48 protein-coding genes, 1 tRNA gene, 1 other RNA gene and 2 pseudogenes are annotated in these 57671 nt (G+C 41.1%); 7 read left to right on the forward strand and 45 right to left on the reverse strand.

Annotated elements, in window-relative coordinates; genetic code table 11:
- Positions 1–159: 159 nt before the first annotated feature.
- The 17 genes from L634_RS0107960 to L634_RS0108050 form a co-directional block, all read right to left on the reverse strand.
- A complete protein-coding gene (locus L634_RS0107960) occupies positions 160–1104 on the reverse strand; it encodes an ABC transporter permease subunit (RefSeq protein ID WP_026581999.1) in 945 nt (314 codons plus the stop codon).
- Positions 1101–2603, reverse strand: a complete 1503-nt coding sequence (locus L634_RS0107965; protein WP_026582000.1) for a sugar ABC transporter ATP-binding protein — start codon at positions 2601–2603, stop codon at positions 1101–1103. Before L634_RS0107965 ends, L634_RS0107960 begins: the two co-directional genes overlap by 4 nt.
- Complete coding sequence (rbsD, locus tag L634_RS0107970) at positions 2603–2992, reverse strand: D-ribose pyranase (protein WP_026582001.1); 390 nt, start codon at positions 2990–2992, stop codon at positions 2603–2605. The genes L634_RS0107965 and rbsD overlap by 1 nt, the downstream gene beginning before the upstream one ends.
- 26 nt (positions 2993–3018) lie before the next feature.
- Positions 3019–3891, reverse strand: coding sequence for a ribokinase (gene rbsK, locus L634_RS0107975; RefSeq protein ID WP_026582002.1), 873 nt, complete (start codon positions 3889–3891; stop codon positions 3019–3021).
- 15 nt (positions 3892–3906) lie between these two features.
- A complete protein-coding gene (locus L634_RS0107980; RefSeq protein WP_026582003.1) occupies positions 3907–4890 on the reverse strand; it encodes a LacI family DNA-binding transcriptional regulator in 984 nt (327 codons plus the stop codon).
- 265 nt (positions 4891–5155) lie between these two features.
- Positions 5156–5356 (reverse strand): DUF5957 family protein, encoded by a 201-nt coding sequence (locus L634_RS0107985; RefSeq protein WP_026582004.1) that lies wholly within the window; start codon positions 5354–5356, stop codon positions 5156–5158.
- Positions 5353–5787: a DUF6220 domain-containing protein gene (locus L634_RS0107990; protein ID WP_034262266.1), complete on the reverse strand. Its 435-nt coding sequence runs from the start codon at positions 5785–5787 to the stop codon at positions 5353–5355. Before L634_RS0107990 ends, L634_RS0107985 begins: the two co-directional genes overlap by 4 nt.
- A gap of 260 nt (positions 5788–6047) precedes the next feature.
- Entirely contained in the window at positions 6048–6734 is a 687-nt protein-coding gene (locus tag L634_RS0107995; RefSeq protein ID WP_026582006.1) for a response regulator transcription factor, read from the reverse strand.
- Positions 6731–7810, reverse strand: coding sequence for a sensor histidine kinase (locus L634_RS0108000; RefSeq protein ID WP_026582007.1), 1080 nt, complete (start codon positions 7808–7810; stop codon positions 6731–6733). The genes L634_RS0107995 and L634_RS0108000 overlap by 4 nt, the downstream gene beginning before the upstream one ends.
- 423 nt (positions 7811–8233) lie before the next feature.
- Positions 8234–9514: a polysaccharide deacetylase family protein gene (locus L634_RS32225; protein WP_051428285.1), complete on the reverse strand. Its 1281-nt coding sequence runs from the start codon at positions 9512–9514 to the stop codon at positions 8234–8236.
- Positions 9515–9940: 426 nt separating this feature from the next.
- Positions 9941–11542: an ABC transporter permease gene (locus tag L634_RS0108015; protein WP_026582008.1), complete on the reverse strand. Its 1602-nt coding sequence runs from the start codon at positions 11540–11542 to the stop codon at positions 9941–9943.
- Entirely contained in the window at positions 11542–12450 is a 909-nt protein-coding gene (locus tag L634_RS0108020) for an ABC transporter ATP-binding protein (protein WP_026582009.1), read from the reverse strand. Before L634_RS0108020 ends, L634_RS0108015 begins: the two co-directional genes overlap by 1 nt.
- Positions 12451–12452: 2 nt before the next feature.
- Positions 12453–13055: a TetR/AcrR family transcriptional regulator gene (locus tag L634_RS0108025; protein WP_034262269.1), complete on the reverse strand. Its 603-nt coding sequence runs from the start codon at positions 13053–13055 to the stop codon at positions 12453–12455.
- 436 nt (positions 13056–13491) lie between these two features.
- Positions 13492–13911, reverse strand: a complete 420-nt coding sequence (locus L634_RS0108035) for a CBS domain-containing protein (RefSeq protein ID WP_026582011.1) — start codon at positions 13909–13911, stop codon at positions 13492–13494.
- Positions 13912–14476: 565 nt separating this feature from the next.
- Positions 14477–14677, reverse strand: coding sequence for a hypothetical protein (locus L634_RS0108040; RefSeq protein ID WP_026582012.1), 201 nt, complete (start codon positions 14675–14677; stop codon positions 14477–14479).
- A gap of 252 nt (positions 14678–14929) precedes the next feature.
- Positions 14930–15862, reverse strand: coding sequence for a D-2-hydroxyacid dehydrogenase (locus L634_RS0108045; protein WP_026582013.1), 933 nt, complete (start codon positions 15860–15862; stop codon positions 14930–14932).
- A 398-nt stretch (positions 15863–16260) separates the two neighbouring features.
- Complete coding sequence (locus L634_RS0108050) at positions 16261–16632, reverse strand: iron chaperone (RefSeq protein ID WP_026582014.1); 372 nt, start codon at positions 16630–16632, stop codon at positions 16261–16263.
- 392 nt (positions 16633–17024) lie between these two features.
- Between L634_RS0108050 and L634_RS0108055 the strand changes: the two genes are divergently transcribed.
- Together L634_RS0108055 and L634_RS30800 are read left to right on the forward strand one after the other, a co-directional pair.
- Positions 17025–17591, forward strand: coding sequence for a CBO0543 family protein (locus L634_RS0108055; protein WP_026582015.1), 567 nt, complete (start codon positions 17025–17027; stop codon positions 17589–17591).
- 447 nt (positions 17592–18038) lie between these two features.
- Positions 18039–21746, forward strand: a complete 3708-nt coding sequence (locus tag L634_RS30800) for a polysaccharide deacetylase family protein (protein ID WP_084028860.1) — start codon at positions 18039–18041, stop codon at positions 21744–21746.
- Positions 21747–22061: 315 nt separating this feature from the next.
- Here L634_RS30800 and L634_RS0108065 read toward each other — a convergent pair whose 3' ends face one another.
- From L634_RS0108065 to L634_RS0108075, 3 genes are all read right to left on the reverse strand, one after another.
- Entirely contained in the window at positions 22062–22724 is a 663-nt protein-coding gene (locus L634_RS0108065) for a hypothetical protein (protein ID WP_026582016.1), read from the reverse strand.
- Positions 22725–22917: 193 nt separating this feature from the next.
- On the reverse strand, positions 22918–23811 hold the full coding sequence (locus L634_RS0108070) for a mechanosensitive ion channel family protein (protein WP_026582017.1): 894 nt from the start codon (positions 23809–23811) through the stop codon (positions 22918–22920).
- Positions 23812–24251: 440 nt separating this feature from the next.
- Positions 24252–25256 (reverse strand): peptidoglycan recognition protein family protein, encoded by a 1005-nt coding sequence (locus L634_RS0108075; protein WP_026582018.1) that lies wholly within the window; start codon positions 25254–25256, stop codon positions 24252–24254.
- Between the two features lie 466 nt (positions 25257–25722).
- On the opposite strand from L634_RS0108075, the gene L634_RS0108080 reads away from it, so the two are divergent.
- Positions 25723–27075 carry a D-serine ammonia-lyase gene (locus L634_RS0108080; protein WP_026582019.1) on the forward strand — a complete coding sequence of 451 codons (1353 nt, stop codon included), beginning with the start codon at positions 25723–25725 and terminating at the stop codon, positions 27073–27075.
- Positions 27076–27324: 249 nt separating this feature from the next.
- Positions 27325–29397 carry a cation:proton antiporter gene (locus L634_RS0108085; RefSeq protein WP_026582020.1) on the forward strand — a complete coding sequence of 691 codons (2073 nt, stop codon included), beginning with the start codon at positions 27325–27327 and terminating at the stop codon, positions 29395–29397.
- 149 nt (positions 29398–29546) lie between these two features.
- On the opposite strand, the pseudogene L634_RS34235 reads toward L634_RS0108085, so the two are convergent.
- From L634_RS34235 to secG, 8 genes and pseudogenes are all read right to left on the reverse strand, one after another.
- Positions 29547–30125 (reverse strand): annotated as a pseudogene (locus tag L634_RS34235) (ZinT family metal-binding protein); the annotation flags it as partial.
- A gap of 60 nt (positions 30126–30185) precedes the next feature.
- Positions 30186–31178: pseudogene (locus tag L634_RS34240) on the reverse strand (metal ABC transporter solute-binding protein, Zn/Mn family); the annotation flags it as partial.
- Positions 31179–31527: 349 nt separating this feature from the next.
- On the reverse strand, positions 31528–31968 hold the full coding sequence (locus L634_RS0108095) for an NUDIX domain-containing protein (protein ID WP_026582022.1): 441 nt from the start codon (positions 31966–31968) through the stop codon (positions 31528–31530).
- 543 nt (positions 31969–32511) lie between these two features.
- Positions 32512–32871, reverse strand: a transfer-messenger RNA (tmRNA) gene (gene ssrA, locus L634_RS32580).
- Between the two features lie 145 nt (positions 32872–33016).
- A complete protein-coding gene (gene smpB, locus L634_RS0108100) occupies positions 33017–33484 on the reverse strand; it encodes an SsrA-binding protein SmpB (protein ID WP_026582023.1) in 468 nt (155 codons plus the stop codon).
- Between the two features lie 162 nt (positions 33485–33646).
- On the reverse strand, positions 33647–35971 hold the full coding sequence (rnr, locus tag L634_RS0108105; protein WP_026582024.1) for a ribonuclease R: 2325 nt from the start codon (positions 35969–35971) through the stop codon (positions 33647–33649).
- Positions 35972–36160: 189 nt separating this feature from the next.
- On the reverse strand, positions 36161–36907 hold the full coding sequence (locus L634_RS0108115) for an alpha/beta hydrolase (RefSeq protein ID WP_026582025.1): 747 nt from the start codon (positions 36905–36907) through the stop codon (positions 36161–36163).
- A 172-nt stretch (positions 36908–37079) separates the two neighbouring features.
- Positions 37080–37313, reverse strand: coding sequence for a preprotein translocase subunit SecG (gene secG, locus L634_RS0108120; protein ID WP_026582026.1), 234 nt, complete (start codon positions 37311–37313; stop codon positions 37080–37082).
- Between the two features lie 129 nt (positions 37314–37442).
- On the opposite strand from secG, the gene L634_RS32230 reads away from it, so the two are divergent.
- Both L634_RS32230 and L634_RS32235 read left to right on the forward strand, forming a co-directional pair.
- Positions 37443–37820 carry a nuclease-related domain-containing protein gene (locus L634_RS32230; RefSeq protein WP_051428287.1) on the forward strand — a complete coding sequence of 126 codons (378 nt, stop codon included), beginning with the start codon at positions 37443–37445 and terminating at the stop codon, positions 37818–37820.
- A complete protein-coding gene (locus L634_RS32235; protein ID WP_051428288.1) occupies positions 37804–38430 on the forward strand; it encodes a nuclease-related domain-containing protein in 627 nt (208 codons plus the stop codon). Before L634_RS32230 ends, L634_RS32235 begins: the two co-directional genes overlap by 17 nt.
- A 156-nt stretch (positions 38431–38586) precedes the next feature.
- Here L634_RS32235 and eno read toward each other — a convergent pair whose 3' ends face one another.
- The 9 genes from eno to L634_RS0108185 form a co-directional block, all read right to left on the reverse strand.
- Positions 38587–39882 (reverse strand): phosphopyruvate hydratase, encoded by a 1296-nt coding sequence (gene eno, locus L634_RS0108135; protein WP_026582027.1) that lies wholly within the window; start codon positions 39880–39882, stop codon positions 38587–38589.
- A gap of 232 nt (positions 39883–40114) precedes the next feature.
- A complete protein-coding gene (gene gpmI / locus L634_RS0108140) occupies positions 40115–41650 on the reverse strand; it encodes a 2,3-bisphosphoglycerate-independent phosphoglycerate mutase (protein ID WP_026582028.1) in 1536 nt (511 codons plus the stop codon).
- A complete protein-coding gene (tpiA, locus tag L634_RS0108145; RefSeq protein ID WP_026582029.1) occupies positions 41643–42404 on the reverse strand; it encodes a triose-phosphate isomerase in 762 nt (253 codons plus the stop codon). The genes gpmI and tpiA overlap by 8 nt, the downstream gene beginning before the upstream one ends.
- 66 nt (positions 42405–42470) lie before the next feature.
- On the reverse strand, positions 42471–43655 hold the full coding sequence (locus L634_RS0108150; protein ID WP_026582030.1) for a phosphoglycerate kinase: 1185 nt from the start codon (positions 43653–43655) through the stop codon (positions 42471–42473).
- A gap of 453 nt (positions 43656–44108) precedes the next feature.
- Entirely contained in the window at positions 44109–45116 is a 1008-nt protein-coding gene (gap, locus tag L634_RS0108155) for a type I glyceraldehyde-3-phosphate dehydrogenase (RefSeq protein ID WP_026582031.1), read from the reverse strand.
- 47 nt (positions 45117–45163) lie between these two features.
- A complete protein-coding gene (locus tag L634_RS0108160; protein ID WP_026582032.1) occupies positions 45164–46186 on the reverse strand; it encodes a sugar-binding transcriptional regulator in 1023 nt (340 codons plus the stop codon).
- A 135-nt stretch (positions 46187–46321) separates the two neighbouring features.
- Positions 46322–46570, reverse strand: coding sequence for a glutaredoxin family protein (locus L634_RS0108165; protein ID WP_026582033.1), 249 nt, complete (start codon positions 46568–46570; stop codon positions 46322–46324).
- Between the two features lie 221 nt (positions 46571–46791).
- The gene (gene rpoN, locus L634_RS0108170) at positions 46792–48123 is read right to left on the reverse strand and encodes an RNA polymerase factor sigma-54 (RefSeq protein WP_026582034.1); all 1332 of its coding nucleotides are present in this window, start codon (positions 48121–48123) and stop codon (positions 46792–46794) included.
- 421 nt (positions 48124–48544) lie between these two features.
- A tRNA-Arg gene (locus L634_RS0108185) sits at positions 48545–48616 on the reverse strand.
- 423 nt (positions 48617–49039) lie between these two features.
- Between L634_RS0108185 and clpP the strand changes: the two genes are divergently transcribed.
- Complete coding sequence (clpP, locus tag L634_RS0108190; RefSeq protein ID WP_026582036.1) at positions 49040–49639, forward strand: ATP-dependent Clp endopeptidase proteolytic subunit ClpP; 600 nt, start codon at positions 49040–49042, stop codon at positions 49637–49639.
- Positions 49640–49679: 40 nt separating this feature from the next.
- Here clpP and L634_RS0108195 read toward each other — a convergent pair whose 3' ends face one another.
- From L634_RS0108195 to L634_RS0108240, 8 genes are all read right to left on the reverse strand, one after another.
- The gene (locus L634_RS0108195) at positions 49680–49937 is read right to left on the reverse strand and encodes an HPr family phosphocarrier protein (RefSeq protein WP_026582037.1); all 258 of its coding nucleotides are present in this window, start codon (positions 49935–49937) and stop codon (positions 49680–49682) included.
- 27 nt (positions 49938–49964) lie between these two features.
- Positions 49965–50915 (reverse strand): DNA-binding protein WhiA, encoded by a 951-nt coding sequence (gene whiA, locus L634_RS0108200; RefSeq protein ID WP_026582038.1) that lies wholly within the window; start codon positions 50913–50915, stop codon positions 49965–49967.
- Positions 50916–51043: 128 nt separating this feature from the next.
- The gene (locus tag L634_RS0108205; RefSeq protein ID WP_026582039.1) at positions 51044–52021 is read right to left on the reverse strand and encodes a gluconeogenesis factor YvcK family protein; all 978 of its coding nucleotides are present in this window, start codon (positions 52019–52021) and stop codon (positions 51044–51046) included.
- A complete protein-coding gene (rapZ, locus tag L634_RS0108210) occupies positions 52018–52911 on the reverse strand; it encodes an RNase adapter RapZ (RefSeq protein ID WP_026582040.1) in 894 nt (297 codons plus the stop codon). Before rapZ ends, L634_RS0108205 begins: the two co-directional genes overlap by 4 nt.
- A gap of 27 nt (positions 52912–52938) precedes the next feature.
- Positions 52939–53397, reverse strand: coding sequence for an NUDIX hydrolase (locus L634_RS0108215; protein WP_026582041.1), 459 nt, complete (start codon positions 53395–53397; stop codon positions 52939–52941).
- 513 nt (positions 53398–53910) lie between these two features.
- Positions 53911–54861 carry a thioredoxin-disulfide reductase gene (gene trxB / locus L634_RS0108230; protein WP_026582042.1) on the reverse strand — a complete coding sequence of 317 codons (951 nt, stop codon included), beginning with the start codon at positions 54859–54861 and terminating at the stop codon, positions 53911–53913.
- A gap of 142 nt (positions 54862–55003) precedes the next feature.
- On the reverse strand, positions 55004–56503 hold the full coding sequence (locus tag L634_RS0108235) for a tetratricopeptide repeat protein (RefSeq protein WP_026582043.1): 1500 nt from the start codon (positions 56501–56503) through the stop codon (positions 55004–55006).
- Positions 56504–56638: 135 nt separating this feature from the next.
- Complete coding sequence (locus L634_RS0108240; RefSeq protein WP_198029723.1) at positions 56639–57562, reverse strand: nuclease-related domain-containing protein; 924 nt, start codon at positions 57560–57562, stop codon at positions 56639–56641.
- Positions 57563–57671 lie beyond the last annotated feature (109 nt).

The following is a 57671-nucleotide window of genomic DNA, read 5'->3' on the forward strand; positions in this document are numbered from 1 at the left end:
GCAGGACATTGAATAAGCTTCCCTGACCTGGCACCGCACGAAGGAAATGCGGTAGCATTTTCGAGGATCAAGTGCCCTCCGCTCCAATCAACTCAGTTGGTTAAACTAAGATTGCAGTTTAAAAGCAACAAACTTTACGAAAATAGCCTAGAATTATATTTAAGCAGCCTTTTTCCGATCCAGCAGAACTGCCAGAAGAATAACGCCGCCTTTTACCACTTGCTGATAGAAAGATGAAACATTTAATAGATTTAGGCCATTATTTAAAACACCAATGATGAGTGCACCGATTAATGTACCGAAGATCCATCCTCTGCCTCCGGATAAGCTGGTTCCTCCCAATACAACTGCAGCAATAGCATCAAGTTCATAACTCGCGCCTGCAGTTGGCTGGGCAGAATTCAATCGTGAAGCCAATGTGATTCCAGCCAAGGCAGAAAGGAAGCCTGTAATCGAATATACACCTATTTTTAAGCGGTCCACTTTAAGTCCGGATAGCCTTGAAGCTTCTTCATTTCCGCCAATGGCATAAACTCCGCGGCCAAAAGTTGTCTTTTTCAAAATGAAGAATAAAACAAAGTACGCAATTAACATGGTAACAACCGGAAACGGGATACCCAGGAAATAGCCTTTGCCCAGCATTTGAAAGCTAACGGCATCTGATAATCCTGTAATAGGGCGGCCGTCTGTATACACAAGTGTAAATCCCCTGAATATCGTCATCGTTGCCAGTGTGGCAATAAAAGGTGCAACTTTGCCCTTCGTAATGATTAATCCATTAACCATCCCCATTGCAGCCCCTGCAAGCAATCCAACGATAACTGCCAGCACTGGATCCATGCCGCCTGCAAGCATGCCGGCAGTTAGTGCCGAAGCCAGCGCCAGTATGGACCCGACGGACAGGTCAATACCGCCGGTTAGAATGACAAAGGTCATTCCGAAAGCGATTAAGGCATTAATGGATACCTGCCTAAGCACGTTAAAGATATTATCGGTTGTTAAAAAGCTGGGACTCATGATTGTCAAAATGATTGTTATTAAAATAAGGCCAAGGACCGGGCCAAGCTTTTGCAAAGAACCCAGGCTTTTTGTCAATTGGCTCATGATTTCACCCCTCCAGTTGCAGCTTCCATAATTTTTTCCTGACTGGCTTCCTTTTTATCTAGAATGGCAGTGAGTTTCCCCTCATGAATAACCATCACTCGATCGGACATCCCCAGGATTTCCGGAAGTTCCGAAGAAACCATAATGATCGAAAAACCTTTTTCAGTCAGTTCATTCATGATTGAATAAATTTCTTTTTTTGCGCCTACGTCCACACCCCTGGTCGGCTCGTCAAGGATTAGCAGTTTAGGTTCAATGCCCAGCCATTTGCCAAACACAACCTTTTGCTGGTTTCCCCCGCTAAGAGATTTGACTTCTTGTTCAGGTCCAGACGTTTTAATCCGCAATTTTTGAATCATTTCCTCAGTCCACTGTTTTTCTTTTTGCTTCACGATAACAGCTGACTTCGATAATTTCTTCAGATTCGGTATAGCCAGGTTTTCACGGACAGTTAACCCAAGGACAAGACCTTCGTCCTTACGGTCTTCCGTAATAAAGCCGATCCCAGCTTCAATGGCATGGTGCGGTTTTCGGATGTTTAGCTCTTTGCCGTCCATATATATCCGCCCGCCAGTCTTCTTGCGTGCTCCACAGATTGTTTCCATGATTTCAGTCCTGCCTGCCCCCATTAAGCCGGCTACACCAAGAATTTCGCCTTTTCTTACATTGAATGAGATATTTTGAAAAAGGCCCTCAAGGCTCAGATCTTTAACCACGAAACGGTCTTCGCCTATTTCTGCGGTCCGTTCTGGAAAACGCTCCCCCAGCTCACGGCCAACCATCATTTTTACAATTTCCTCGAAATCTGTTTCGGATGTTACCTTCGTCCCAATCGACTGGCCATCTCTTAAGACGGTAATTCGATCGCACATTCTAAAGATCTCTTCCATCCGGTGAGAGATATAAATGATCGCTACTCCTTCTTTTCTTAACTGATTCATGACTGTGAAAAGAGTTTCAATCTCCCTGTCTGTCAGGGCAGCGGTAGGCTCATCCATAATCAGAACTTCCGTATCTGCAGCAATGGCCCTGGCAATCTCAATCATCTGCTGCTGCCCTACTGATAAATCTCCCGCTTCCATCTGAGGATCAAGATCAATCCCAAGGCGATTTAGATACTCCCTCGTTTTTTCATTCATTTCTTTTGTTTTTAAAATTCCAAATGGCTGCCTTCTCAGTTCCTTGCCCAGGAACATATTCTCTGCAACCGTTAAGTAAGGAATAATGTTCAGCTCCTGGTGAATAACAGCTATTCCAGCTTTTTCCGCTTCTTTGGGAGAATGGTATTCTGTCAAATTACCTTTATAATGAATTTCACCGGAATTGCTTTTATGGATTCCCGTCAGTATTTTCATTAAGGTGGATTTTCCGGCTCCATTTTCGCCCATTAAAGCATGAATCTCACCCGGAACCAAATCGAAATCAACACCCTTTAAAACTTGTACATTGAAAAAAGATTTATGGATGTTCTTCATTTCAACTATTGGAGTTTGGTTCATCAGAAAATCACTCCTGAATGCAGAATGATATTCGCATAGGGAGTTGCTTCACCTGTACGAATAATTGCTTTCGCTTTGTGTGTCAGCTGCTTAAATCTTTCATGGGATACATACTCTTTTTCTATGAATTTATTTTTAAGAATATCTTCTAATTCAGCATTAGATTCTTTGATTTCTTCTGCCAGGGTAACCTTTTCAATTTCCATATCAGCCTCTAAAGCCTCAAGAACTTCAAGAAATGACGGCGTTCCCTGCTTTAATGCAAGATCGATCCGTTTTACACCTTCAGGAATGGGAAGGCCGCAGTCTGCAATCACAATGGTATCTGTATGTCCCATTTCGCTTAGCACTTTGGAAATGTCACTGTTTAAAATTCCGTTCTTTTTCATATATAGCTGCACCTCCATTCTATTAATTAGATTGAATTAACTTCTTCCCGGCTGGGCATTCCTGACTGCGCACCAAGCTTTGTAACTGATAACCCTGAAGCTCTTACCGCAAATTCGCAAGCGCTTTTAAGATCTCTTCCCTCTGAAAGAGCAACAGCAAGCGCCCCATTAAAAGTATCGCCTGCACCTGTTGTATCGGCTGCTGTTACCTTGAGCGCAGGGATCAATGTTTCCTTTCCTCCATCAAATACCAGGACTCCCTGAGAACCTTTTGTTATCACAAGCTTTTCCTTCATTCTATTTAGAAGCTCCGGTTCGCTTTTATAAAGCGTGTATAACTCCTCTGCCTCATATTCATTTGGTGTTAAATAAGTGATCATTTCAAACCAATGCTTCGGTATATGAGCGAAAGGAGCCGGATTCAAAATAACGTTTACACCGCCTTTGTGAGCGATTTCCAAAGCCTTCTCAACACTCTCCATCGGAATCTCAAATTGCAGCAAAAGCCAATCGCTTTTTAAAATTTCCTCTTTGCAGCCTTCTACTACTTCCGGTGTTACGTGAAGGTTTGCTCCAGGTACAACGATAATTTTATTGTCGCCCTCATAAACTGTGATGCTGGCAATTCCGGTTTTTTCATCTGTAACCGGTTTCACATTTTTCGTACTGATCCCTACATTTCGTAAATGAGTTAAGTACTCTTTACCAAACAGATCATCACCAACCCGCCCAATCATCTGGACTTCTGCGCCTAGCTTGGCCGCCGCAACTGCCTGGTTGGCTCCCTTTCCGCCAGGTATAGTCGAAAACTGCTCTCCCATCACAGTTTCTCCCAGTGAGGGATCTTTGCTTGTTACAGTAACCAAGTCCATATTAATACTGCCCAATACGGTAATCATTTTTCATATCCCCCTTTATGCCTGCCCAGGTTTGGTAGATTCCCTGATAACCAGCTCAGTTTGATAGACTACATGGACATCTTCAAGCCTTTTGCCATCAATTAGTTCAAGGAGCATGGTAGCTGCTCTTCTTCCCATTTCATAAATCGGCTGAGCCATAGTGGTTATCTCGGGTGAAACCGTTTTTGCCCATTCAATTCCATCAAAGCCTACAATGGAGATATCTTCCGGCACCCTTAAATTAAGGCGTCTGGCAGCTTTAAGAGCTCCTACTGCCATGACATCATTGCCGGCAAATACTCCATCAATATCAGGATTTTGGGTAAGCAGCTTTAGGAAGGCTTGCTCGGAATCCTTTAAATGGTATTCTCCCTCACACATAATCAGCGGCAAATTCCGTTCCTTCATTTCATCTTCATATGCTTTTTGCCTCAGAATTGAGTTCTCGATGTATTTCGGCCCTTTAATATGGGCAATTTTTCCGCATCCGCTTTCAATTAAATAGCGGACAGCCTTGCGTGCTTCATTATAATTATCAACCGTTACAGAAGGTATGCTGTTATGGAAAAAGCGGTCAAGTGCAACGATTGGCAAATTCAGCTTTTCAACATGCTCAAGTTCTAAGGTATTGGAAACGATAATAACACCATCAATATGATTTTCCTGCATTTTTTCCAGGTACATTAATTCTTTTTTTAAATCTTCATCGCTATTGCACAGAAATGTTGTATATTCTGCTTTATTTGTTACATCCTCAACTGCCCTTACCAGCTGCGGGAAATAAGGATTCGTAATGTCTGGAACGATAAAGCCAATCATTTTGGACTTCTTTTTAAAAAGGCTCCTTGCTACGTTATTTGGGCGATATTGCAGCTCTTTAATGGCTTTCTCAACTTTCTCTCTCGTATTCTCCCGAACGTATCCTTGATTGTTGATTACTCTTGAAACTGTAGCAACTGAAACCTCTGCCTCTCTTGCTACATCTTTAATTGTTACCATTCAATGTCTCTCCAGTCTCAAAGCAATACGTTTATGTAATCGGTTACACATAAGATAAAAAATAAAACCATTACCAAATGTAACCGGTTACAGAAATCTTTTCATTAAAACCGATCACTTTTATGTAACCGGTTACATTCATAGGATAAAATAAAACCGTCATTCTGTCAATCTCTTTATCTTAAATTTTATTTAAAAGCTTCCAACTTAATGCAGCAGTTAAAACAGTTAGGCGGAACCAGTTTTAATCCGGTTCCGCCTTTTACTATGATGCTGCTTTTTTTGATTTATTATCCCAAATGGGCACTACAATAGCACAAAGAATGGAGCAATAGTACGGCAGATATTTAATGCCGACTGGCTGGTCGAATAACACCATTCCTAAAACACCAATGAAGCTTGACAAGGCAATTCCAAGTATAAATCCTCCTATAATTCCAACTAAAATAGAGATCAATAATCTCACTTGCTATCCTCTACTTTCTTTTCTTCTTTTGCCCGCCGGCTGATTAGCTTCCAGGTTTTAAAAACATTACTGTAAGACAGCATGAATAAGATGACCGCAATCACTGGATGAACTGCTCCTGCCAGCGGTAAAGCAGATGTGATATTGGCGGTAAAGTACATCGCAAAAATGGCTGCAAGCAGTCCGAATAGCTGCCAGAATGCCCACTTCGGCATTTTGCCCAAAATGGCCATGACGAGCATCAGGACAGGTATATTGAATCCAAATAGATGGACAAGTGAAAAATGTTTAACCCAATTTGCCGGGTTGACAAATATGGCCAGCCCTGCTGTAAATATTTGCATAAGCACACAGGCTAAGAAGATGATGGCTAAAATCAAATAGCTGAATCTGCCAAACCTCATTCTTTTTGACTCTTTATTTTCTTTCATGACTTCTTCCCCTTCAGTTCGTTTTCCTTACATGCTTAAGATACAGGACAGTTTTAAAAAACCTATTAATAAAAACTTAAATATTTATTAAATCACAAGAAAAAAGCAGGAAATCGCATAGGAGCGATTCCTGCTTTTTTACTATAGTGCAGCATGGAACTTTTAGCGGGATGGCCAATGAGAGAGCCCATACATAGCGAGGATGCTTGAGGATTATTTAAAAAAGGCGGTGAATTTCACCAATTCACGAATATTAGAGCTTAGGCTTTAAAACGGTAGCCTGCGCCCCAGACCGTTTCTATAAACTGTGGTTCGGAAGGATTTGCTTCGATTTTTTCGCGTATTTTTCTGATGTGGACAGTAACAGTAGAGATATCCCCCATTGAATCTATATCCCAAATCCGTTCGAATAGATGGTCCTTGCTGAAGACATAGTTTGGATTTTCAGCTAAAAATACGAGCAGATCGAATTCTTTTGCTGTAAATATTTTTTCAAGCCCATTAATAAAAACCTTGCGCGCGCTTTTTTGAATATGGAGCCCTCGTATGTGGATCTCATCCGAAGCATCCTGCCGATTGACTAATCGGTTATACCTGGCAAGATGCGCCTTCACCCTAGCCACTAATTCACTTGGGCTGAATGGCTTTACAATATAATCATCTGCGCCAAGACCAAGTCCTCTGATTTTATCAATATCCTCTTTCCTTGCGGATACCATTAATATCGGAATATCCTTTGTTTTTCTTATGGTTTTGCATATCTCAAAACCATCCATTCCAGGGAGCATTAAATCCAGCAAAATGAGATCAAAATTCTCGGAGACTGCCCGGCGGAGCCCCTCTTCCCCGTTACCAGCCAGTTCTGCCGAAAAACCGTTGATTTCAAGGTAATCCCGTTCAAGCTCTGCGATGCTGGTTTCATCTTCAATGATTAAAATTTTACTCATTTCTGCACCTGCTTTTTAAGAGTTAAAAAGATACTGGTCCCCTCACCAAGTCTGCTTTCTGCCCAAACCTCTCCTCCATGCTCTTCCACAATCATTTTGACAATGGCAAGTCCTAACCCTGTTCCCCCAGCTTCCATATTTCTTGATACATCCGCCCTATAAAAATGGTCAAAGATAAACGGCAGTGCTTCCACTGAGATCCCTTTTCCATTATCTCTGATTTGGATCAGAATCTTGTCGTTTAACTCTTTCATATAGAAATCAATCCGTTTTTCTTCTTTGTCCATAGATTTTAAGCTATTTTGCATAATATTTGAAACTGCGCGCTTTAACTGCTCTCTATCGGCAACTCCATTATATGGATGGCCATCCTCAGCATGAAATGCAATAGAAACCCCTTCCTTTTCAAAATCGAACCGAAGTTCTTCAATCAGATCCATAAAGTAGTGGTACAAGTTGACATTCGAAAAATGAAAAGGAACCCGGCTCAAGTCCAATTTTGAATAAAGGAACAGCTCGTCGATCAAGTGATCCATATCCTTAGCCTTTGTATATATGATTTGAAGATACCGGTCCATCTTTTCAGGGGTATTCGCCACGCCATCCCGAATTCCCTCTACATATCCTTTTATAGAGGTAATAGGGGTTTTAAGATCATGCGAGATGTTCGCAATCAATTCTTTACGGTTTTCTTCGTATTTGTTTTTAATTTCGGCGGATTCTTTCAGTTTGAGCCTCATTTGATCAAAAGTTGCGGCCAGCTGCCCAAGTTCATCATTATTCAGCGGTTCGATGTGAAAGTCCAGTTTCCCTTCACTAACCTTCCTGGCAGCTTCCGCAAGTTGTTTGACTGGTTTTATAATGCTTTTTGAAACAAAATAAGTTAGGAGGCCATTGGTTATAATTAATATCAGCAAAAAGGCTGCAAATCTGGCTCGTAAAAATAGTTCCAGATAATCACTATCCCAATACCGCAATATCAGCACACCCAGAATCATTTCAATTAACAGAAAAGCTGCTACAGGTATAACGATCATCGCAATATTGGATATAATCAATCTCTTGCGTATAGACACTTTTCTTCCCAACCTTTACTAACAGACTGCTTCTGTAAGCGATCATGCCTCAAAGCGTTTGCATCACCCATCAGTATAAACTGCACTTCTAAAAATATTGTTATAAAAATATTAAATCATTCTTAATAGCTGTATCTTCCGCAGTTTTTTTCAGAAAGGCTGTGTTAAAGCTTATTGTTGATTTTAGCACCCTGTTGATTGGAGCGGAAGGTGCGAGCTCCTCGAAAATGCTACCGTATTTCCTTACGAAGAGGTGTTAATTCGGGGAAGCTTATTCAATGTCCTGCGGGAGAAGCGTGTCAGCGGGAGACCCCGCAGGTGCGAATGCACTGAGGAGCGTCGGACCGCCCGCGGAAAGCGAGTGCCCCGCGCTGAAATCAACAGGCAAATTTAACAGAGCCTTCAGAAAACAGGAGATTCGATCTATTGATATGCCTTAATCTGGAGCAGTGTCTCCAAATCAACGATTTCAATATTTTTGTCCCTTAATGTATCAATAATAATAGGCAATGCTTTTTGTGTCTCTGTTTTTTCAAAATCAGAATGCATTAATATAATATCGCCGTTTCTGACATGTTCCTTCACATTCTTGAGAATATTTTCAGCTTCCTTTTGTGACCAATCCAGGGTATCGATTGACCATAAGACAATAGCCAAGCCCTCTTCCTCGGCAATGCCCGCCAGCTGGCCATTTGTTTCTCCATATGGGGGCCGGAAGATGGCAGGCTCCTTGCCAATCACCGACTGGATGGCTTTCCCCGCCTTCTCCAATTCATCCTTAATATCAGCTTCTCCCAATTGTGTTAAGTCCACATGATAATAACTATGACTAAGGATCAGATTCCCATTGAGATAGGCTTTTTGGACGACCTCCGGATGCTTCACGACTTCACTGCCCAGGAAGAAGAAAGCTGCCTTGACTTGATGCTGCTCTAAAATATCTATTATAGCCGGGGTCACATTCTCATCAGGACCATCATCAAATGTCAATGAAACCATTTTTCTATTCGGGCCATTCAAATAGACATGGCCATGCTTCTTCTTAAATTCCGCTATGTCCCGGCGCCATTTCTGCATATTTTCCCAGGCATCCGGACTTAATTGATTGGATCTTCCCTTTATATCGAGGATATACCCCTGATTTTCGGTATCTGTCCGCTGGGGATTAAAAATGGATATGTGATGGACACCCTCACTGGAAGATGAAAAAATAAATTTCAGCTCAAGACCCTGGCCTATCTTGTATATATAAATGTTTTCCCCGTTATATTCCCTTACAAGGTCCGGTGCCCTTCCGATTTCTGCTTCAATCATGTCAAGTGTGATTTCGTTAAGAACCTTTGCATAGAGACGAATATCAAATACTCCGCCGTTACTGTTATAGCCTATATCTATTTTCTTTTCATGATAAATTGCATAAAAGCCCATCCCCGCTTTATCGGTTCGATCAGCCTCTCCCCACTCATTTTTCACCTGTTTTATTGAACTGTTCTCGACATTAAACGGGCTGCCGAACGTCATCCCTTTTTGGGCTGTATTGATCAGCTCATTCAATACTTCTTGGGCAGAAAGCATTTCTTTTGGCTGTATGGCGCTTTCTTTCTGATGCACCTGGCCGATCAGAAGTGCTTTTTTATAATGGCAGGCCAAGAGGATTGTGATGAACGCAAGAGCTAGCATGAACCTGATGAGGGTCTTATTCAAACTCTTTTCCTCCCCTGATTGAAGTAAGGGGAGTATGCTTTTCCCCTTTTATATGGTATGGCTGATTCGAATTTTTGATAACAAAGCACTTTTTTGCATGAGATGCAGGTTTAATATTAGCGGCGTCACTTTAGATCAATCATACTTTCCAGTTAGCCACAATAGTCCGGAAACCAATCTCGTCTCTGGTGACCACTTTATTCTTAATTTCCCCATCGTTTGTGAATGTTATAGAAATATATTGGCCAACGGGCAGTGAGGATTGCAGAATAGCTGAAGGGTTATTAGGAGTATGGAAGGTTAAAAAAGGGAGTGGCAGTTAGCCCTCCCTTCTTTATTTGGCTTAAAAATTACATTTTAATTATAAATCCATTTCTTTGTTCTATAAGACTACCTTGAGCTGAATAAACAAATTTTCAGCGACAATTAATTTTCAATATCACGTTTATTAAATCCAATAAATCCGATTACTGTCAGCACGACCGCAAGGATGCTTAATAATAATAGCGGCATGAATGAAAATTCCTCAATCGTTGTTTGCGGAACATGGCCGTAAGGAGAAATGTTGCCAATCCAATCCGAGAATTGGAATAACCCTCCAAGATACAGCACGATAAAGGAATAAAAAACATAAAGCCAAATAAAACCCGTTAGTTTTGGTAAGAAACCAATTAATAATACAGCCAAACCAATCATAACCAGCATAGCTGGATAATAGGACAGCGCTGCACCAAAGATCATTCCAAAGGATAATCCGCCTTCAACCACTGCAGTTCCCGCCGACCATAATCCAAGCGCTGCAAGCGAAATCATGACAAAACCATTGACTGCAGAAATGATGAAATAACTGCCTAACAGCTTTGTCCGTGAAACGGTTCTGCTTAACAGGTGAACAATTCGTTCCTTTTTCTCCTCACCGCGCAGTTTATTCATGGCCATGACTGGAGGAACAGTTGCCAGCAATGATATGACAATCATCAGCATCGGAATAAATTGTTCAACCAGCGTTACCCCTTCCGCCTGCTGAAGAAGCTGCTTCATTGTTTCATTTTGGGAGAAAAATGATTCGAGATCGCCTAAAACAGATCCGTAAGAGGCACCTAACACATACATCCCTATTGCCCATGATATGATTCCAGTTCGCTGCAATCTTAAAGCAAGACCGATCGGACTTTGCAAAAAGCGAGATGCGTATTTTTTACCAGGCTTGGATGGTAAAAAGCCGCGATCCAAGTCACGAATAGCGTTCAAATAATTCGCGGCAAGATAAAGAACGATGGAAGCAGCAATCATTAAAACAATAGGCCACCAATTATTCGTATCATAAACTTCTGCTTTTGTTACCCATGCCAGCGGCGAAATCCATGATAGTGCTTCATTGCTTACGTCCGTTATAGCACGAAAAAGATAAGAAATAAGAAGTACGGCAATCGAATACCCTATTGTTCCGCGTGAACTGTCCGATAGCTGCGCAAAAACGGCTGTTACTCCTGCAAAAAAAAGACCAGTTGCTCCTAATGCCGCACCATACAGTAGTGATCCTTCCAAATCCATGCTTTCAATCCCAAGTGCAAAAAGCCCAAAACCATTGATCAATGCTAATCCAACACACGTTGCTGTTACAACAAGCAGCGATGCATTCAAGTACGAAAGACGCCCTGCAGGCAATGAACGAATCAGCTCCAAACGCCCATCCTCTTCATCCGCTCGTGTGTGCCTAGTGACAAGCAGGATACTCATCAATCCTACTACAGCAGCAGTCATGAGTAACATCTGATGCCCTGTCATGACACCAATCGTATAATTGCTTAAATTAGCTGGACCAGTCATGGCAGTCATCGCCGGGTTGGCCATCGTTTGTGCCATCGCGTCTCTATCCTGCTGAGAGCTGTATAAATCCGTAAATGCTGTTGGCACGATTATTGTAAAAAAAGTAAGTGCAATGATCCAGATGGGGATACGGATACGATCAAGCCGGAAAATAAATTTAGAAAGGTAGGCTGCTTTAGCCATTAAATTGCCTGCCATCAGTGTACACCTCCCACTCCTGTTTCCTTCGCTCCTTCATAATGACGCATAAATAAATCCTCAAGTGTTGGCGGGGCACTTTCTAGCCTGATGATCCCAAATTGACTAATATGCTTCACAATAGCATCCATTTGCTCCGTATCAACCTGAAACGAAATTCCATGTTCACTTTCTTCGATGTCATGGATGCCCTGCAGTTCATTTAAACCTGTGATCGGCAGCTTGGTGTCGACGAGCATTTGTGTTCGTGTTAAGTGACGAAGCTCGCTTAATGATCCCGACTCAATAATCTTGCCTTGACGAATAATGCTGACTCGGTCGCACAGCTTTTCTACCTCTGATAAAATGTGACTGGAAAGCAGTACACTTTTTCCTTGCCTTTTTACTTCCATCACACATTCCTGAAAAACTTTTTCCATTAAAGGATCAAGGCCGGATGTTGGTTCATCTAAAATATAAAGGTCTGCATCTGATGAGAAGGCAGCGACCAAAGCAACCTTTTGCCTGTTTCCTTTGGAGTATGTTCTGCACTTTTTGGATGGATCCAAATCAAATTTTTTTATTAACTCCTCGCGTCTCGCCTTATTCGCTGTACCATTTAATTTCACAAATAAATCAATGACTTCGCCCCCGGTTAGGTTAGGCCATAAATTCACATCACCAGGCACATATGCAATCCTCTTATGAATGTCTACAGCATCCTGCCAGGCGTCCTTATTAAAAATCTTTACGTCTCCATCCGTAGCCTTTAATATTCCTAATAACACTCGAATCGTTGTCGATTTACCAGCACCATTTGGACCGATAAAGCCTACTACTTCCCCTTTATTCACCTCAAGATTTACCCCGTCCAATGCAGTAAACTTGCCAAATTTCTTTGTTAAATTGGTTACTTTTAATAGGCTCATGCTCATTCCTCCCCATTTTTATAGAAACAGCGCTTCAGTATCTCTGTATAGCTGTTCCATTCGTTAAATAACTCGCTTCCAACATTTTCAAAAGTCTCTATTTTCGCTATTTGTAATTCTGCAAAACCAACCATTGTCCAATTAAGAATATGAATTGCTTTTTCAGGATCAACATCTTCTCGAAGTTTTGACCAATCTATATTTTGGTATATTCTTTTCAATCCGTTATCCAAAATATTTCCCGTTATTTGATCGGTATCAGCTTTTACTTCCAATGCTTCCTCATCACGCAGAGATTTTAAGAAATCAAAGACTAGGGGATATTTTTTTTGGATATTTAATTTTATAAAACCTACCTGGCTGATTCTTTTAAAAATGTCCCTTTCATTCATGTCTATCTCATCATAAATTTGTTCAATAATCTTAACTGCATATTCAATTAAAAAAAGATACAAATCCTTTTTATTGCTGAAATAGTTGAATAAGGATCCTTTACTTATTTGTGCATCCTTTACAATTTCATTTGTTGATGCCTTGTCATATCCGCTTTTAACAAATTCTTTCATTGCTGCATTTATAATTCGTTCTTGTTTGTCGATTTTCAAATTGTAAAATTTATTATTAATTGTGCTGCACTCCTTTCACACAAATGACCAACTTGGTCATTTTCAGCATAACAAATATGACCAGAGTGGTCAATATTATTCTAAACTGCCCCGCATGGAGAACAAAAAAGGCGTTAATCCCTCTGGATCAACGCAGCAACTTCATTAAAAATTATGGCCATATAAATACTTTTTAGGACAATCCACAAGGTGAACCCGTGTAACCACTTATGTGCTCCAGCTTCCTTTTCATGACTTCAAAGATTTAAGTTAAGGAGTCAATTGCCCTCAGCTCCAATCAACTCAGTTGGATAACCTTGGTTACCCTGAAAAGCAATAAACTTTACGAAAACAGCGTAAATTAAAATAGGACCCATAAAGGGTCCCTTGGCTATTGGTTATAGGGTTCTTACCGCGGCAATATTAATGAGCACTTCTAAGAAAAGTCATGCTTTGAAATTTGAGTAAGTGCCTGTCCTGCATTTTCATTAGCTTGCTCACGTATCGCCAAATCCCCAAGCGATATCATCCCGACTAAATTCCCGCCTTCAACAACAGGAAGGCGCCGGATTTGATTTTGAGCCATTAACTGCCCGGCTTCTTCAAGGGAGGCATCCGGCGATATGGTAACTACATTATTAGTCATAATCGTTTGTATGGTGTCATTAGCAGTCCCATTTGTCAGACCGCGAATAACCATATCTCTGTCCGTTATCATCCCTACAACTTGGTTGTTTTCCAAAATAGGCATCGACCCAATGTCTGAAGATTGCATGATAGAAGCAACTTTTCTTAAATCATCATTAACTGAACAACTTTGTACATTCGTACTCATTACATCTTTAACTTGCATGATAGTCTCCTCCAATAATTAAAAGATAGCCAATACATAATTATTATTTGGCACTTAGGTTTTTTTATACTAACAACCTTTAATAGAGGAGTATCCATAATAAGCAATAGAGGCGTTCCGGTTATGCACCCGATTGCGGATGATCACTGCAAGCCTTATTGCACAAAGCTGCCAATAGTTAAAGTACTCTTCTTCACAGTCTTTGAATGTTCTTTTTCAGTCAGGACATATAAGAAATATTTTCAAAGATACGTGTGTTACTGGCGGTACTTATTTAATAAGGGGATTGAAACGATTCTCTGATTGAGGATTGATATGGAAAATATAGCAATATAAAGATAACCTATATCGGAAATAGTTTATTTATTTTTAGTATAAAATGTATTATCAAAAAGTTCTTACAAAAGGAATATAAATTACTGAGCCACGAATCAGGTTTACCCTTAAGGAGAATGATTTCGATTTAATTTTTTTATTTGTGGCCTCACCAACATTACACATGATATTTAGTCCCATAGTGGTAGCGGCCTATCATTCTTCGATGTTATTAAATTTTTATAAATAAAACCTATGTTAAGAATATATAAAGAGGTGTGATTACTAAAAATAATTTTTCAAAAAAACATCCGCCCGCACAACCTAAACAACCTTTAGACGCAAGTTGCTCTCCTGCCTCATATAAATTTTCTCCTACATCCCAACCGTTATCCTCTTCTTGCTCCTGGTTCAACCTTTTGCTTTTGTTTTTGTCTTCTTCCAAATACTGCACCTACTTTCTTGAAAAAAAGCAGCGATGACATTGCTTTATGGTGAGACTTCTGTTTTTTCAATCTAATACTGCCTAACCTTTATCGAAATTTTGTGGCCACATTTTATTTGAGCCAGTAACACTTCGCACCAGCAATCTCGCCCGATTGCTTAATAACTATACCTTAAACAATTTCCCTCTGTTCTGGGACGAAAACGTAAATGCTAAAAAACCGAATGATGCTTCCTCATCTTAAATTTCCTTGCTTATATATTAATACCCCTTCAAAAAATCCACCCTATTATATAAAACTTCATTATTTTCGATTCTCTTCAATGTATCCCAAAAGCACGCTATTGCTTCATTCAGCTCTGTCACAGCTGATATATGCGGAGTGATGACGATATCGTCTCTTTCCCATAGCTCGGAAGTCTCTGGCAGCGGTTCTGTTTCAAGAACATCCAACACAGCGTAACGGACCTTTCGTGAATTTAGCGCTTCAATGAGCGCTTGCTCGTCCACCGTGAGGCCTCTGCCGACATTGATAAAGGCAGCGCCATTTAAATGGCTAAAAAACGTACGGTCAAATAGCTTACTTGTTTCATTAGTCAAAGGCAATGTGCTGATAATCCAATCTGCCTGTGCAGCCAACTTGCCTGCAGAGCTGGTTTTCGTCACCTTTTGAAAATACTCCTTTTGCTTGCCGCTTTGCGAGACGCCGTAAACGGCAGCTCCAAAACTTGAAAATATTTTGGCAACCTCCTGTCCGATCTCCCCTGTACCAAAGATAACAATCGTTTGATCCTTCACCATTTGCGGAGTTTTTGGAGCCCACTTCTTCTCATTTTGTTTTCCTTCAAAATAGTGATGATATTGAAGATCTCTTAATACATAGCTTAAACAATACTCGCTTATTCTTTGTCCAAACGAGCAAACAGTGCGAGTAAGAAAAATATCATGTTCCTTCCATCCATCAATTTCCAAATAGTTGTTTACACCCGCATTAAAGGAATGTACCCATTTAATATTGGCAAAGCGGAAGCCTGGACATGGCTTGAAGCCGACATAGGCATCTGCCCATGACAAATCCTCTTCTGTTATTTCATCAATCTGTTTAAAACGAAAGCTATGAGTTATTTTAGCAGGTAACTGTTCTTGGAATTTCCCTTCATAGTTACCCGCTACTAGTATATTATGTATGTTCATTAGACTTCCCCCATGCTTTTTGTTTAGGTAATAAACCAACTAACTTTCATTGCTAAATAATCTATTAGTAAAGCTTTAACTGTGATAATAGGGGTACGAAATGACTTTTTTGTACTTTGTTTTTTGGCTAAAATGCTCTTTCTAGACGGAATTAAAGCAATATTTTAAGCTTCTGTAGTAATTTACATATATTAAAAAAAGAGCGCACAAACTTTTACATGTTAAGGCGTCCCCAACAAGAGTGTTGGGGCATGAAAAAGCGTTGTTAAAACCTCTCAGAAGCCCTCTCAGACTTTCTATGGGCTTCTAGTTCGATTTACCGTTGACAGAACATTTTTACATTAACGAACCCAAAAGGCCTTAAAACGCAATATGAGCCTCTAAGGGATCCTATTTTTCTATTTCCGCCAAAAATTCGTATATTCTGCTTTATCCTGAATATTAAATTCAATCATTTTCTCAAGTAATTCATAATTTACCGGCTCTTTCCATGGAATTCGAAACAAGCCTTTGGTAGCGCTGTAGCCAGCTTGTGCGATGTCATCGGCAAAGTGCGCAATGCCTGCTTCTTCGGGTGATACGCTCAAATGATGCTTTGCTGTGGAAAAGCCGATGATAAATGTGCCGTGATCGGTAAACATCGGCGTATTCCACTTGAATTGCGGTTCTAAATTTGGGAATTTATTAGCAACCCAAGCCAAAATTTCCTCTGTTCGGTGGCGGTGGTCAGGGTTATCGATACCAGCTAGATATTTCGCAAAAACTTCCATGTTGGTCCCTCCTAAAATAAAAAATTATGTCGTTCAGAGAAGTTCCTCAAACCCATTCGTCGTTAAAACTCCTCACAGAACCGCTCAGACACGTTCTTAAACAGCACCTATTTTAACTATATTTTTACAGCCTGCATAGTCAAAATGCAAATTAAAGGCTTTAAAAATTATCTGACTTGCATCGCCAGCGATAGCTTGTCTGTCTATAAGTATATAACTACATAGCATGAATCCTATTTTAATTTTCAACTTTGCAAAAGAACCGACTAAAAATTATAAAGCATGATCTAGTTCAAAAGAATGTACATAAATATGTTTCGTAATGCGGACTTGCATAATAGCCATAACAAATGAAAACATTACTAATTAGAATGATTGGGGGGATTATTCCCATGGCGTTTGAAAAGGGATTAGCAAGGTCTGAAAAAGCTTATGAGCAGCTCACTAAAGTGAGCACTTTATTCGCAGATATAGTTAAAATTGAATTCATTACAACGTGGCAATGGTGGTTTGGACTTGCTTTATTTATAATCCCTTGGCTCGTATGGTTTAAATATAAAAAGAAAGATAGTGCAGGACGTCTTCTCTTAGCTGGATTATTAACGATTATTTCGTCTCTTACAATTGACCTTGCTGCACTATCTTTAGGATTATGGTCCTATCCCATGATCATTATTCCTCTGGCACCTTTTCTATTTTTGCCGTACCACTTTTCTTTAGCACCTGTAGGGGTAATGTTTGCTTTGCAGATTAAACCCAAAATGAATAACTTATTGAAAGGAATAATCTTCTCTGCTATTGCAGCTTTTGGAGGAATGAATTTCTTTAACGCCATCGATTTTTATAATCCAAAAGATTGGTCCACATTATATGATTTTTGCATCTTCTTAATTCTTTACTATACTGCTTATTGGATAACGAACCTAGAGAGTTTTTATAGGTTGGACAATGATAGTTAGAAGGTTCTTAAGAATACGTTAAAAAGGTTAGTACGACAAAACTAACCTTTTTAAATTCCTTTTTCAAATCTTCCCTTACCTATATTGTTGTGAAATCACTCAATTCAATAAACCGGCCCCGTTATATAAAATTTAGTACAGTGTTTGACATTCTTCCTTTAAAGAGGTTCCAAAACTTACCTTTCTCTTTCTTTTCTCTTAACTCGCTTAAAACCTTAATCGTCCTAAATTACCATTAAAAAAATATAAATACTTTTTCACCTACCCCCAAAATCTTAAAGTGACTACCTAATTTATTTATGTTAGTCATTTTTTGTCGAAAATATCAGCTCGCTGGATGCAAGATATTCACAACCGCTTCCAGTGGAGACACCTGTAGATTTTTTACAGATTTTAATGATATAAAATCAATCTATTTTTTTGACACCGTATTTAGGGGGGTTTTTAGTGAATCGAGTTTTTAGGTGGGTTGGAAGATCATTGTTTGCACCTGTCACTGGTAATACAGGAGCAGTTGCGAGCACACTTGGTTTTTTTCTGGCCTTTTTGCCTTTAGATAGTTTTAGAATTCCATTATTGATTGCTTTTTCACTTTTGTTGCGTCTAAATATCATCGCCTTATTCCTTGGAACATTGATTACCGTTTTTATTCCAAACATGCGCGAGCTGCCTGCCATGAATTTTGGTTCATTGGAGGATTACTGGTTATTTACATCACTGAAAACGAATATTTTATCTTCGGAATCCATTGTATCTGGGGTCTTCGGAGGCCTGGTTGGACTTGTTTGTTATTTCTTCTTTCACTGGTTTTACAACTTGGGGCTGAAAAAAAGAGAGCGGAACCAGGAACATGTTTTTCTTGACCCTGCCAAAAGGCGCTGGTCCATCATTAAACGAATGACTGTTGGTTTTACTATTTTAATTGTTGTAGTATCGACTTTTTTTATAGAAAGCCTGAATACGAATCCGGAATTTCCTGAACTGGAATTGGATAAAAGCACGGCAAAGAGCGGAATTGAGCCGATTAATAAGGAATTTAGTGATGAAGAGCTTGCTTCACAGATTCAACCTGCGAATCCTTCCCCTCTTAGCCAAAAGAACACGGGTCAATTAAACAAAGCCCAAATGACCAAAAAACAAGAAGTGTATGGCTTCTACGTCAATTGGGACGAGAACAGCAAAGCGTCTTTCAGGAAGAATAGAGATTCCATTACAACTTTAGTGCCTGAGTGGCTGCAGCTTACGCCTGATCTAACCCTGAAGGCCGACACTGACCGCTCTATTGTTAGAGAGGCAAAAGAGCATGATATTAAGATTCTGCCATTAGTAAATAATTTTATAAATAATAAATGGGATGGCAATGTCCTTCATCAGTTATTCACCACCCCCGGTGCTGAAGATCGTTTTATTAAACAGATGCTGGCTTATGTCAGAACAAATGGCTTTGATGGAATTAATATAGACTTCGAAGAAATCAATTCAAATGACAAAGCTCATTTCACTCAATTTATGGAGAAGGTTTATAAAGCATTCCACCAGCATGGTCTTATGGTTACTTTGGATGTCCCGCCGAAGGATAATAGCTATGATTATGCCTCCTTAGCAAAAAGCGCTGACCGTGTGATCGTCATGCTCTACGACCAGCACTACTCGATGAGTACGCCCGGCCCGGTGGCTCAAACAGATTGGGTTAAGGAAAACTTGAACCAACCCGATATCCCTTCCGAAAAATTAATTGCCGGCTTAGGGACCTACGGTTACGACTGGGAAGAAAACTCCAGGAAGCCCGCAGCTAACATAACATTCGGGGGTATCATGAAGCTGGGCAGTGAAACAAACCTCAAAATCAATTGGAGTACGGAAGCTGGGAACCCTTATTTCCGATACATACAAAACGGGAAAAAACATACGGTTTGGTTTTTGGACGCTGCTACTTTTTATAATCAAATGAATTTGGCAATTGATAGCGGTTCAAGAGGAATAGCACTTTGGCGTCTCGGTTCAGAAGATCCCTCTATCTGGAATTTCCTGAATAAACCAAAGAAAATCCTTAATCCATCCCATGCCCTGAGTACCTTTGAGAGTCCTTTGCCGGATCTCCATACAGGAGATGGGGAGGTTTTAAAAATTGATTCTAAACCTGAAAAAGGCAAAAGATCGGTTCAATTGGATTCAAATGGGATGATACAAAATGAATCCTATATCCATTTTCCAAAGCCTATTGAGGTAATCCGTTATGGAAAATCCAGCAAGAAAGAAGTTGTCCTTTCCTTTGATGACGGTCCGGACCCCGCCTATACACCAGAAATACTGGATATTTTGGACAGGTATAACATTAAAGGCACCTTCTTTATTGTAGGAGAGAATGCCATGATGCATCCTCAGCTGGTAAAAAGAATGTATGATGAAGGCCATGAAATCGGAAATCATACTTTTTCGCATCCTGATGTTTCGGCCATCACGCCATCTCGCTTGAGAATGGAACTAAATGCAACTCAGCGGTTAATCCAAGGGATTACAGGCCATTCGATGACCCTTTTCCGGCCACCATATATAGCCGATACGGAACTAGGCACAAAAAACGAACAGATGCCAATAATGCACGCTCAGGATATGGGCTATACTATGGTCGGCCAATCCATTGACTCTGGCGATTGGCAAAAAACATCCAAAATTGAACTTGTAAATCGAGTATTGGAACAGCTGCCAGAAGGAAATGTGATTTTGCTTCATGATGCCGGCGGTGACCGCTCTATCACAGTGGAAGCCCTGCCGACTCTTATAGAAGCTTTAAAAAATCGAGGATACACATTTAGTACAGTTGCTGACCTAATTGGAAAAAATGAAAGTGAGATTATGCCTCCTGCTGATCAGGACAGCCCTTATTTAGTCTATGACAAGGCTGTATTCAAGGTCATGCAGGGGTGGAAATCAGGATTAAGCTTCCTTTTTTACTCAGCAATCCTATTAGGAATCTTGCGGCTTGTCTTCCTCGTTTTTCTTTCCAGAAAACAGGTAAAAAGGGATAAAGAGACCCAGATCGACCCTTGCTATACACCTTTCGTCAGTGTCGTAATCGCTGCCTATAACGAGGAAAAAGTAATTTGCAAAACAGTGAATTCTATTTTATCAAGTGATTACCCAGCCTTTGAGATACTTATTATTGACGATGGATCAAAGGATGATACTGCTGAAACAGTTCAAAAAACTTTTGCAAATCATCCTCTCGTTAGATTAATTAAAAAAGCCAACGGAGGAAAATCTTCCGCCGTAAATCTTGGTTTTAAAGAAGCAAAAGGAGAAATCGTCGTTGCTCTTGATGCAGATACACTCATCGCTGAAAATGCCATCTCATTGCTTGTTAACCATTTTATAGATAAAAATGTGGCTGCTGTTTCAGGTAATGTAAAGGTTGGCAATAAAGGAAATCTTCTTACGAACTGGCAGCATATCGAATATGTGACAGGCTTTAACCTGGAGAGAAGGGCCTTTGCGGCTCTAAATTGCATTACGGTGGTGCCAGGTGCCATTGGGGCATGGAGAAAAACGGCTGTAGAAGAAGCTGGATACTTTAAAGAGGATACACTGGCAGAGGATACTGATATCACTCTTGCTCTTTTACGCAATGGGCATAAGATTGAATTTGAAGAAAAAGCTTATGCCTATACAGAAGTGCCGGAGGATATTAAAAGTCTGGCAAAACAGCGTTACAGATGGGTCTACGGTACGCTGCAATGCTTATGGAAACATCGTGAGGCTTTATTTAATAAAAAACATAACTCATTAGGATTTATCGCCCTTCCAAATATGTGGCTTTTCCAATATGTATATCAATCAATATCGCCTATTGCAGAAATCTTGTTCATTTTGGCCCTTTTCAACTCACATCCTGAAAAAGCAGCCATTGGATTTATGCTTTTTTACTTGATGGATTTCTTTACTTCTTTATATGCGTTTCGATTGGAGAAAGAAAGTCCCAAGCCACTGGGTTCATTGTTTTTGCAGCGAATCTTGTACAAACAGCTTATGACCTATGTGGTGATTAAATCCATCTTCTCTGCAATAAAAGGAGTAACGGTTGGCTGGAATAAACTAAAACGAAAAGGTAATGTAACTCAGGAAACCTCTATTGTGAAGGTTAATGAGGATATTTAAAGGAATCTTCCGGCAGGTCTTTCCCATTTGGGGAAGGCCTTTTTATATTGATTTATAACACAGGCTCTTTTCTTATAAATTCTGCCCGTTGATTTCCGCTACGAGGACTTGCTTTCCGCGGGGAGGGATGAGAGCCTCCTCGGCTTCGCCTGTGGGGTCTCCCACTTCCCTCGCTTCTAAGCAGGAGTGAAGTCCCCTCCGCTACAATCAACTCAGTTGGTTAACCTTAGTTAGACGCCCGAAAAGCAACAAACTTTACTAAAAAAGCCCTAACAAAAAAGGGCCACCTGGCTTTGGTGACCCATTTCGAAAGAATTACATGTTCTTTCCGTTGTTTTCTTTTGTATCACGAGCGCTTGCAGCATTTTCTTTTGCCGCTTGCGAAACTTCTTGTCCACGGTTATTAGCTGTTGCGGCTGCACTATTTGGACTAGTTCCCGCTGGCTTGATTTCTGTCTTTGTCTTTGGCGTTTTTGGGCTAGTTTGATTTACCTCGGGTGCTTTCGGACTAGTCGTATTTACAACGGATGGGCTAGTTTCATTTACTTCGGGTGCTTTTGCTGTCTTAGTTCCCGTTGCTGTGGTTGAAGGCTTTGCTGCGGGTGCTTTTGAGCTTTTCACAGGCATCGTTTTTGAAACAGGAGCTGTTGTCGAACTCTTGCTGATTTTTTTAGTATCCTGTTGAACGGCTGCTTCGGCCAAATGATTATTATTATTTTTATCAGCCGCTTGGGACGCCGGGATATCCTGCGAAAGCTTTGACTGATCATCTTTCACATTCGCTGTTAGTGTTTGATCTTTCACTGTTTTTTCTTTTTGACTGATGACATCTTCTTTTTTTTGCACTTTGGATAGAATGAAAGCATTTTCTTTTGTTAAAAATTTTGAAGATTGCTCGATTAACCAGGAGTTAGTGAAAGAAAACGTAACAGATCCCGCTAATACCATGGCAAGGGCTCCCTTGGTTAGTGTGTTCATATAATTCCCCTCGTGTTCTATGTAATCGTATTAAAAGAATACGAACGAACGAGAATGTATTATGGGGGTATAACTAAACAAAATTAGGGATCCTTTTTATTGCACTAGACTGCTTCGATCACCTTGTTGAACAACTGTTCTTTAAAAACCGCGCCTCATAGACCGATCTAGCTCTTGAATCAGCTTGTTTATTTTACCTGCTTGGTGAAGGCTGCTCTTCAAGAATCTCCTGTAATTTTTCAGTATGAACGAACATGTTCACTGTTGGCATTTGAACTTGATTCTTATGAAATATAGACATTAGTTCAAATCTTACCTGCCTGGAAGTTTCAAAATACTCTTCAGGCTTAACCAAGCCTACAATACAAAATTCGTACCCAACATTTTTAAGGGTTGGATTTAAGTCTGTAATACCAATATACTGAAATGGTTCAACAGCCTCGTCCGCTATCCTATATAGGCTATGATTCAATTTTTCATTGCAGATAACACTTGCATTTTCTAGCAATTCCTTTATTCTTATAGGATTTTCCTGATAACTTACCGTAATCCGTTCTATAACCCGCATCCAGCCTTTATTAAAATTTTGTATCGTTCTAATCTCTCCATGCGGGATGGTAAGGAGTTTTCCCGACCATTCACGAATTTGCATAAAGCGAATACTTATTTCCTCAATGGTACCTGAACTTGTTCCGTTGATAGTAACAAAATCGCCGACACGAAACTCCTTGTCCGTTAATCTTACGAACCCTAATATAACGTCTTTTAGCATCTGTTGTGCAGCAAATCCGACAACAACTCCGGCAATCCCTGCACCTGCAAGAATACCTTTTATATCTACAAATTGACTAATTAGATAAATAACGAGGCTGATCGCAATTCCATACCTAAAAATTGATCGAATTACGCTTTGAATTGTCTGTTCTATTTCTTCATCAAAAAAATTTGACTTCCTAAAGAACCAATCAATAATACGGTTTATGACAAAGGAAAGGGTTATGAGAACCAAAGCAAATAGTGTAAATCTTAAAAGTAAAAACTTCCTTATATAATCAAAAAATTCCTCAGTAAAAGTTAATAAATCCATCTATCTACTCCTTAAAAAGGAAAATTTTTTTCAGAGCTGATTGATTGTAAATACTTTTAAACATCTCAAAATTTCTTCCAGGACCATCTGTTACCTTAACCTTAAATATTGTTTCCTTAACTATGTATTTTGATTATTATTGCCAATTCATCTTTAACAATCTGGCCTTTCATAAAGATAGACGCTTTCCTTATTTCAGAAAAGCGCCATTTAATGGAACCTGAGATCGCTGTCCGCTCTAACCAACAATTTACTTATAACATTAAATGCATCGAATGCTTATACCAGTAAGTGATACATTTGATTTATTGCCTTTTTTTAGTTACAGAAGTTTATTTTCATGGTAGTTAAACATATATTTTTGATTTGTGGAAATATCAGCCGGATTTTTATTCTAAAAGAAACAAAAAATGCTCAGAGTGACTAAGTATTTTTTATGACTATTGCATAGTAGCCAAAATTTCATGCATTTTTTTATCGACCAGAGGATAAAAATTATTTTTTGCATCGTCCGTGGTGTTTCCACCAAAAAATCCAGTACCAGGGCAAGTTTTGATAGCATGTCCGTGACCTGCATCTAGCACTCTTTCCCCGGTGTTGATATCCCACCAGTGATGATAAGTGATAGTGTCGACCGTTGGCTGTAAGCCGTATTTCAACATGAGCAAGGCGGTAACGGTAATAATGGTTTCCCTTTGCTCGGCAGTCATTTGTTCAGCATCGAAGTTTCCGACGTTTTCAATCGCTAGCGCATCTTTTTCGATTTCGTGCATGACAGCTTTATTTAGCAGCCCAAATGAACCTTCGGGAGGTGTGTTGAACGGTCTGCCAAGTGCCACTGTACCGTCTGGGAATGTGGTCAATTGCTGACTGATATCGCTCCAATTCATGCCTGTTACATGATAATCCTTCATCCCCTGCATCAATGTAAAATGGTTGGATCCGTTGAATGACTGATAAGATGGCTGGTATGTGTGATGCTGTTGGACCTTCCCCACTCTTCTCGTGAATTTTTGATTAAAAATCCAGTCTTTGAATTCCTCTCTTGTCATCAGGAAAAATTGTCCTTGCATTCTTAGCTTTTTCGGAGGAATCTTTAACTTTTGCCCGACATAAATCATATCCGATGTAAGACCATTTGCTGATTTGATTAATGGAACTGTAGAGGTAAAGGTATGAGAAAGCTTCCAGAGCGTATCCCCGGGAACAACTTCGTAATCAATGGGGACCCTTAATTTTTGCCCGACTAATAGTAGATCTGTTTGTAAGCCGTTGATTTGTTTCAGGTCCTGCACAGTCGTCTCATAGGTCTGAGCGATCTTCCATAAATAATCTCCTGGTTTTACCTCATAAATGTTTCTAGGGTTATTTTGAGCGTGGACAGGAGATAAATTTATGAGCATGAATGAGATAGTGAAAATAAGGAGCACAAGATGTTTTTTCATACTCTCTGTCCTTTCTGGATGTACATTGATAACTTTTTCATTATCTTTTTAATAGTGTGTAAAACCAGCGAGAAATATTCTTACTCTTTGTACTCCGGATGATGAAAAGTACAGCCAAAGAGATAACACCCAGGCTGAAAGGATGTTTCAAAGTTCATCCTTGGATTATAGCCTGTAATTCGAACATTTGATCATACTTTTTCTTATCATCATATTATTCTGGAAAATTCATAATTGCTGTTGCCAGTTTTCCAGTAAAATCAGGTAAACTAGCCCAAAAGATAAGTTTTCAATGGTATATTTTCCATTACTATGCACCCATTGATAATTAACCGTTAATTGTAATTTAACACTTTTAATTATTAATAATTAAAGTTATTCGTGTTAAACTGTATTTAACATTTATTAAATTTTATTTTATTTAGTTTTGATGACTATAATCAAGTCAATGAGGAGGATTAACAAAGTGAAAGAGATTGAATTCAGTGAACTACAAACATTGAAAGAACACTATCCTTTACTAAACAAACTCATTTCGATGGAGGAGATATTGTGGTTCAATCCTAATATGGAAAAGTTTAAAACAGGGATTAAGAAATCCCCCCTTACTCAAGATGATGTAAGGGATGCAGAGGAAAGGCTGAAACGTTTCGCTCCCTATATTGCCAAAGTTTTCCCGGAAACAAAAAAGATGAATGGGATAATAGAATCTCCTATAATTAGAATTCCTTCCATGAAACAATCCCTAGAGCAGATTTATCAACAGCCTGTATTAGGTGATTTATTGCTCAAGTGTGATAGTCACCTTCCTATAGCAGGGTCTATAAAAGCAAGAGGCGGGATTTATGAAGTTCTAAAACATGCAGAAGAATTAGCACTTCAACATCAATTGCTGACGATTCAAGATGACTATTCCATTTTAGATAGTGATAGGTTTCGAACCTTCTTCTCACAATATTCAATCGCAGTAGGCTCGACAGGAAATTTAGGACTCAGTATAGGCATCATGAGTGCAAAGTTAGGCTTTAATGTGACCGTTCATATGTCGGCTGATGCAAAACAATGGAAAAAAGACTTGCTTCGAAACAAAAATGTTAATGTAATGGAATATGAATCGGATTATAGTAAAGCAGTAGAGGAAGGTCGTCTCCAAGCAGATAGGGATCCTGCATGTCATTTTGTGGATGATGAAAATTCTTATGACCTATTTTTAGGATACGCGGTAGCAGCATCACGATTAAAAAAACAATTAGAAGAGTTAGAGATAACAATTGATGAAAATCATCCTTTGTTTGTTTATCTCCCATGTGGAGTAGGCGGTGGTCCTGGCGGTATTGCTTTTGGCTTAAAGTTATTGTATCAGGATTATGTTCACTGTTTCTTTGCCGAACCTACCCACTCTCCATGCATGTTACTTGGTTTAATGACTGGACTTCATGATAAAATTTCCGTACAAGATATTGGTATTGATAATATAACAGACGCTGATGGACTTGCAGTAGGAAGACCATCTGGATTTGTGGGTAAAACCATAGAACCGTTTCTAAGAGGCAGTTATACGGTTAGCGATGAACAGTTGTATAAGTTATTAAAGGAACTAATTGATACAGAGGGGATTCATTTAGAACCTTCAGCACTGGCAGGCATGATAGGACCAATTAAAGTAAGTAAAGAAGGAACCGATTATTTACCGAAGCATAATTTAGCGGAAAAAATGAATAAAGGTACCCACATTGTTTGGGCAACTGGCGGTAATATGGTTCCTGAAGAAATGATGAAGCACTATTATCAAAAAGGATTGGATTTAACACGGGGTTAGTTGACCCCGTGTTTTTTTTATAAAATTTGTTAAATAAAGAAATTCAGACAAGTTAATTAATATAGCCAATAACTATTAAACTACTATTTCTCTGCATTATACATCGATCTATAAGGCCTTTTTATTCAAAGCATAAAAAGATTCTAGATACATATAAATTAAAATATTTTATTTACGACTGTAAATCATGTTATTTTCATTTTTATTATCAAAAATGTACGTTTGAAAGTTTAAGTTAGGGGGGATTATTTGATTAATCTGCCAATTGAAGATCCAGTTATTATATTTGCGTTAGCAATGGTTATTTTCTTTTTAACACCATTACTAATGAAAAAATTAAGGATACCGGGTATTATCGGTCCAATACTGGCAGGCGTTATTATTGGGCCGCATGGATTTCATCTTTTAGAAAGGGATCAAACAATTGTATTATTAGGTACTATAGGATTGCTGTTTATCATTTTTATTGCAGGTTTAGAGTTAGATATTGATGGCTTTAAAAAGTACCGTAAAAGAAGTATTCTATTTGGCTCACTATCCTTTAGTATCCCGCTTGTTTTGGGAACAGTGGTCGGTATTATATTTGATTACAGTTTAACAGCCTCCATTCTCTTAGGTTCAATTCTTGGCTCTCACACTTTGCTGGCTTACCCGATTGCAAGCAGATTGGGGATTTCTAAGAATAAAGCAGTTACAACTGCAGTGGGAGGCACCCTTCTAACAGATACTTTCGCCTTATTAGTATTAGCAGTAATCACAGGCGCTGCAGAAGGTCAATTGTCTTTACAATTTTGGATAAAGATGATTGTATCATTGATTGTTTTTGTTTTATTAATACTTTGGGGAACTCCAAGGTTATCAAGGTGGTTTTTTAGAAATGCAGAAAATGAAGGTGTAGCGAATTTTACCTATGTAATGGTTATCCTTTTCGTGTCAGGTTTCTTAGCAATCGTTGCTGGTATGCAGCCAATAATCGGGGCATTTTTAGCAGGTTTGGCGTTAAATCGTTTTGTGCTTGATCATGGAACATTAATGAATCGGATACGCTTTTTGGGAAATGCATTATTTATACCTTTCTTTTTGTTATCTGTAGGTATGTTAATGGATTTGAGTGTGTTATTTAATAATCCAAAAGCATGGATTATTACAGGGGTCATTCTTCTTTCAGTATTTATAGGTAAAGCATCTGCCCCGGTAATTATTAGCAAGGTTTATAAATACTCAAAGACAGAACGCAATGTAATGGTTGGTTTAACCATACCACAAGCAGCAGCAACACTTGCTTCCACATTGGTCGGCTTTGAAGTTGGTCTATTGGACCAATCTACTGTTAATGCAGTAATTATCATGATTTTATTAACTTGTATTGCCGGACCGTATTTTGTTGAGAAATACGGCAGAAAATTAGCGCTAAAAGAGGAACAACAACCTAGTGAGAGAAAACAGGGACCTGAGCGTATCCTTATTCCTTTAGCTAATCCGCATACAATGGAATCTATACTAGACCTTGCAAACTTGATTAAACATTCTAATACGGACGATCAGCCTTTATATCCTTTAACAGTGGTTCAAAAAGATATAAAAACAGTACAGGATGAGGTAGCAAATGCAGAAAAGATGCTGGGGCATGCTGTTATGTATGCTTCCAGTGCAGAGATTGCTGTACGGCCAATAACAAGGGTAGACCGGAATGTCTCTAATGGGATAATAAGGGCTATCGCAGAAGAAAGGATTAACACAGTTGTAATCGGGTGGAATGCTGAAAGGAAATCTAATAAATTATTTGGAAGCATTATAGATCGTTTTGTTGATCAAACAAATCAAACTGTACTAGTAACAAAGTTAGGTCACCCATTACAAACAACAAGACGTATTATCTTAATCATTCCATACGGTGCAGATCATAAGCCAGGGTTTATTGAAGCATTAGAACGAATAAAAATGCTGACAGGTCGATTAAGTGCTTCATTACTAGTTTTAGTTATTAATGATTCCATAGAGACTTATGAAAAATATATACAGACAATTAAGCCCGATCCTCCAACTGAGATAAGACAATTAAAAAGTTGGCCATCCTTACAAAAGAATTACGTATCTATGTTAAAAGAGGACGATATTGTAGTCATTTTAAGTGCAAGAAAGGGTACAATTGCTTGGCATCCCGAACTTGAGGAATTACCAAAAAAGCTGGCAAAAGTTAAGCCGGAAAGTTTTATCGTTTATTATCCAGCAGAAGAAGAGGAGGTTGATATTAGAGGATCTAGGGGTATAGAAGTACCAAAGGAGGTCCTGCGCAAAAAAGATTATGAAGGGTATGACTAATTGAATGATCATAAACAGGCGTACTCATATTCGATGAGTACGCCTTTTAATTGACGAATGGGTTATGAGTATGCAATTAATTATTATTCAGAAATCCCACTCATTTTGAACGCTGGATAGTTAAAAAAATCATCCTTTCTGCTCCTTAATTAATGTTCCATCATTTCATGGACAATTTCATGGCCATCCATTTCTGATGGGTAGTAAGTTGGCCAGTTGGTAACTTCATCTAATAAAGCTTCACGGTCGTCTCCCCAATATAGGTGGTAGTGACTAGCCTTAGTCGGATAGATACTATGATCACTAAACTGAATATATCGAGGAAGTCCTTCAGCTTCTTCTTTTAGTTTAAATACGTATCTTACCCCTCTATTTCCCGCATCATATGTTAGGATTTCGTACCCATCGTAGATATACTCCCCAGAATATTCTTCTCCATTTTTAAAGAACGTTACAGTGCCCTCTTCTATCACAATACGTCCAACATCTGTTTGGTACCCTGCTTTATAATATTCCTTATATTCTTCAGCTGTCATGTCACCTTCATGTTCTGCTTTATGAGCAAATACTTCGTCAAGTGTACCATCTTGAAGATATGGGTATACAGACTGCCAGTCTCCTTCCCAATCGGAAAGAGATCGATCCTTCACTTGACTGTCTTCAAAATACCCTTCATAAATTTTTTCTGTTTCTTCATCATTTGCATGACTATGGCCATGATCATGTTCATCCTGTTCTTTTATTTCAGAGGATCCCTTTGATGAGGGTTTAGATAAAGCTTTTGTTAGTTCCTCTAAGTTGTGCTGCATGAGTGTAAAGTAGTCCTCATTATTCTTTATATCTTCTTCTGTTAAAACCGATAAATTGTGTATACGCAAAGCCTCTGCATCGATTTCCCTTCTAACTAAGTCCGCCACTTTAGGAGTTACATTCTGTTCAAAAAATACATATTTCAAACCATTCTTTTCAGCAGTCCCAATGATCTTTTGCACCTCTTTTTGTGAAGGCTCGTTAGCAGGGCTCAAGCCAGACACTGAGATTTGTTTGATCCCATAGTTTTTCTCCCAATAACCATAAGCAGCATGAGATACAATGATTTTATTTTCAGGCAGGCTTTCTAGCTGTGCATGGAACTCTTGGTCTAAGTTTTCTAGCTCTCCTTTCAGCTTTTCAAAGTTTTGGTTAAACACTTCTTCTTTCTCAGGCTTTAATTCAACTAATAGATCTTTTATATGCTCCGCCAACTGAATAGAACGAATAGGGTCCAGCCAAACGTGCGGATCTTGATCCCCATGATTATGTTCAGTATGTTCCTCCTCGTGACTGCCTTCTTCATGAGTGTGTTCACTCTCATGTCCTTCCTCACCTGCATGGTTATGAACATGCTCTTCCAAGTCAATTCCTTTTGATGCTTCTAGTATCTTGACTTCTTCGGATTGAATAGATTCGGAGATTTGTTTTGCATATGATTCTAAACCTGCTCCATTATAAATAAAAGCATCGGATTTTGCGATTTCTAGCATTTCTTTAGTGGTTGGTTCATAATTATGCGAGTCTGCTCCCGGTGGCAGAATAGATTCCACAGAAGCTTGATCGCCTGCAATTTGTTCAGCAAAAAACTGAAGAGGATAAACCGTTGTAAAAATCTTTAACTTTTCGTTAGATCCTTGTGGTTCTTTTTCACTTTCACTGCTGTTTGTTGCTTCTCCTCCACATGCAGCTAACGTAAAAATGACAGTAAATAAACTAAGTACGCCTACCAATTTTTTAATCAATTTCACTCCCCCTTTTATTCGGTATCTATTTTATCGTAATGATTACGATTTGTAAATTGAAATGATTACGATTTGTTGAAATCCTATAAATCTATCCGGTTCAGTTAACCAACTTAGTGACTCTGAGGACATGTCCCCAAATTTCAAGTTTCGAAACAAAAAATAATCGGGAAGAGTATTATGGTATGTTTAAAATATCAACAACCATTTTGGTATTCCAGAATCTGGACCTAAAATGAAAAATGAGCGCTTATCCTTGTTTCTAATAGCGCCCATTAATAGAATAACTGTAATATTGCCTCATTCTTAAAATCACTTAATCCGCCTTCATCGCATTGCTTCAATTAGCATTTCACTATCGAATAAATGCCAATTCTCTATTTGCAAGAGCATCCTTTAACCATCGAGGATGCATTTTCAATAAGTCTTGCGGTAGGTTGCCTGGACCAAAAAATTTTATTTCAAGTGACTCATCAGAATTACATCTAAGTTCTCCACCTATAATTTCAGCAAGAAAACAAATTGTTATAAAATGTACTCCTTTACCATTTGGATAAACAAACACCTGTGAATGAGGTTCAGAGTACACGCCAATAAGCTTTGTAATTCTTATATCTAAATTGGTTTCCTCTTTTACTTCTCTGATTGCTGCTTCAGAAACTGTTTCTCCAATTTCTATATGTCCTGAAGGAATCCCCCATAGTTCTACATCAGCTCTTTTCTGCAGCAAAACTTGTTTTTCCCTATTCAAAATAATAACTGCCACGCCTGCTTTTAATTCATCAATTCTTTTCATTTAATAAACCTCCCTTAAAATAATAAAAAAGGTCCATGGGGAATAGGATTTCAACGCATAGCAAATACGCTGAACCTTTCCCCTCGGACCTTTTATGTCAATAGGTGCCTTTTACGTTATGGTAAAAGATGTAGCCCTCGGTCACGGACCTGTTTAGATAGCGGAACCCTAGCTACAATTTTCCAGTTCACATTTATTTTACAACTATTACTCAGAAGTTGAAAGATGCTCTTTAACTCTTCTGCACCTTTACTTTAAGTACAATCCTTCACAATCTCTAATTGTAAATTAAACAGCTGTATTGTTACTTAACATTACCAGCTTTTAGGTTGAACATAAACCAAACCCTACAGAGTGATTACTAAGAATAATGGTAACTCTCTATAAGAAAGCCCTCAACTTGCTACCCTCAGTAAAAAAATTTAACTTTTTTAGGCAATAAATAAAGTATAAGTTTGCCAAAAATAAAATAAAGCATAAGCCTGCCAATTGGCAATCTTATGCTTTAGGTCACAAAAAATAAAAAACCACCAAATATGTATTTGGTGGAGACGGTGGGAGTCGAACCCACGTCCAGAAATATCGGCACTTAAGCTTCTACGAGTGTAGTCGATATATTCGCGTTTCGCTGGTCCTTATGCCTATCGACGGGCGTCCGGCCAGCTAGCCTGGTTATTCTCTTCCTTCATCCTCAGGCGGCGGAATCCGGCGTAGCCCACTAAAAGTGAGTCCGCTACCCTACCACATGGGCGATGGAGGGGCGAACCGCTAAAGGCCTATTAGGCAGCTAAAGCGAAGTTGTTTTGTTGTTTGCCAGTTATTGGCTTTGACGTTTTAACGAGGCCGATCCCCTCGACTCGCAACCTAAGCTCGAACTATCCCTGTCGAATCCGTAGCGTCCCCATTATAATAGGTCTGCGCCGAATCTCATTCTGCCACGCTGACGTCCGGAAAAGCTCGAAATAGATGAGCTAAAGATTGTGTCACTCACTGTGACAACTACTATTATAACACACTGAGCTAATTTTTCAATTGTAAGGTTCTGGATTTACATTTTCTGCCTTTCACGGAAAGCACGCTCGACTTCACGCTTGGCTTCTTTCTTCTTCAGATCCTCACGCTTGTCGTATTTCTTTTTACCCCTTGCTAAGCCGATTAAAACTTTTGCATAGCCATTTTTGAGGTACATTTTTAAAGGTACGATTGAGTAGCCGACTTCCTTCGAATCGCCAATTAGCTTGTTGATTTCTTTCCTGTGAAGAAGCAGCTTTCTTGTCCTTAGCGGATCATGGTTATAGCGGTTTCCCTGCTCATATGGGCTGACATGCATGCCGAAAAGATAGATTTCGTTGTTTTGAATTCTTGCATATGAGTCTTTCAGATTAACCTTGCCTGCACGAATCGATTTAATTTCCGTACCTTGCAGAACGATTCCCGCTTCATATGTTTCTTCAATTGCATAATCATGATAGGCTTTTTTATTTTGCGCAACCATTTTGCCAGTTCCTTTTGGCATGATGAATCCCCCTTTGCTCCTCTTTCCTGTATTTTAAAGCAGGAAAAATGCAGCATCCGTTCTTTAGCGGTCCCTCAATTATAACAAATTCCATAGATTCTCTCAACGAGAAGCCCTGTCTGGAAGGGAAAGAGAGAGCCTATAAGGCCCTCCCTCTTTCCGCTACCGCTTCTTTTTCTTCCGCTTTGCTTTTGGCGCATTTTCGTAATGCTTTTTCTCTTTTTTCTTTCTGGACCCGCCTGAACCATTTCCTCTTCCTTGGTCAGATTTGCCTTTGCGCGGCTTTTTCTCAGTGCTTCCCGTTTTGAAAACTTTTGGTGCCTCTCGAGGCTCCCGCCTGCGTGTTCCTTTCATGCCTACAATTTCAAAGTCAATTGAGCGTTCGTCTTTATTAACATTGACAACACGGACCGTAATCTCGTCTCCGATCCGGAACACATTGCCTGTACGCTCGCCAATCATCGCCATCTGGCGCTCGTCATAGCGGTAATAATCATCTGTCATGTAGCTGACATGAATCAGGCCTTCAATCGTGTTAGGAAGCTCAACGAACATGCCAAAGTTCGTTACAGAGCTAATAATCCCATCGTACTCCTGGCCAATTTTATCAGCCATATATTCAGCTTTCTTCAGCTCATCTGTTTCGCGTTCCGCTTCTACCGCCCGGCGTTCCATATTGGAGGAATGCTCAGCTATATCCGGCAGCTGCGCGTTCCATTTTTCCCTTGTCGCCTGATCCAGCCTGCCTTCAATTAAATAGGTGCGGATTAAGCGATGGACTATTAAATCCGGGTAACGGCGAATCGGCGATGTGAAGTGTGTGTAAAACTCTGTTGATAACCCGAAATGCCCAAGGCTTTCTTCATAATACTTCGCCTGCTGCATGGAGCGAAGCATTACTGTCGACACAACCATTTCTTCCGGCTTTCCCTGAACCTCTTCAATAATTTCCTGGAGGGCGCGCGGGTGCACAGAATTGGCTGTCCCTTTTACGATATAGCCGAAGTTGGTGATAAACTCGAAAAACCGTCTTAGCTTATCTTCCTTCGGGTCTTCATGGATACGGTAAATGAATGGCACGTCCATCCAGTGGAAATGCTCTGCCACCGTTTCATTTGCAGCAAGCATGAACTCTTCAATCAGACGTTCTGCAATTGAACGTTCACGGATTGCCACATCGGTGGGATTGCCTTCTTCATCCACAATGACTTTCGCTTCCTTAAAGTCAAAGTCAATCGCTCCGCGCTGCATTCTCTTTTTACGCAAAATAAGAGAAAGCTCCTTCATCAGCTCAAACATTGGTACAAGTGATTCGTACCTGTTGATAAGTTCTTCGTCCTGATCCTCCAAAATCTTATTCACATCTGAATAAGTCATCCGTTCAGTTGTTTTAATCACACTCTGGAAAATCTCGTGATTTACAACTTCCCCATCCGGTGTGATTTCCATCTCACAAGAAAGAGTAAGACGGTCCACTTTTGGGTTCAGGGAGCAAATGCCGTTTGAAAGGCGGTGAGGAATCATTGGAATAACCCGGTCTACTAAATACACACTGGTTGCCCGTTCCTCTGCTTCCCGATCAATTGGCGAGTCCTCACGAACATAATAAGTAACATCGGCAATATGGACCCCCAGCTTGTAATTGCCATTATCAAGCTTTTTCACCATTACCGCATCGTCAAGGTCTTTTGCATCGGCACCATCAATCGTGACGATGACTTCATTTCTTAGGTCACGGCGGTTTTCCAGTTCGCTTGGATCGATTGTATCCGGCGTTTCCGCTGCCTGCTTAAGAACCTCTTCCGGAAACTCGAGCGGCAGGCCATGCTTGTGAATAACGGACAGAATATCCACACCCGGGTCATTTTTATGCCCAAGGATGTCGATCACTTCTCCTTCTGCACTCTTCCTGCCCTCTGGATAAGTGGTTAATTTTACAACAACCTTGTGCCCTTCCACAGCACCTTTTGATGCCGCCTTGGGGATAAAAATATCGCTGGCAAACTTTTTATCATCCGGAATGACAAAACCAAAATGCTTGCTTTCCGTATATGTTCCTACAACTTGCGTTACCCCGCGCTTAAGGATGCGGACAATCGTCCCTTCCCGCCTCTGTCCTGAACTCTCCGTTGTCACACGGGCAAGGACTGTGTCGCCGTTTAAGGCATTATTCGTTTCATTCGGCGGGATAAAGATATCATCCATCCCAGGCTCTTCCGGTATAACAAAGGCAAATCCCTTGGCATGCCCGGAAAGCTTTCCGCGGATGAGGTTCATTTTTTCCGGCAAACCATAGCGGTTGCTTCTCGTTCTGACGACAAGCCCTTTTTCCTCCATCACAACAAGCGCCTTGACGAAATCTTTAAAGCCGGTGGAATCCTCAATTCCAAATGCAGCTTCAAGCTCCTGCACAGTCAAAGGCTTGTAGGCTTCATCCTTCATATAATGAAGCAGCTTGTCGATCAGCTCTTGAATATTATTTTCCATTTCATCATCCCTCCTTAAGGGGAATTTTTTAAAGATACCTATACATTTTTAAACTCTGATTACTGTCTAGTTCCACAGGGAATGCTTCAGCAGCATTAAACATCGAACGACTAAAAGCGGCAGCTTTATGGAGGAGGTGCAACGGCTTGAGGTGATAAGCCGCAAAGCAGGCACCTTCCACTTTCCTTTTTATTCTTCCCAATCAAGCTTTTCCAAAAACTCATAAACATCTTCGTGCAGCTGATCACGCTCTTTATCAAGAGTAATCACATGCCCGGACTCTTCATACCACTTCAGCTGCTTTAAATCATTTTCCACTTCATTAAAGATAATATTGGCGCTGTCAGTGTTGATCATATGGTCATGGCGTGCCTGAACGACAAAGGTTGGCGAGTAAATCATATCCACATGATTGCGTACATCGGCTATAAGCTCCTGTAGGGCTTTCAGCGTTTTCATCGGTGTTTTTTGGAATTCTTCCATTTCCTGCTCAATCTGCTCTTCGGATTTCCCTTCCAGTTTCTTATATTCTCTTGCATAGCTCAGAATCCCTTTATACATGACTTCTTCACTTTTTATGTACATTGGTGCACACATCGGAACAATACCCTTTACAGGTACAGTGTAACCCAATTTAAGGGAAAATACGCCGCCCAGGGAAAGACCGGCAACAGCAATCTCCTTATGCCCCCTGCTTTTTAAAAACTCGTACCCCTCCATAACATCCTTCCACCAGTCTTCAGGGCCTGTATGGACAAGCTCTTCCGGCGGGACTCCATGGCCTTTATATTGCGGTGCATGGCAGGTATAGCCCTTTGTTTCAAGGAACCTTGCCATCATCCTTACATCGGCCGTATTTCCGGTAAAGCCATGCAGCAGCAGAACGGCTCTTTTTCCATCTCCAAATGTAAACGGCTTTGGTGCTACAACTCTCATATTTAAAACTCCTTTTACTTTTATCATTCCTATAATTTTTCTTAATCAAACGTTTGATTGAATCTGCATTTCTTATTTTTAGCAAACATAGGGGCAACATGCCAATAAAAAGCTTTCTCCTAAAAACAAAATAAAAGCCTGACCTTATGAGAGGCCAGGCGGTAAGTTCAATCTATACTGCAAAATAAGATACTAAAACCGTAAGGATAAAGAATAAAACAGAAAGAACAATCGTAATGCGGTGAAGAACCAAATCAAGACCGCGCGCTTTTTGCTTTCCAAAAAGCTGCTCAGCTCCCCCGGAAATTGCACCGGAAAGACCTGCGCTTTTACCAGATTGAAGGAGTACAACTACGATAAGTGAAATCGAAACAATCACTAAAAGAGTAATCAATAATGTATGCATGAAGCCACCTCCTGAAAACGTACAATCACATTATTCTTAATTTATCACATTTTGGTAGCATAAACAATAAGATTTTGGCAGGACCTGTTAGATAGAAGGACTTTTATCATAATAAGGAGAATGTACACTATGAAAGGAATGATGCATGTGATAGTAAAAGAGCGTAAGTCTCCTGATTTTATTCAGAGAATGGAAGCACTGCTGAGAAGGCTGCCTGCATCTCATTCGAAAAGGGTGCTAATCGAAAATGATTTGGCGAAGATAAAGGCCGGTTTTCGCGGAGAAGAAGCTGTGGATTACTTTTTAAAACATTTAAATGAGTTCACTATTATTCATGATATTCGGCTTGCTGGCGGAAACGATGACTTCTTTCAAATTGATGCTTTACTTCTGTATTCAAACTTCATTCTTATCCTCGAAATTAAAAATATCTCCGGCACCATCTATTTTGACTCTGCCTTTAATCAGCTCATTCAAATCAAACAGGACAATGAAAGAGGGTTTTGATCCTCTCATACAAGCCAGAAGGCAGCAAAAAGAGCTAACAAAATGGCTAAATGATTTGAAGATCAGCATGCCTGTTGAGTACCTCATTGTGATCAGCAATCCTTCTACCGTCATAAAGACGTCTTCCTATCATAAAAATGCTTTAGATCGTGTGCTGCACGCCGATCAATTGCCAGATAGGATAGAAAGACTGAAAATGAAATATCCACTAGAGATATTAACGGCTAAAGAGCTAAAGAAACTAGGCAGAAGTCTTGTGAAAAAACATTGTCCAGCTAATTATGATGTGTTAAGTTACTATGATATTCAAGCGAAAGAGATTATTACTGGCATTCAATGTCCTTCCTGCAGCAGATTCTCTATGAAAAGAGCACGGGGCACCTGGAAATGTGCTGCATGCAGTGCTCCTGATAAAGAAGGACATATAAAAGCTCTTCAGGATTACTTCTTTTTGATTGATTCCTCTATAACGAATCATCAATTCCGGAGTTTCACCCGCTTATCTTCCTCAAATATTGCAAAAAAGCTGCTGACAGCGCTGAGTCTTCCCTATTCAGGTGAAAAAAAGAGCAGGACATACCATATCCCTTTGAATTTTATTGAAAAATAAAGGTCGACTTAAACTTATCGGCCAAAAATAACAATTTATCGGCCAAATTGGGATGTTTATCGGCCAAAATTGCAGTTTTAACGGCCAAACTGACCCATTTATCGGCCAAACTCAAAAAACAGCCGCCCCACCCGGGACGGCTGCTCACCAGCAAAATTACTTGCTTAAGTTATAGAAAGATTTTAATCCATCATATACCGCTAAATCGCCAAGCTCGTCTTCGATGCGGAGAAGCTGGTTGTATTTAGCGATACGGTCTGTACGGGACATGGAGCCTGTCTTGATTTGTCCAGCGTTTGTGGCAACTGCGATGTCTGCGATTGTTGCATCTTCCGTTTCACCGGAACGGTGAGAAACGACTGCAGTGTAGCCAGCGCGCTTCGCCATTTCAATTGCTTCAAACGTTTCAGTTAATGTACCGATTTGGTTTACTTTGATAAGGATTGAGTTTCCAACGCCTTGCTCGATACCTTGAGCTAGCTTTTTCGTGTTTGTTACGAATAGGTCGTCACCAACTAGCTGCACTTTGCCGCCGATGCGCTCAGTTAATAGCTTGTGGCCTTCCCAGTCGTTTTCGTCAAGCCCATCTTCAATTGAGATGATTGGGAACTCGTTTACAAGCTCTTCGTAGAAGTTAACCATGTCTTCAGAAGTTAAACCTGTGCGGCCTTCGCCTGCAAGGTCGTATTTGCCAGTTTCTTTGTTGTAGAACTCAGAAGAAGCAACGTCCATTGCAAGATAAATGTCTTTTCCAGCTTCATAGCCAGCGTTAGTGATCGCTTCGATGATTACTTCTAGTGCTTCACGGTTTGAACCAAGGTTTGGAGCAAATCCGCCTTCGTCACCTACAGCTGTGTTCAAGCCTTTTCCAGATAATACTTTTTTCAATGAATGGAATACTTCAGCACCCATGCGGATGGCTTCTTTGAAAGTAGGAGCTCCAACAGGCATGATCATGAATTCCTGGAAGTCTACGTTGTTGTCAGCATGAGATCCGCCGTTGATGATGTTCATCATTGGAGTTGGAAGCTGCTTCGCGTTGAAGCCTCCAAGGTAACGGTATAATGGCAGTCCTACAGATTCAGCAGCTGCATGCGCACAAGCCATTGATACGCCAAGGATTGCGTTCGCACCTAGCTTGCCTTTGTTTTCAGTTCCATCTAATTCGATCATCGTGCGGTCGATGCCCACCTGGTCTGTTACATCCAAGCCGATTACAGCATCAGCAATTAGGTTGTTAACATTGTCTACTGCTTTTTGAACACCTTTTCCAAGATAGCGGGACTTGTCGCCGTCACGAAGTTCTACTGCTTCGTATTCACCAGTAGAAGCTCCAGATGGAACCATTGCACGGCCGAAAAAGCCTGATTCTGTTAAAACTTCAACTTCAACTGTTGGGTTACCGCGGGAATCTAATACTTCACGAGCATATACATGTTGGATAAATGGCATATCAAATCTCTCCTTTATTATTAGGCTTTGTTAACATTGAGTGTTGATTTCCGCTGCAGGCACTCGCTTTCCGCGGGCTTCCGGGAGCCTCCTCGGCGTTCTACGCCTGCGGGGTCTCCCTTGGGTACGCTACTCCCGCAGGAGTCTCGCGCCTTCCGCTCCAATCAACACTGCGCTAACATAGCCATTATTAAAATGGTTTTCGACAAAATTCGGGTGGTATTGGTACCATTTACTTTTTCAAAAGCGATGTTCCGGTCATTTCAACTGGTTTTTCCAGTCCAAGCAGGTCAAGCACAGTTGGGGCAAGGTCTCCTAAAATTCCGTCTGTGCGAAGTTCTGCGCCTTCCTGTGTGACAATAACTGGCACCGGATTTGTTGTGTGGGCGGTCATCGGGCTGCCTTCCATAGTGACAACTTCATCGGCATTTCCGTGATCGGCTGTGATAATCGCCTTTCCGCCTTTTTCAATAATTAGGTCAACAATCTTGCCTAAGCATTCGTCAACGGTTTCTACTGCCTTGATTGTCGGCTCAAGCATGCCTGAGTGTCCGACCATGTCCGGGTTAGCAAAGTTAAGGATGATCGCATCGAAATTGTCCCCTTCTATTTCCTTTAATAACGCGTCCGTTACTTCATAAGCACTCATTTCAGGCTTAAGGTCATAGGTGGCCACTTTCGGTGAATCGATCAGAATCCGTTCTTCACCAGGGAATTTCTCTTCACGTCCGCCGCTCATAAAGAACGTAACATGCGGATACTTTTCTGTTTCCGCAATGCGGAGCTGTGTCTTTCCATTTTGCGATAAAACCTCACCCAATGTGTTATCCAGGTTAGTCGGTTTGAACGCTACATATCCGTCAACCGTTTCACTGAAGTGGGTTAAGCATACAAAGAACAAGCTGTCAGGATGCTTTGGCCCTCTGTCAAAGGAACGGAAGTCTTTATTTGTAAATGTATTTGAGATTTGGATCGCACGGTCAGGACGGAAGTTATAGAAAATAACCGCGTCATTGTCCTTGATCGTTGCAACTGGTTCGCCATCTTCCCTGGTAATAACAGAAGGAATAACGAACTCATCGAAGATTCCATTTTTATAGTTATCTTCAACCAATTCCAAAGGATTGCTGTATGAAGGACCTTCTCCATACACCATGGAACGGTAAGATTTCTCTACACGCTCCCAGCGCTTGTCGCGGTCCATGGAATAATAGCGGCCGGAAATCGTTGCAAATTCGCCGACGCCGTATTCCTCCATTTTTTCCTGTGCTTCTTTAATAAAGCCTTCAGCTGTTTTCGGCCCAACATCACGTCCATCCAGGAATCCGTGGACATAGACATTTTTTACGCCTTCTTCAGCTGCAAGCCGAAGCAATGCGTACAGGTGATGAATATGGCTGTGAACACCGCCGTCAGATAGGAGTCCCATCAAATGAAGGTCCGTTCCATTCTTTTTCACATGGTCAATTGCGGATAGGAACGTTTCATTTTTCTCAAACTGCCCTTCACGGATTGCCACATTCACTCTTGTTAAGCTTTGATAAACAATTCGGCCAGCGCCGATGTTTAAGTGGCCTACCTCAGAGTTTCCCATTTGCCCTTCTGGAAGCCCTACCGCTTCACCGCTCGCTGTTAACGTAGCATTTGGATAGGTATTCCAATAACGATCGAAGTTTGGTTTCTTTGCCTGGGCAACGGCATTACCCATCCGCTCGCCGCGCAATGCGAAACCGTCTAAGATGATTAATGCAACTGGAGATTTACTCATTCTTGCCTGCCTCCAATAATTGAAGGAAGCTATTAGGCTCAAGGCTTGCTCCGCCTACAAGCGCGCCATCGATATCAGGCTGGCTCATATATTCTTTGATGTTGGCAGGCTTTACGCTTCCGCCATACTGGATGCGGATTGCATCAGCAGCATCCTGTGAAAATTGCTGTGCAACAACTGAGCGGATATGGGCACAGACTTCATTTGCATCTTCAGAAGTAGAAGATTTGCCTGTTCCGATTGCCCAGATTGGCTCATATGCGATAACAGTCTGCTTTACCTGCTCTTCGGTTAAGCCATTTAGGGCTTTTTCAACTTGTGAGCCTACAAGCTCCTTTGTTTCGCCGTTTTCGCGCTGTTCAAGCGATTCACCGACACAAACGATTGGTGTTAAGTTATATTTGAAAGCAGCCAGTGTCTTTTTGTTTACTGATTCATCTGTTTCATTGAACATTTCACGGCGCTCAGAATGGCCAAGGATGACGTATTTAACCCCAAGGTCCTCAAGTGCCACAGGGCTGATTTCGCCTGTAAAAGCACCGCTTTCTTCAAAGTGCATGTTTTGCGCGCCGATTTCAACATCTGAACCTTTTGCGCTCTCAACAAGGCGCTCCAAGAATAGTGCAGGTGCACATACGACAGTATCTACCTGCTCTTTCCCCGGTACTAAGCCATTGATTTCTTCAAGAAAGACTTTCGCTTCCGGAAGTGTTTTATGCATTTTCCAGTTTCCTGCAATAATTGGTTTACGCATGTTGCACATCCTTTCCTGCTTTTTATTATTATCAAATGACAGGGCTAAAACAGCCCTGGCCATAAATTATTTATCGTTTAAAGCCACTACGCCAGGAAGGGCTTTTCCTTCCATGAATTCAAGAGAAGCGCCGCCGCCTGTTGAGATATGGCTCATGCGCTCAGCAAGATGGAATTTTTCCACTGCAGCTGCAGAATCGCCGCCGCCAATGACAGAGTATGTATCGTTTGCTTCTGCTAAAGCCTCAGCCACTGCTCTTGTTCCGCCTGCGAATTTTTTCAATTCGAACACACCCATTGGCCCGTTCCAGATCACTAGTTTGGAATTCTGGATGACATCAGCGTAGATTTCACGTGTTTTAGGTCCGATATCAAGTGCTTCCCAGTCAGAAGGAATTTCTTCGATTGCTACTGTTTTAATATTGGCTTCTTCAGAAAAATCGTCTGCTACTACGACATCAACTGGCATGTAGAAGTTAACGCCCTTTTCTTTCGCTTTTTCCATAAACGATTTTGCAAGGTCAATTTTATCTTCTTCTAATAGTGATTTCCCTACTTCATGGCCGTTTGCTTTTACAAAAGTGTAAGCCAATCCGCCGCCAATGATCAGGTTGTCCACCTTTTCAAGAAGGTTTTCAATCACACCGATCTTATCTTTAACCTTTGCACCGCCGATAATGGCTGTAAATGGACGCTCAGGATTTGAAAGAGCTTTTCCAAGTACATCAAGTTCTTTTTCCATTAATAGGCCGGATACGGCGGGAAGATGATGTGCAATTCCTTCTGTTGAAGCATGCGCACGGTGTGCCGCTCCGAATGCATCGTTTACATATACGTCAGCAAGCTCAGCAAATGCCTTTGCAAGTTCAGGATCATTCTTTTCCTCGCCAGGATAGAAACGCACGTTTTCAAGAAGCAGAACATCTCCCTCACCTAACGTTTCAACCATTGCTTTTACTGAATCTCCATATGCTTCATCAGCTTTCTTTACTTCCTTGCCAAGAAGTTCGGATAAACGCTTGGCAACTGGTGTTAAACGCAATTCTTCAACAACTGAACCCTTCGGACGGCCCAAATGGCTGGCTAATATCACTTTTGCACCCTGGTTCATCAAGTATTCAACCGTTGGAAGAGCTGCTTTGATACGAGTTTCATCCGTTACCTGTCCATCATTCATCGGCACGTTGAAGTCAACGCGGCAGAAAACTCGTTTACCTTTTAACTCTATATCTTTAACACTTTTTTTGTTCATAGCAAAAGGACCTCCTTATCAGAAAAGCGCAGAGCGCCCGCTTATCGGCGACAAGCTTAAGCCGATGGCGCTTGGAGCTAGACATCTATAAGCAGAAACAAATCACTTAATAGAACGCTGCACCTTGACCACGCGAACCGCAAAGCAGTTTTCTAACTAATATTTTTACTTTTTGCTTTAAAACAAAAGGGAGAGGGATTGTTTCCCTGCTCCCCTTTTACCCTTATCCATTATAGACGTTCGCGATTTTAATATCCAACAAGATGAGGTATTTTTTTGAGAAAAAATTCATCTTGTTACTACTTCGCAAAACGAATATTTTTCCGGTAAAGATTTATCTATTGCCGCGATTAACGGGCAGTAACCACTGGAGTAAAACGAGGAGGAACTGCCCGGTAAGTTCAACTAAGCATCAAAGGGGATGAACTAATTCCCTTTTGATGGAACTTCCCTTTAAAGTCCTTTTTGAGCGATGTAGTCAACAAGGTCAACTACGCGGTTAGAGTAACCAGTTTCGTTATCGTACCAAGAGATTACTTTAACCATGTTGCCTTCCATAACCATTGTAGAAAGCGCATCGATTGTAGAAGATGCTGGGTTTCCGTTGTAGTCGCCAGATACTAGCGGCTCTTCGCTGTATGCAAGAATGCCTTTTAGTTCACCTTCAGCAGCTGCTTTAAGAGCGCTGTTCACTTCTTCAGCCGTTACGTCTTTGTCAAGCTCAGCAACAAGGTCAACAAGAGATACGTTAGGAGTTGGAACACGCATAGCTCCACCGTTCAATTTACCTTTTAGTTCAGGCAATACTAGAGATACTGCTTTTGCAGCTCCAGTAGTTGTTGGGATGATGTTTTCTGCTGCTGCACGTGCGCGGCGGTAGTCTTTGTGCGGCAGGTCAAGGATTTGCTGGTCATTTGTGTATGAGTGAACAGTTGTCATCATACCGCGCTTGATTCCAAAGCTGTCGTTCAATACTTTTGCAAATGGAGCCAGGCAGTTTGTAGTACAAGAAGCGTTAGAAATTACATGGTGGTTTGCAGCATCATATTTCTCATGGTTAACACCCATAACAACTGTGATGTCTTCGTCAGATGCAGGAGCTGAGATGATTACTTTTTTCGCACCAGCTTCAAGGTGTTTCGCAGCGTCAGCACGCTTTGTGAAACGTCCAGTAGATTCTACTACTACTTCTACGCCAAGATCTCCCCAGCCTAGTTGTGCAGGATCGCGCTCAGCAATAACCTTTACTTTTTGGCCGCCAACTACTAGATAGTCGCCGTCAACTGTTACTTCCTCATTTAATGTTCCGTGTACGGAATCATATTTTAAAAGGTGTGCAAGCATGTTTGCATCTGTAAGGTCGTTAACTGCTACAACCTCTACATTTGGGTTTTTAAGAGCTGCACGGAATACAACACGCCCGATTCTTCCAAATCCGTTAATACCAACTTTAACTGCCATTATTATTTCCTCCTTAAAAAGGTAGATTTTTATATTTGAAAAGGGGATTACCCTTTTAACAACTGTTTTGCGGCACCTTCGTCTGTTACTAAAATGGTTGAAGATGGTGCACGTTTCATATAAGCTGCGATGGCTTTTGCCTTTGAAGCACCGCCAGCCACTGCAATGACATGTTCAATATGAGATAAGTCATCCAGCTGAAGGCCGATGGTTTGAACCTTATGTACAACCTCGCCGCCTTCGTTGAAGTAATAGCCAAATGATTCGCCTACTGCCTCGGCCTGTTTAATTTTTTCCAGGTCTTTTTCGCTTGTTTTACGGCGTTCCGCCATTGTTATAGCGTCTCCAATGCCATGTAGAACCATGCTCGCAGATTTGATTTGGGTGATGACCTCTTTGATATTGGGTTCTTTTATGATGCTTTCATACATTTCCTTGCTCACCTGGTCCGGGACATAAAGGACTTTGTGGCTGGAATCTGTATGGTCTGCCATTTTTGCGCAAATGGTATTGGCCTGATTCTTTACATCCTCGCCAATTCCGCCTCTGGCCGGGACAAAAAGCCAATCCCGTTCAGCCATCTCCGGAGTCAGCATCTCTGCGACAGCAGCCATCGTAGAACCGCCTGTAACTGCGATGATATTTTTTCCTTGAAGCCTGGATTTCATACACAAAGCCGTTGCTCTTCCAAGCTCTTGCTTCACCCAAGGAGATTCATCGCTGTTGCCGGATACAATGATCGCCTGGCGGATGCCAAGTTTTCTTGATAAATCATGTTCCATTAAGGCTATACCCGAAATATCCCTCATTATTCCTTCAAGGCCTTCAAGCAATTCTTTTCCATCGGAGGTCAAGCTCATTCCCGTGCTGGATATGCGGATCAGATTCTGATCTTTTAAAAATTCAACTTCGCTTCTCAGCACTCTTTCCGTCAAGCCCAGGCTTACTGCAAGACTTCTTCTTCCAACAGGCTCCATCATTTCGATGTAATGGAGGATGTGGTAACGCTTTTGCATAACCGCAAGCAGATCAGGCAATAATCTTTTTTGAATTTCAATTAGTGAGTACATCGGATGGCTCCTTCATCATATGTGGTCATTTTTTGTCCCGCATAGACATATTATGTCCCACTTACCGTAAAAAAAATCACCCTTGCTTCAAAATCAATAATAGCAGGAGTGATTGGTGAATTCAACTGAAAAAACTCAGTTTTTTTCTGTAAGCGTTTCACTTATAGTAATTATGTCAATATGCCCAAATTGCACTTCTGCCCCATCTATTTCAACAACTGGAATCATTAAACCGTACTTCTCTGTCAGTTCATCGCTCTCATCTATATCTCTCTCAACGAAAGTAAAATTGTATTCTTTCTTTAATTCCATTACTGCATCCTTCGCTTTATCGCATAGCGGGCATCTGCTGCGCGTATAAAGCACTAACTCTGGCTGTTTCAAAATGATGATCTCCTTTATCCCGCATTATCGGGCAGTAAAACCCCTACTTCAAAACTTTAAGATAACTACTATAAAATAAGTGGGGGATCAACTGCCCGTAAAAGCCCGATTATCAGAACTCAGGCTAAATACGCCACATCCCTGCGGCAACGTCTGAGTGACCCGCATCGTCCGGGCCTCAACTAATAATCATTGTCCCCCAATGATTAAGTTTCGCTTTATCAATCATACCTTTTCCGCTTAGAAGAAGATGGGATGCCAAGCTGGTCCCGGTATTTCGCAATGGTTCTTCTGCTGACAACCATTCCTTCTTTTTCTTTGAGAAGCTTCACAAGCTCCTGGTCGGATAATGGCTTTTTCTTATTTTCCCCTTCAATCATTTTACTAATAATCGTCTTTACCTGCTGAGATGAAGTATTTTCATCTGAGGTTGTTTTTATCGTGCTTGAGAAAAACGATCTCAGCTCATACGTCCCAAATGGGGTTTGCGCATATTTTTCCCGGACGGCACGGCTGACAGTTGATTCATGAATCTCAAGTTCATCCGATATTTCTTTCATTGTCATTGGCTTTAAGTGTGATGGCCCTTTTATAAAAAAGTCCTGCTGCTTCTCCACAATCTTAAGAGTCACATTGGTAAGCGTCTCTTTTCTTTGCTCAATGCTCCTCATGATCCAATGATAATCCTGCTGCTTTTCCTGTAGGAAACGGCTGACACTTCTGTCTCCGGCAGCCGAAAACCTTTTAAAATAATCTTCATTAAAACTGATTTTCGGAAGAACTTCATCAAAAACGCTGACTGAAAACGAATCCCCATCCCATTTTATAATGACATCCGGTGTGATATAGGCTGATTTCTCACTGTGAAACGAAGAAGCCGGCCTCGGGTTCATGGTTTGGACAAGGTCAAAAACCTCCTGGATTTCCTTCAGTTCCACCCCAAGCTGCTTGGCAATCTCCTTCCACTTCTTTTCCGCGAACAGAATGAAGTATTCATCAATAATAACTTCAGCCAGCTCGTTCCTTTCAGGCAATCTCTTAAGCTGCAGGGAGAGGCACTCCTGAAGACTTCGCGCTCCTACACCAGCAGGCTCAAGCTGCTGAAGCATCGCCAGCAGCCGCTCTGCTTCGTCTGCGGATATTCTGAGCTCTGATGCGACTGAGTTTAAATCAGCCCGAAAGTAACCGTTTTCATCAAGGCTTTCAATAAGGCGCTCAATGACTCTTTTTTCGGTTTTCTTCAGATCCAGGCTAAGCTGTGACTTCAAATATTCATCCAGCAGCATCGTTTTGCAGCCGCCAATTTGCTCAATCCAATTTATTTTATCTTTTTCAACCTTTGTTCTTGTCTGTTTCACACGGTCATAACGGGGATCCATCGTCTGGACATGACCTGACTCGATTTTTAAAAGGGGATTTTCAAGTGCTTTGCTTTCGAGGAAAGATGAGAGCTCCTGTGTGCTGTATTGCAAAAGGGCAATCGCCTGCGTCAGCTCCTGTGTCATTGCTAATTTCATTGTCTGCTGCTGCCATAACCCAGCTTTCAAATTCATCGTACATTCCCCCTGTCCCCATTTTACAATATTCGCGGAAAATGTTGTATGGAAATATCTTGCCAGCCAGCTCCAAAAAACCTTCTGCTACCTGCTCCGCTCAATCATTCTGAATACTTCACCATATGCATGCAGGAGGGAAAAATATTCTTTATTCGGGATAAAATGTGGATTTTTAGCAGATTTTTTTGTATTTCTAATGTAATTTGGGAAGGGGACGGCTGGAATGCTGATTTATTTTGCTATTAATCATTTTAGTTCAAGTGGGGAATTTGCATTTATCCCTTTTATAAAAAACTTTATCCCTCTTATAGATTTTTTTATCACTCTTATAAAAAAATTTATTGGCATTATAAAAAGTTTTATCTGCATTAAGCAAAATAAAAACTCCCTGTCCATATCAGACAAGGAGTTTTGGCAGCGCCCTCGGCAGGAATCGAACCCACATCTTAAGAACCGGAATCTCACGTGCTATCCGTTGCACCACGAGGGCAGATATTTAACTGGCTGACTGACTATGCGCTCAGCCGTTACGAGTATTAATTATATGATATGTTTCTCCACTTTGCAAGTATACTTTTTGTTTAAAAATTGGAACAATGGGTATCATGGAATGGGATAGGACAGCACAGAAAATTGTGTCGAACGAATCGGCCTGGCTTTCTATGCGATTCGTTTGACCTTAATTGACCATCAGTGTATCATGTTATTACATACAGAAGTGAAATGCGGAAGCGCCTTGGTCAGCTCCGACAAGCATAAGACGAATCCCGCAGGAAATCCTGATTTCTGGAGTGATTTGGCTTATGACTCGAGGAGCTAGGCGCTGAAGCCAGACACAAAATTTTCTTCACTTGGAAGAACATACTTGCCCATCTTGTATGTTGACCCTTATCTTAAAGGAGGAATTGGAAAAATGAACTTAATCCCTACAGTTATTGAACAAACAAACCGCGGGGAGCGCGCTTATGATATCTACTCCCGCCTTTTAAAAGACCGCATTATTATGCTGGGAAGCGCAATTGATGACAATGTGGCGAACTCGATTGTTGCCCAATTGTTATTCCTTGAAGCTGAAAATCCTGAGAAAGATATTTCCATTTACATAAATAGCCCTGGCGGAAGCATCACAGCTGGTATGGCTATTTATGATACCATGCAGTTCATCAAGCCTAAGGTACAAACAATCTGCATCGGCATGGCAGCTTCCATGGGTGCTTTCTTGCTTGCTGCTGGAGAAAAAGGCAAACGTTTCGCTCTTCCTAACAGTGAAGTCATGATTCACCAGCCGCTTGGCGGTGCGCAAGGTCAGGCAACTGAAATTGAAATTGCTGCAAAGCGCATTCTTTTCCTTCGCGAAAAGCTGAACACGATTCTTTCAGAGCGCACTGGCCAGCCGCTTGAAGTGATTGCGAAAGATACAGACCGTGACAACTTTATGACAGCTGAAAGAGCGCTTGAATACGGTTTGGTTGACCAAATCATTTCCCGCAACTCTTTAGACGAGAAAAAATAAGCAAGAAAAAACAACTCGCATCTTCTCGATGCGAGTTGTTTTAGTTTTCATCCTGGATGTATTTTGCCAGTTGTTCAATCGCTTCGTGTTCGTCGTTTCCTTCTGCTCTTAGGGTAATAACAGACCCTGAGCTGACAGCAAGGCTCATGAGTCCCATGATGCTTTTCGCATTCACTTTTTTTCCGTCCTTTTCCAGGAAGATATCGGAAGAGAACCGATTTGCCTCCTGAACGAATAATGCAGCCGGACGTGCCTGTAAACCTGTTTTTAATTTCACTTCAACCTGTCTCTCAGCCATGTAAATCTCCTCCCTGCCGATACTCTGTTATTGATGGCCAATTTTTTCTCCAGCCCGGAGTTTATCAGCTATTTCATCTATTTTTCTTAACCGGTGATTTATCCCCGATTTGCTTATATTTCCGCCTGAAACCATTTCACCAAGCTCTTTAAGCGTGACATCCTGATAGGCTACCCGCAATTCGGCAATTTCCCTGAGCTTGTCAGGAAGAATCTGCAGCCCGACAGTCTGGTCAATATACCGGATGTTTTCGACCTGCCGCAAAGCTGCTCCAATCGTTTTGTTTAAGTTCGCTGTTTCACAATTTACCAGACGGTTAACCGAATTTCTCATATCACGGACAATCCTGATATCTTCAAAACGAAGAAGTGCAGAATGGGCGCCGATAATATTCAGGAATTCAGTAATCTTCTCAGCTTCCTTCAAATAGGTGATATACCCTTTTTTCCGTTCAAGCGTTTTGCTGTTCAGCCCGAACGTATTCATTAATTCACATAGGGAGTCATTATGCTCCTTGTAAAGGGAAGCAATTTCAAGATGATAGGATGAGGTTTCCGGATTGTTAACGGATCCCCCGGCAAGGAATGCGCCGCGCAGATAAGAACGCTTACAACATTTCTTTTTAATCAGTTCATTGGAAATATCGTGTGTAAAAACAAAGCCTTCACTTAGAATTTTCAGGTCATCCAAGATCATGCTGGCCTGCTCATTTAATCTGACAATATAAACATTGTTCTTTTTTAATCTCATTTTCTTTCGAACAAGCAGCTCGACCTGAACGTGATAGTTCCTCTTTATCAGTGTGTAAATTCTTCTTGCTATTGCCGCATTTTCTGTCTGGATATCCACAATCAATTTCCGGTTGGAAAAAGAAAGTGATCCATTCATTCGGATAAGCGCAGATAGCTCCGCTTTCCCGCAGCACTCTTTCATTTCCAGGTTCGTCAATTCTTTTTTCGTTTCCGAAGCGAAAGACATCCCTTCACCCCCTATCTGCAAAGAACATAAAGCCAGGATAAATCGTCTTTAGAAATCATACTCGACTCCGGGCAACCGTATGCACAGTTTTTTATTATCCCGGGCATCTGCCTTTGCACATCTATATATTACGCGTTAAAACGCTTTTTGGTTTCATCTAAAAGCAAATTATAAAGCATTTGGGCAACCTCTTTCGTATCATGGCGAATCATTCCATTTTCGTGGCTGACAATCTCGCCGTGCATGATCTCAAGGCCCAATTCAGAAAGTGCATCTGTATCATAAACAACAGGCTTAGCCATTTCCTCGCTGTATCGCTCCTGTATATGCGGAGGAATTTCTTCATTATTGACAAGAATTGTGTTAATAAAAGCACAGCTCATATGGTCATATAATGCTTTCACATGGTCACTGGCGCTATAGTCAAGCGTTTCTCCTGCCTGTGTCATCAGGTTGCATATATACACTTTTTTGGCCTTGGAACGGCATACCTCGCTGCCCAGCTTGGGTACAAGCAAATTGGGAAGAATGCTTGTGTACAAGCTTCCAGGGCCAATAATAATCATGTCCGCCTGTCTGATCGCATGCAGCGTTTCAGGCAAAGCTTTAATATTTTTCGGGGTTAAGAAGACCTTCTTGATCTTTTTCCCCGAATATGGAATTTTCGATTCACCCGAGACGATGGTTCCGTCTTCCATTTCCGCATGAAGCACTACACTTTGATTCGCTGCCGGCAGCACCTTGCCGCGCACATTCAGAACCTTGCTCATTTCCTGTATCGCATGGACAAAGTTGCCCGTAATCGAAGTCATTGCTGCAAGGATTAGGTTCCCCAGCGAATGGCCTGATAGCTCATTGGCCGTCGCAAAGCGATGCTGGAACATTTCCTCGATCAGCGGCTCCACATCGGAAAGGGCCGCCAGCACATTGCGGATATCCCCAGGCGGCGGGATATGAAGGTCCTGACGCAATCTTCCTGAGCTGCCGCCATCATCGGCTACTGTTACAATCGCAGTAATATCAACAGGATATTGCTTTAACCCCCGCAATAGAACGGGCAGTCCTGTTCCTCCCCCGATGATGACAATTCTTGGCTGTCTGTTCATTTGATGTTTTCCTTTCTCCTCTCGATGTCACGATGAGTGATGGCCGTATGATAGTCCTTTTTAAAATAATTGGCAATATACTCTGCCAGCGCTACCGAACGATGCTGGCCTCCCGTACATCCAATGGCAACAACCAGCTGAGCCTTTCCTTCCCTTTTGTAATGAGGAAGCATAAAGCTCAAAAGCTCAGTGACCTTCTCAAGGAATTTGCTTGTTTCCGTCCATTTCAGCACATAGCTGGATACTTCTTCATCCAAACCCGTCTTCGGTCTCATATGCTCAATATAATGCGGGTTTGGGAGGAAGCGGACATCGAACACAAGATCTGCATCAATCGGAATGCCATGCTTAAAGCCGAAGGACATGACATTCACCGTAAAAATCGTCTTTTTATCTAAAGAGAATTCCATAAGAATTTTTTCCCGCAATTCTCTTGGCTTCATATGCGAAGTGTTATAAATGAGCTGGGCCCTGCCTTTTAACTCTTCAAGCAGATCCCGCTCAAGCTTAATCCCTTCAAGGGGCAAGCCAGATGGAGCAAGGGGATGTGATCTTCTTGTTTCCTTATAACGTCTCACTAATGTCGAATCGTCCGCATCCAGGAAAAGGATTTGCGGAGTAACCCATGAAGTCTCAGACAGCTCATCCAGCGCTTTAAACAAGTGATCGAAAAATTCGCGTCCGCGCAAATCCATCACCAATGCCACCTTATTCATCTTATTCCCTGATTCCTTCATCAGTTCAAGAAACTTCGGCAGCAGCGTCGGCGGCAGATTATCGACACAGAAAAAGCCAAGATCTTCAAAGCTTTGAATGGCTACCGTCTTGCCGGCCCCTGACATTCCTGTAATAATGACCATTTGAGTATCATTCACAGCACCCATACTCATTTCTTTTTCCCCCTGTTTATATCAAATTCAGCTAGGATCGAGCCTGTAGCTGATTAATTCAAAGTCTGGCGTATACGTAAACGTTCCATAAATCATTCCCTGCCCATGAATCATATACTCTAATATATGAGAATCCCCGGCAGCCATCGGAAGGTTTTTTATCTCTGAAAACGGATGCCAGCGAAGTTTGCCCTCTTCCGATTCATCCACGTTCAGCCCATCTGAGGCTGTTGCAAGGAATGTGAACATCATCCACTCCTGCACAACCTTATCGCCATCCTTCATGATAAAAGTAAAGATCCCTTTTATATTGGGATTGCGCAGATAGATGCCTGTCTCTTCCCTGAACTCACGGATGCACGAGTCCCTTACCGATTCGCCCGGCTCCATTTTCCCGCCCGGCGCAACCCACCAGCCTCTCCTTGGCTTTTGCAGAAGCAAAACCTGATCATCTTTTAATAACACACAGTTCGTGACTCGCTGCAACACTTTTCACCTCTAATTTCCGAATCATTCCGTTAACTGCTTTTGCACGGAATCGCTTTATGTAAAAGCTGGCTAACGCTTTCTTTATTCCTTACATTATACTATTTTTGTCTGATAGCCACAATGAATACAGATTTCCAAAAGGAACGCAAAAAAATGTATAAGCTGACTCAAGATAATGGCCCTGTTAACTGTTTCAGCTCCAGGCACTTTCTTTCCGCTTGAAGTCACAGACGTCGGCGGGCTCGGACTTCTGAGCAGCACCTCATGAAAGAAATGAACACTTTCTTGAACACAGCTAAAAAAAAGAGCACAGGCCAAGTACCTGTGCTTACAAAGGATTATATCTTTAAAAGGGGGTCAATTTCTATTCCTATATTACCTGATATTTATTTCACCCAGGTTACAGGATAATTAAAACAACGTGACTTTTTGTTAATCTTTGCAACTAGTGGTTAAATTTTCTAAATAAAACGGCACCTATCTCTAAGACAGTGTGCCGAATTCTATCTGCTAATTTTTCGCCTTAAGGCTTTCTTTTAATTCTTCCACATAGTGCTGTGCACTTTGTGCAGCAATGCTTCCATCGCCTGTAGCTGTAACAATTTGGCGAAGGGATTTTTCACGAATGTCTCCTGCAGCAAAAATGCCTTCCACCTTTGTTTCCATACGGTCATTTGTTTCAATATAACCATTGCTGTTTGTAATGCCAAGGCTTTCAAACGGCTTGGAAAGAGGGACCATGCCGATGTAGACAAATACACCGTCTGCTTTAAATTCCCTTTCTTCACCGGTTTCAGTAGAAACAAGCGTTACGCTGCCTACCTTTCCATCCTTTTCATTGACTTCTTTAACGGTTGTATTCCAGATGAAGTCAATTTTTTCATTATCAAATGCACGCTGCTGCAGGATTGCCTGCGCACGAAGCTGATCGCGTCTGTGAACGATTGTCACTTTTGAAGCGAAGCGTGTTAAGTACACGCCTTCCTCAACAGCAGAATCACCGCCGCCGACTACAACAAGCTCTTTGCCTTTAAAGAAAGCACCATCACAGACCGCGCAATAGGACACGCCGCGTCCGCCAAGCTCTTTTTCGCCAGGAATGCCAAGCTTCTTGTACTCGGCACCAGTTGAAATAATAACGGAGCGGGCTTTGTATTGCTTGGAGCCTGCCACAACCGTTTTGTACTCTTCCCCGTCAATGACTTCTTTAATATCGCCATACGCATATTCAGCACCGAATTTCTTCGCATGGTCGAACATTTTTGTAGACAAATCCGGCCCTAAAATATGGTCAAAACCAGGATAGTTTTCAACTTCTTCCGTGTTTGCCATTTGTCCGCCTGGCACGCCGCGCTCAAGCATGAGGGTAGACAGGTTCGCACGGGATGTATAAACAGCTGCTGTCATACCTGCAGGGCCTGCCCCAGCGATTATGACATCATAGATTTTTTCTTCACTCACAACGGTTCACTCCTTCAGTAATCAGCTCTCATGTAAATATCCGAAAAAGGTATTTTATAAATGCCCTTTAATACGCATATTATAGTATGACCTTCTTACTGTTATCCTATAAAATCAGGGAGTGTTTCGTCCAAAAATCTGCTCATTGAAGGCGTTCGTTCACTGATTTTACATATTTCCCCATGGTCGAAGCAGAAATTCCGTACCTGCCGGCAATCTTGGCTTGCGAAACCTTTTCGTTCCTCAGCCTATGCCATACATATTCAATCGCTGCGGCCCATGCTTTTTGGTTCTTTATGCCTTGATGGTTGTTTGTTAATTCAACAAAGATGGTGAACCACATTAAATATAAACCGGCCTCCACAGTCCCAATCGGATGGTAGTTTTCGTAAAACAGCACTGCTGTTTCATGGCCTGCCTGAATCTGAGCCGGAATGTTCTGTCCTGTTTTCACAAAGGAAAGGTAATCCTTTTCCAGCGCTGTAAACTTTCGGTTCTTCACGATTGATTCAGATGCCAGAACTTCATTTTTCCTGCTGGAAACAGACGTTAGGAAAAGACCAAACAGACGCTCCTCAATATAGTCGCTCTCCAGCTTTTTTAAAATGGACGAATAATGGTCCTCAAATCCGTTGCTGGTCACCTTTTCATCATTCCAAGGCTCGAAACCGGCTTTATCCGGATTAATTTCGATTGCTTTCTTCCACGCTGATTTTGCCAGTTCTTCGCGGCCAGTGAAATATGCAGAATAAGACAGCCAGTAATAGAATGGGCCATCCCCTTCAAATCCTTTTTTCTGAAGCTTCCTCAGCCATAAAAAAGCAGCTTCATACTCGCCTGTTAGCGCAAAGGTTGCACCAAGCTTAAACTGGTGTTCGATTGAAAGCGGCTTGATTTTTTTCAGTGCCTCTTTTAACAAGCGTACCTGCCTGAAATCCCGCCCGTAAAAAGCAAATACAAGCTTATTGCAAAGAGCATGAAGATTGCCCGGGTTTTCCTCAAGAACCTTCTCCAAAATTTCAGAGGCCTTTTGAACTTCCCCAAGGTAGAAATAAGCCAGTGCAAGGTTGTTGTATGCGGACCAATACTCCGGATATTCATCGATAACCGAATTCAGGATCTCAACCGCTTTCGGAAAATGGCCGGATTCCAGCAGTTCCCGAGCGTGTTCCTGCTTCGTAATCAAATCATCCTGTTCGTACAGATCCTCATCCAAACCCTCTGCCTCAAGCGTCAGCAAATCCAGCAAATCCTCTGTATCTTCCGTAAACTCTCCGTCCCGATCCAAATCAAGATACGTATTCGCATGCTGATAAGCGTCTTTGAACAATCCTAGATGAGCATAGTTGTTCGCAAGGAAATAATGGCACTCTACCATATCCTCATCAAGCTCTTCGAGAATCATATGAAGCAAACGATTCGACTCCTGATACTCGCCCATCTCGGAATGGACAATCGCCAGCTGGCAAACAATCATCGGCTCGCCCGGCTCAAGCTGCATTGCACGCATCAAATATTTTTTCGCTTTATGAAAATCCCTTCGGTGGTACGCCTTAATCCCTTTGGAAAAATAGTACTCACCATTCGGAATAAATGACAATAACTTTCCCTTTTGGTGTCTAGCTTTAGAGTCTTTGCTCATGAAATCCTCCATTAATGTTAGTAACTAAAGTAGTATATCATACGAACAAGCCTGCGGAGAAGGGATGAAAGCACAATAGTATTTCCAGTGGGGTTTTTTTGTTGGAAATCTCGGTTGTGAGTTTATTGCACTAGTTTAGTACTGCTGGAAATTCAGGTCTGTCATATTTTGATAGTTGGGTGGCGGATGGTAGCGGCGGCCTTTGTTGGTGCCTGTTTGGGGGAGGTTGAGGGATTCTAATAATCTCCTGGATATATGAGGAGATGAAAGCTGAAGAAATTCCCGAAATTCCATATTTGTTATGGGTTCACCATTATTTAATAAGAACAGATCAGTTATAGTTTTAATGTGGGCATCGGAACTTTTTATTCTGCATGCTTTGCATATCCAGACACCATCTCTTCTGGTCATTGGCTCGGAAATACAGACAGGGCATAAAACCCCCTTTATGATTTCGTTTTTTGATATTTTATAGAAGTTCAATATATCAAACGTTTCAGGGGTGTGCTCCTTCAAAATATTTTTAGATATTTTCTTTAGCACCTTATATTCCAGGTAGTTTTCTTTAAATGTCATACCTAACTTTTCAGTTTTACTTACTAGATATTGGGCATGAATTACTTTTTGGTGGATTTGATTATTTCCTGAAGTGCTTTGGAGAATTGTAGAAGGTTTGCTAAAAACAACAAAGTAATCAACAGGTAAATGAAAGCCCCGTTTGGTTAACCATTTTTGTAGCTCTCTAGCTTGTTGGCTGGCCTGCTCTATAGGATTCGAATATCCTTTTTCTTCACCATATGGTGTGGTTTGAATCATTTGATTAAATTGAGGATCAAAATATATTTTTCCTATTAGATTTTTCACTTCTAAAATGAGGGCAAATTTCTTAGAAAGGATTAAAGTGTCAATTTGAAAGAAAAACTGGCGGTTTGTGAGGCGTATTCCATGAAGAATGATATATTCCTTTTCCGGCAGCTTACCTAAATGGAAATCTAAAGACGATTCCCCTCGATGTCCTGCCCATCGTTTTGCCTGATCTTTTTCAATTTCCGACCGCACATTATGATTTTTGGGCAGCCTTCTTAAAAGGACATCATTCTTTTGAATCCTTATTGGAATTGTTCGATGTTTTGCTATCAAATGCATCACTCCTTACTGTATTTTAAAA

Origin of the sequence: Bacillus sp. J33 (assembly GCF_000518885.1) — a bacterium.
In the GTDB taxonomy this organism is placed as follows: Bacteria; Bacillota; Bacilli; order Bacillales; family Cytobacillaceae; genus Cytobacillus.

Coding starts and splice junctions, on each gene's coding strand:
- L634_RS0107960 (WP_026581999.1), bottom strand. CDS start 1,104: ATGAGCCAATTGACAAAAAGCCTGGGTTCTTTGCAAAAGCTTGGCCCG.
- L634_RS0107965 (WP_026582000.1), bottom strand. CDS start 2,603: ATGAACCAAACTCCAATAGTTGAAATGAAGAACATCCATAAATCTTTT.
- rbsD (WP_026582001.1), bottom strand. CDS start 2,992: ATGAAAAAGAACGGAATTTTAAACAGTGACATTTCCAAAGTGCTAAGC.
- rbsK (WP_026582002.1), bottom strand. CDS start 3,891: ATGATTACCGTATTGGGCAGTATTAATATGGACTTGGTTACTGTAACA.
- L634_RS0107980 (WP_026582003.1), bottom strand. CDS start 4,890: ATGGTAACAATTAAAGATGTAGCAAGAGAGGCAGAGGTTTCAGTTGCT.
- L634_RS0107990 (WP_034262266.1), bottom strand. CDS start 5,787: ATGAAAGAAAATAAAGAGTCAAAAAGAATGAGGTTTGGCAGATTCAGC.
- L634_RS0107995 (WP_026582006.1), bottom strand. CDS start 6,734: ATGAGTAAAATTTTAATCATTGAAGATGAAACCAGCATCGCAGAGCTT.
- L634_RS0108015 (WP_026582008.1), bottom strand. CDS start 11,542: ATGGCAGGCAATTTAATGGCTAAAGCAGCCTACCTTTCTAAATTTATT.
- L634_RS0108020 (WP_026582009.1), bottom strand. CDS start 12,450: ATGAGCCTATTAAAAGTAACCAATTTAACAAAGAAATTTGGCAAGTTT.
- L634_RS0108045 (WP_026582013.1), bottom strand. CDS start 15,862: ATGAACATACATAATATACTAGTAGCGGGTAACTATGAAGGGAAATTC.
- L634_RS0108050 (WP_026582014.1), bottom strand. CDS start 16,632: ATGGAAGTTTTTGCGAAATATCTAGCTGGTATCGATAACCCTGACCAC.
- L634_RS0108055 (WP_026582015.1), top strand. CDS start 17,025: ATGGCGTTTGAAAAGGGATTAGCAAGGTCTGAAAAAGCTTATGAGCAG.
- L634_RS0108065 (WP_026582016.1), bottom strand. CDS start 22,724: ATGAACACACTAACCAAGGGAGCCCTTGCCATGGTATTAGCGGGATCT.
- L634_RS0108070 (WP_026582017.1), bottom strand. CDS start 23,811: ATGGATTTATTAACTTTTACTGAGGAATTTTTTGATTATATAAGGAAG.
- L634_RS0108075 (WP_026582018.1), bottom strand. CDS start 25,256: ATGAAAAAACATCTTGTGCTCCTTATTTTCACTATCTCATTCATGCTC.
- L634_RS0108095 (WP_026582022.1), bottom strand. CDS start 31,968: ATGAAAAGAATTGATGAATTAAAAGCAGGCGTGGCAGTTATTATTTTG.
- smpB (WP_026582023.1), bottom strand. CDS start 33,484: ATGCCAAAAGGAACTGGCAAAATGGTTGCGCAAAATAAAAAAGCCTAT.
- rnr (WP_026582024.1), bottom strand. CDS start 35,971: ATGGAAAATAATATTCAAGAGCTGATCGACAAGCTGCTTCATTATATG.
- L634_RS0108115 (WP_026582025.1), bottom strand. CDS start 36,907: ATGAGAGTTGTAGCACCAAAGCCGTTTACATTTGGAGATGGAAAAAGA.
- secG (WP_026582026.1), bottom strand. CDS start 37,313: ATGCATACATTATTGATTACTCTTTTAGTGATTGTTTCGATTTCACTT.
- L634_RS32230 (WP_051428287.1), top strand. CDS start 37,443: ATGAAAGGAATGATGCATGTGATAGTAAAAGAGCGTAAGTCTCCTGAT.
- L634_RS32235 (WP_051428288.1), top strand. CDS start 37,804: ATGAAAGAGGGTTTTGATCCTCTCATACAAGCCAGAAGGCAGCAAAAA.
- eno (WP_026582027.1), bottom strand. CDS start 39,882: ATGCCATTTATCCAACATGTATATGCTCGTGAAGTATTAGATTCCCGC.
- gpmI (WP_026582028.1), bottom strand. CDS start 41,650: ATGAGTAAATCTCCAGTTGCATTAATCATCTTAGACGGTTTCGCATTG.
- tpiA (WP_026582029.1), bottom strand. CDS start 42,404: ATGCGTAAACCAATTATTGCAGGAAACTGGAAAATGCATAAAACACTT.
- L634_RS0108150 (WP_026582030.1), bottom strand. CDS start 43,655: ATGAACAAAAAAAGTGTTAAAGATATAGAGTTAAAAGGTAAACGAGTT.
- gap (WP_026582031.1), bottom strand. CDS start 45,116: ATGGCAGTTAAAGTTGGTATTAACGGATTTGGAAGAATCGGGCGTGTT.
- L634_RS0108160 (WP_026582032.1), bottom strand. CDS start 46,186: ATGTACTCACTAATTGAAATTCAAAAAAGATTATTGCCTGATCTGCTT.
- rpoN (WP_026582034.1), bottom strand. CDS start 48,123: ATGAATTTGAAAGCTGGGTTATGGCAGCAGCAGACAATGAAATTAGCA.
- clpP (WP_026582036.1), top strand. CDS start 49,040: ATGAACTTAATCCCTACAGTTATTGAACAAACAAACCGCGGGGAGCGC.
- L634_RS0108195 (WP_026582037.1), bottom strand. CDS start 49,937: ATGGCTGAGAGACAGGTTGAAGTGAAATTAAAAACAGGTTTACAGGCA.
- whiA (WP_026582038.1), bottom strand. CDS start 50,915: ATGTCTTTCGCTTCGGAAACGAAAAAAGAATTGACGAACCTGGAAATG.
- L634_RS0108205 (WP_026582039.1), bottom strand. CDS start 52,021: ATGAACAGACAGCCAAGAATTGTCATCATCGGGGGAGGAACAGGACTG.
- rapZ (WP_026582040.1), bottom strand. CDS start 52,911: ATGAGTATGGGTGCTGTGAATGATACTCAAATGGTCATTATTACAGGA.
- L634_RS0108235 (WP_026582043.1), bottom strand. CDS start 56,503: ATGAGCAAAGACTCTAAAGCTAGACACCAAAAGGGAAAGTTATTGTCA.